Source organism: Nonomuraea sp. B10E15 (assembly GCF_039871615.1).
GTDB lineage: Bacteria > Actinomycetota > Actinomycetes > Streptosporangiales > Streptosporangiaceae > Nonomuraea.
The window spans coordinates 228,788-286,149 of record NZ_JBDPMB010000011.1 but is presented as its reverse complement, the minus strand read 5'-3'; the positions used below and the strand labels follow the sequence as shown (position 1 = coordinate 286,149).

52 protein-coding genes, 1 tRNA gene and 1 pseudogene (2 of these 54 running past the window's edge) are annotated in these 57,362 nt (G+C 70.3%); 21 read left to right on the top strand and 33 right to left on the bottom strand.

The genetic code is table 11. The features are described 5' to 3' along the window. Together ABGB14_RS28950 and ABGB14_RS28945 are read right to left on the bottom strand one after the other, a co-directional pair. Positions 1–328, bottom strand: the start of a protein-coding gene (locus ABGB14_RS28950) for a glycoside hydrolase family 3 N-terminal domain-containing protein (RefSeq protein ID WP_347646975.1). Its footprint begins 2,726 nt before the window's first position; only the first 328 of its 3,054 coding nucleotides appear in the window; it begins with the start codon at positions 326–328; its stop codon lies off the left edge, out of view. Positions 329–589: 261 nt separating this feature from the next. Then, positions 590–3,091, bottom strand: a complete 2,502-nt coding sequence (locus tag ABGB14_RS28945) for a DNA topoisomerase IV subunit A (RefSeq protein WP_347646974.1) — start codon at positions 3,089–3,091, stop codon at positions 590–592. 494 nt (positions 3,092–3,585) lie between these two features. Between ABGB14_RS28945 and ABGB14_RS28940 the strand changes: the two genes are divergently transcribed. Beyond that, complete coding sequence (locus ABGB14_RS28940) at positions 3,586–4,407, top strand: TauD/TfdA family dioxygenase (protein WP_347646973.1); 822 nt, start codon at positions 3,586–3,588, stop codon at positions 4,405–4,407. 94 nt (positions 4,408–4,501) lie between these two features. Continuing rightward, a complete protein-coding gene (locus tag ABGB14_RS28935; protein ID WP_347646972.1) occupies positions 4,502–6,619 on the top strand; it encodes a RecQ family ATP-dependent DNA helicase in 2,118 nt (705 codons plus the stop codon). Between the two features lie 170 nt (positions 6,620–6,789). Here the strand turns inward: ABGB14_RS28935 and ABGB14_RS28930 are convergent, their stop codons facing one another. Together ABGB14_RS28930 and ABGB14_RS28925 are read right to left on the bottom strand one after the other, a co-directional pair. Beyond that, positions 6,790–7,230: a hypothetical protein gene (locus tag ABGB14_RS28930; RefSeq protein WP_347646971.1), complete on the bottom strand. Its 441-nt coding sequence runs from the start codon at positions 7,228–7,230 to the stop codon at positions 6,790–6,792. A 129-nt stretch (positions 7,231–7,359) separates the two neighbouring features. Then, positions 7,360–8,253 carry a sugar kinase gene (locus tag ABGB14_RS28925; RefSeq protein ID WP_132603920.1) on the bottom strand — a complete coding sequence of 298 codons (894 nt, stop codon included), beginning with the start codon at positions 8,251–8,253 and terminating at the stop codon, positions 7,360–7,362. Between the two features lie 169 nt (positions 8,254–8,422). Between ABGB14_RS28925 and ABGB14_RS28920 the strand changes: the two genes are divergently transcribed. The 4 genes from ABGB14_RS28920 to ABGB14_RS28905 all read left to right on the top strand — a co-directional run bounded on the left by ABGB14_RS28920 (position 8,423) and on the right by ABGB14_RS28905 (position 14,383). Continuing rightward, positions 8,423–11,404, top strand: a complete 2,982-nt coding sequence (locus ABGB14_RS28920) for a GNAT family N-acetyltransferase (protein ID WP_347646970.1) — start codon at positions 8,423–8,425, stop codon at positions 11,402–11,404. 114 nt (positions 11,405–11,518) lie between these two features. Then, complete coding sequence (locus ABGB14_RS28915; protein ID WP_347646969.1) at positions 11,519–12,109, top strand: DUF5998 family protein; 591 nt, start codon at positions 11,519–11,521, stop codon at positions 12,107–12,109. Between the two features lie 349 nt (positions 12,110–12,458). Further along, positions 12,459–13,565 carry a nucleotide pyrophosphatase/phosphodiesterase family protein gene (locus tag ABGB14_RS28910; RefSeq protein WP_347646968.1) on the top strand — a complete coding sequence of 369 codons (1,107 nt, stop codon included), beginning with the start codon at positions 12,459–12,461 and terminating at the stop codon, positions 13,563–13,565. Then, positions 13,562–14,383: a sulfurtransferase gene (locus ABGB14_RS28905; protein ID WP_347646967.1), complete on the top strand. Its 822-nt coding sequence runs from the start codon at positions 13,562–13,564 to the stop codon at positions 14,381–14,383. The genes ABGB14_RS28910 and ABGB14_RS28905 overlap by 4 nt, the downstream gene beginning before the upstream one ends. A gap of 198 nt (positions 14,384–14,581) precedes the next feature. Here ABGB14_RS28905 and ABGB14_RS28900 read toward each other — a convergent pair whose 3' ends face one another. The 4 genes from ABGB14_RS28900 to ABGB14_RS28885 form a co-directional block, all read right to left on the bottom strand. Further along, positions 14,582–17,083 carry a CHAT domain-containing protein gene (locus ABGB14_RS28900; RefSeq protein WP_347646966.1) on the bottom strand — a complete coding sequence of 834 codons (2,502 nt, stop codon included), beginning with the start codon at positions 17,081–17,083 and terminating at the stop codon, positions 14,582–14,584. A gap of 61 nt (positions 17,084–17,144) precedes the next feature. After that, complete coding sequence (locus ABGB14_RS28895) at positions 17,145–17,591, bottom strand: hypothetical protein (RefSeq protein WP_347646965.1); 447 nt, start codon at positions 17,589–17,591, stop codon at positions 17,145–17,147. After that, positions 17,588–18,142, bottom strand: coding sequence for a sigma-70 family RNA polymerase sigma factor (locus ABGB14_RS28890; protein ID WP_347646964.1), 555 nt, complete (start codon positions 18,140–18,142; stop codon positions 17,588–17,590). The genes ABGB14_RS28895 and ABGB14_RS28890 overlap by 4 nt, the downstream gene beginning before the upstream one ends. A 72-nt stretch (positions 18,143–18,214) precedes the next feature. After that, a complete protein-coding gene (locus ABGB14_RS28885; RefSeq protein WP_347646963.1) occupies positions 18,215–19,228 on the bottom strand; it encodes a S8/S53 family peptidase in 1,014 nt (337 codons plus the stop codon). A 176-nt stretch (positions 19,229–19,404) separates the two neighbouring features. On the opposite strand from ABGB14_RS28885, the gene ABGB14_RS28880 reads away from it, so the two are divergent. Both ABGB14_RS28880 and ABGB14_RS28875 read left to right on the top strand, forming a co-directional pair. Next, on the top strand, positions 19,405–19,872 hold the full coding sequence (locus tag ABGB14_RS28880) for a hypothetical protein (RefSeq protein ID WP_347646962.1): 468 nt from the start codon (positions 19,405–19,407) through the stop codon (positions 19,870–19,872). 396 nt (positions 19,873–20,268) lie between these two features. Further along, on the top strand, positions 20,269–20,763 hold the full coding sequence (locus ABGB14_RS28875; RefSeq protein ID WP_347646961.1) for a DUF3145 domain-containing protein: 495 nt from the start codon (positions 20,269–20,271) through the stop codon (positions 20,761–20,763). A 181-nt stretch (positions 20,764–20,944) separates the two neighbouring features. On the opposite strand, the gene ABGB14_RS28870 is transcribed toward ABGB14_RS28875, so the two are convergent. The 9 genes from ABGB14_RS28870 to ABGB14_RS28830 all read right to left on the bottom strand — a co-directional run bounded on the left by ABGB14_RS28870 (position 20,945) and on the right by ABGB14_RS28830 (position 29,222). After that, positions 20,945–22,369 (bottom strand): carboxyl transferase domain-containing protein, encoded by a 1,425-nt coding sequence (locus ABGB14_RS28870; protein ID WP_347646960.1) that lies wholly within the window; start codon positions 22,367–22,369, stop codon positions 20,945–20,947. A 1-nt stretch (position 22,370) separates the two neighbouring features. After that, positions 22,371–23,603 carry a beta-ketoacyl-ACP synthase II gene (gene fabF / locus ABGB14_RS28865; RefSeq protein ID WP_347617907.1) on the bottom strand — a complete coding sequence of 411 codons (1,233 nt, stop codon included), beginning with the start codon at positions 23,601–23,603 and terminating at the stop codon, positions 22,371–22,373. A 49-nt stretch (positions 23,604–23,652) separates the two neighbouring features. After that, positions 23,653–23,892: an acyl carrier protein gene (locus ABGB14_RS28860; protein ID WP_043614464.1), complete on the bottom strand. Its 240-nt coding sequence runs from the start codon at positions 23,890–23,892 to the stop codon at positions 23,653–23,655. A 92-nt stretch (positions 23,893–23,984) separates the two neighbouring features. Continuing rightward, positions 23,985–24,941, bottom strand: a complete 957-nt coding sequence (locus ABGB14_RS28855; protein ID WP_347646959.1) for a beta-ketoacyl-ACP synthase III — start codon at positions 24,939–24,941, stop codon at positions 23,985–23,987. Then, complete coding sequence (locus ABGB14_RS28850; protein WP_347646958.1) at positions 24,938–25,834, bottom strand: ACP S-malonyltransferase; 897 nt, start codon at positions 25,832–25,834, stop codon at positions 24,938–24,940. The genes ABGB14_RS28855 and ABGB14_RS28850 overlap by 4 nt, the downstream gene beginning before the upstream one ends. Before the next feature lie 103 nt (positions 25,835–25,937). Further along, positions 25,938–27,062 (bottom strand): helix-turn-helix domain-containing protein, encoded by a 1,125-nt coding sequence (locus ABGB14_RS28845; RefSeq protein ID WP_347646998.1) that lies wholly within the window; start codon positions 27,060–27,062, stop codon positions 25,938–25,940. Between the two features lie 104 nt (positions 27,063–27,166). Further along, complete coding sequence (locus ABGB14_RS28840) at positions 27,167–27,598, bottom strand: DUF350 domain-containing protein (RefSeq protein WP_347646957.1); 432 nt, start codon at positions 27,596–27,598, stop codon at positions 27,167–27,169. A gap of 73 nt (positions 27,599–27,671) precedes the next feature. Beyond that, positions 27,672–28,817 carry a glutathionylspermidine synthase family protein gene (locus tag ABGB14_RS28835; RefSeq protein WP_347646955.1) on the bottom strand — a complete coding sequence of 382 codons (1,146 nt, stop codon included), beginning with the start codon at positions 28,815–28,817 and terminating at the stop codon, positions 27,672–27,674. 3 nt (positions 28,818–28,820) lie between these two features. Then, a complete protein-coding gene (locus ABGB14_RS28830; protein ID WP_347646954.1) occupies positions 28,821–29,222 on the bottom strand; it encodes a hypothetical protein in 402 nt (133 codons plus the stop codon). Between the two features lie 100 nt (positions 29,223–29,322). Here ABGB14_RS28830 and ABGB14_RS28825 point away from each other — a divergent pair, with 100 nt between their 5' ends. The 3 genes from ABGB14_RS28825 to ABGB14_RS28815 all read left to right on the top strand — a co-directional run bounded on the left by ABGB14_RS28825 (position 29,323) and on the right by ABGB14_RS28815 (position 31,638). Next, a complete protein-coding gene (locus ABGB14_RS28825) occupies positions 29,323–30,345 on the top strand; it encodes a PHP domain-containing protein (protein ID WP_347646953.1) in 1,023 nt (340 codons plus the stop codon). Positions 30,346–30,460: 115 nt separating this feature from the next. Then, positions 30,461–31,189: a YafY family protein gene (locus ABGB14_RS28820; RefSeq protein ID WP_347646952.1), complete on the top strand. Its 729-nt coding sequence runs from the start codon at positions 30,461–30,463 to the stop codon at positions 31,187–31,189. Positions 31,190–31,281: 92 nt separating this feature from the next. Then, positions 31,282–31,638 (top strand): VOC family protein, encoded by a 357-nt coding sequence (locus ABGB14_RS28815; RefSeq protein WP_347646951.1) that lies wholly within the window; start codon positions 31,282–31,284, stop codon positions 31,636–31,638. A gap of 135 nt (positions 31,639–31,773) precedes the next feature. Here the strand turns inward: ABGB14_RS28815 and ABGB14_RS28810 are convergent, their stop codons facing one another. The 3 genes from ABGB14_RS28810 to aceE form a co-directional block, all read right to left on the bottom strand. After that, a complete protein-coding gene (locus tag ABGB14_RS28810; RefSeq protein WP_347646950.1) occupies positions 31,774–32,562 on the bottom strand; it encodes a maleylpyruvate isomerase family mycothiol-dependent enzyme in 789 nt (262 codons plus the stop codon). Positions 32,563–32,572: 10 nt separating this feature from the next. Next, positions 32,573–34,069 (bottom strand): alpha/beta hydrolase, encoded by a 1,497-nt coding sequence (locus ABGB14_RS28805; protein ID WP_347646949.1) that lies wholly within the window; start codon positions 34,067–34,069, stop codon positions 32,573–32,575. Between the two features lie 157 nt (positions 34,070–34,226). Then, entirely contained in the window at positions 34,227–36,974 is a 2,748-nt protein-coding gene (gene aceE / locus ABGB14_RS28800) for a pyruvate dehydrogenase (acetyl-transferring), homodimeric type (RefSeq protein WP_347646948.1), read from the bottom strand. Between the two features lie 614 nt (positions 36,975–37,588). Between aceE and ABGB14_RS28795 the strand changes: the two genes are divergently transcribed. The 8 genes from ABGB14_RS28795 (at position 37,589) to ABGB14_RS28760 (ending at position 41,427) form a co-directional block, all read left to right on the top strand. Next, entirely contained in the window at positions 37,589–37,771 is a 183-nt protein-coding gene (locus ABGB14_RS28795) for a DUF1918 domain-containing protein (protein WP_347646947.1), read from the top strand. Positions 37,772–37,780: 9 nt separating this feature from the next. Then, positions 37,781–38,188: a secondary thiamine-phosphate synthase enzyme YjbQ gene (locus ABGB14_RS28790; RefSeq protein ID WP_347646946.1), complete on the top strand. Its 408-nt coding sequence runs from the start codon at positions 37,781–37,783 to the stop codon at positions 38,186–38,188. A 117-nt stretch (positions 38,189–38,305) separates the two neighbouring features. Beyond that, positions 38,306–38,734 (top strand): DUF3052 domain-containing protein, encoded by a 429-nt coding sequence (locus ABGB14_RS28785; protein ID WP_347646945.1) that lies wholly within the window; start codon positions 38,306–38,308, stop codon positions 38,732–38,734. 27 nt (positions 38,735–38,761) lie between these two features. Beyond that, positions 38,762–39,226 (top strand): peroxiredoxin, encoded by a 465-nt coding sequence (locus ABGB14_RS28780; RefSeq protein WP_347646944.1) that lies wholly within the window; start codon positions 38,762–38,764, stop codon positions 39,224–39,226. A gap of 14 nt (positions 39,227–39,240) precedes the next feature. Further along, the gene (locus ABGB14_RS28775) at positions 39,241–39,552 is read left to right on the top strand and encodes a hypothetical protein (RefSeq protein WP_347646943.1); all 312 of its coding nucleotides are present in this window, start codon (positions 39,241–39,243) and stop codon (positions 39,550–39,552) included. A gap of 251 nt (positions 39,553–39,803) precedes the next feature. Further along, positions 39,804–40,754 (top strand): ROK family protein, encoded by a 951-nt coding sequence (locus tag ABGB14_RS28770; RefSeq protein ID WP_347646942.1) that lies wholly within the window; start codon positions 39,804–39,806, stop codon positions 40,752–40,754. 17 nt (positions 40,755–40,771) lie between these two features. Then, positions 40,772–40,843, top strand: a tRNA-Val gene (locus tag ABGB14_RS28765). A gap of 275 nt (positions 40,844–41,118) precedes the next feature. Then, positions 41,119–41,427 carry a hypothetical protein gene (locus ABGB14_RS28760; protein WP_347646941.1) on the top strand — a complete coding sequence of 103 codons (309 nt, stop codon included), beginning with the start codon at positions 41,119–41,121 and terminating at the stop codon, positions 41,425–41,427. Between the two features lie 382 nt (positions 41,428–41,809). On the opposite strand, the gene ABGB14_RS28755 is transcribed toward ABGB14_RS28760, so the two are convergent. Further along, positions 41,810–43,318: an alpha/beta fold hydrolase gene (locus ABGB14_RS28755; RefSeq protein ID WP_347646940.1), complete on the bottom strand. Its 1,509-nt coding sequence runs from the start codon at positions 43,316–43,318 to the stop codon at positions 41,810–41,812. A gap of 607 nt (positions 43,319–43,925) precedes the next feature. On the opposite strand from ABGB14_RS28755, the gene ABGB14_RS28750 reads away from it, so the two are divergent. Continuing rightward, complete coding sequence (locus tag ABGB14_RS28750) at positions 43,926–44,096, top strand: hypothetical protein (protein WP_347646939.1); 171 nt, start codon at positions 43,926–43,928, stop codon at positions 44,094–44,096. A 340-nt stretch (positions 44,097–44,436) separates the two neighbouring features. Here ABGB14_RS28750 and ABGB14_RS28745 read toward each other — a convergent pair whose 3' ends face one another. The 12 genes and pseudogenes from ABGB14_RS28745 to ABGB14_RS28690 form a co-directional block, all read right to left on the bottom strand. Further along, on the bottom strand, positions 44,437–45,291 hold the full coding sequence (locus ABGB14_RS28745) for a hypothetical protein (RefSeq protein WP_347646938.1): 855 nt from the start codon (positions 45,289–45,291) through the stop codon (positions 44,437–44,439). Positions 45,292–45,651: 360 nt separating this feature from the next. Next, positions 45,652–45,777, bottom strand: coding sequence for a hypothetical protein (locus tag ABGB14_RS28740; protein WP_347646937.1), 126 nt, complete (start codon positions 45,775–45,777; stop codon positions 45,652–45,654). A gap of 136 nt (positions 45,778–45,913) precedes the next feature. After that, a complete protein-coding gene (locus tag ABGB14_RS28735; protein WP_347646936.1) occupies positions 45,914–46,360 on the bottom strand; it encodes a hypothetical protein in 447 nt (148 codons plus the stop codon). Positions 46,361–46,370: 10 nt separating this feature from the next. After that, on the bottom strand, positions 46,371–46,880 hold the full coding sequence (locus ABGB14_RS28730; RefSeq protein WP_347646935.1) for an amidase domain-containing protein: 510 nt from the start codon (positions 46,878–46,880) through the stop codon (positions 46,371–46,373). A gap of 110 nt (positions 46,881–46,990) precedes the next feature. After that, positions 46,991–47,765 (bottom strand): annotated as a pseudogene (locus tag ABGB14_RS28725) (transposase family protein). Between the two features lie 193 nt (positions 47,766–47,958). Next, positions 47,959–48,309 carry a DUF1330 domain-containing protein gene (locus ABGB14_RS28720; protein WP_347646934.1) on the bottom strand — a complete coding sequence of 117 codons (351 nt, stop codon included), beginning with the start codon at positions 48,307–48,309 and terminating at the stop codon, positions 47,959–47,961. A 516-nt stretch (positions 48,310–48,825) separates the two neighbouring features. Continuing rightward, the gene (locus tag ABGB14_RS28715; RefSeq protein WP_347646933.1) at positions 48,826–49,353 is read right to left on the bottom strand and encodes a GNAT family N-acetyltransferase; all 528 of its coding nucleotides are present in this window, start codon (positions 49,351–49,353) and stop codon (positions 48,826–48,828) included. 192 nt (positions 49,354–49,545) lie between these two features. Continuing rightward, a complete protein-coding gene (locus ABGB14_RS28710; protein ID WP_347646932.1) occupies positions 49,546–49,884 on the bottom strand; it encodes a VOC family protein in 339 nt (112 codons plus the stop codon). Between the two features lie 75 nt (positions 49,885–49,959). After that, entirely contained in the window at positions 49,960–51,423 is a 1,464-nt protein-coding gene (locus tag ABGB14_RS28705; RefSeq protein WP_347646931.1) for a hypothetical protein, read from the bottom strand. 45 nt (positions 51,424–51,468) lie between these two features. Further along, entirely contained in the window at positions 51,469–52,875 is a 1,407-nt protein-coding gene (locus ABGB14_RS28700; protein WP_347646930.1) for a glycoside hydrolase family 28 protein, read from the bottom strand. A gap of 429 nt (positions 52,876–53,304) precedes the next feature. Further along, positions 53,305–54,030 carry an AAA family ATPase gene (locus ABGB14_RS28695; protein ID WP_347646997.1) on the bottom strand — a complete coding sequence of 242 codons (726 nt, stop codon included), beginning with the start codon at positions 54,028–54,030 and terminating at the stop codon, positions 53,305–53,307. A 43-nt stretch (positions 54,031–54,073) separates the two neighbouring features. After that, positions 54,074–55,135 (bottom strand): WYL domain-containing protein, encoded by a 1,062-nt coding sequence (locus ABGB14_RS28690; RefSeq protein ID WP_347646929.1) that lies wholly within the window; start codon positions 55,133–55,135, stop codon positions 54,074–54,076. 63 nt (positions 55,136–55,198) lie between these two features. Here ABGB14_RS28690 and ABGB14_RS28685 point away from each other — a divergent pair, with 63 nt between their 5' ends. Beyond that, on the top strand, positions 55,199–57,362 hold the 5' portion of the coding sequence (locus ABGB14_RS28685) for an excinuclease ABC subunit UvrA (protein WP_347646928.1). Its footprint extends 68 nt past the window's final position; 2,164 of the gene's 2,232 nt are visible here — the first part of the coding sequence; its start codon is at positions 55,199–55,201; its stop codon lies off the right edge, out of view.

The following is a 57,362-nucleotide window of genomic DNA, read 5'->3' as shown; positions in this document are numbered from 1 at the left end:
CCACCCAGAAGGAGAACCCCTCGTACGCTGACCAGTCCTGGGTGGCGGGCAGGTCGTGGGACCAGCCGCCCCACTGGCTCACGTCGTAGACCGAGGTGAGCGCCCGGTTCGTGGAGGGCGCCTCCGGTCGGGTGGTGTCGGGCCCGACGGTGAGCGCCGGGGTCGAGGCCGCGTCGTTGCCCCAGGCGTACACGCCGGCGGGCACGCCGTCCGACTCGAAGTCGGTGACCGTGAGCGGTTCGGCGGCGGCCGCGGCGTGTGGGGCGACGATCAGGGAGCCGGTCAGGGTCAGGGCCGCCGCCCATAAGGGTGGTCTGGATGGGAACACGGTACCTCCAGTCGAGGGGAGAGAGCGCTCTCCCAGACCATCGGAGGTAAGGCGCGTTTCATAACATCAGCCCGCCCAGCCCATGAGGACGCGGCCCACCGGGGCCGGGCGCTGCACGCGACCGGACCCGGCGACGCCGTCACACGCGCCGACCAGCCCCGCGCCACCGGCACGTGGGTGATCGCCGGGACCTCAAGGTGCGGAGTCGCCGGTGCCGGGACACTTTCCACCGCAGGCGGAGCCGGTGAACGTGCGCCCCGGTCACTCCTCCAGGGGTGTTTCGCCGTCGGCGGAGGACAGGGCGGCGGGATCGGCGGCGATGGCGCCGCCGATGGCGCCGATCGTGTGCGTGAGGCGGACGCCCGAGCCGTCGCGCCGGCCGAGCTCCTCCGGCAGCGGCACCGGCTTGCCCACCGTGGAGACCCTGCTGGCCTTGGCCGGAGCGGGGCCGGCCCAGGCCAGCAGGAGCTCGTCCTCGCCCTTCAGGAACCGCTGAGCCCGGACGCCGCCCGTGGCCCGGCCCTTCGCCGGGAACTCCGCGTAGTCGGACACCTTGCCGCCGCCCACCTGCGTGCCGGGCAGCGCCGTGGAGGAGCCGGCGATCGTGACCACGTGGCCGGGCCGCTCGGGGTCGACTGCGCCGAACCAGATCGCCCGCGCGTCACCGTCGAGGCGGATGCCCGCCACGCCCCCCGCGGGACGCCCCTGCGGGCGCACCAGCGTGGCGGAGTAGCGCAGGAGCTGGGCGTCGGAGGAGATGAACACCAGGTCGTGGCTCTCCGACACCAGCTCGACGGCGCCCACCACGCGGTCGCCCTCTTTCAGGGTGATGACCTCGAAGTCGTCGCGGTTGGCGGGGTAGTCGGGCACCACCCGTTTGACCACGCCCTGCGCCGTGCCCAGGGCCAGGCCGGGGCTGTCGGGGTCGAGGGAGCCGAGGCCGACGACCTTCTCGTCGGGCTCGAGCGAGACGTATTCGGAGACGGGATGGCCGCCCGACAACGACGGCGGGTTGGCCGAGGGCGGCAGTGTCGGCAGGTCGACGACCTGGACGCGGATCAGCCGGCCGTGCGACGTGACCACGCCCACCTCACCGCGTACGGAGGTGCGGACGACGGAGACGAGCACGTCGTGCGCGGTGCGGTCGCCCTCGCCCGCCAGCGGCGAGGCGTCGGAGGTGCGGGCCAGCAGGCCGGTCGAGGACAGCAGCGCCAGGCACGGGTCGTCGGCCACCTGGAGCGACTGGATGGGGGTGCGGGCGACGCCCGGCGCCTCCAGCAGGACGGTCCGGCGCGGCGTGCCGTAGCGCTTGGCCACGTCGGCCAGCTCGCCCGAGACCACCTGGCGGAGCTTGGCCGGGGAGGAGAGGATCTCGGTCAGCGCGGCGATCTCGTCGCTGAGGGTCTGCTTCTCGCGGTCGAGCTCCAGCTTGTCGTATCTGGTCAGCCGGCGCAGGGGCGTGTCGAGGATGTAGGCGGCCTGGACCTCGGACAGCTCGAAGACGTCCATCAGGCGGGTGCGCGCCTGGGCCGAGTCGTCGGAGGAACGGATGACCTGGATGACCTCGTCGATGTTGAGCAGCGCGATGACGAGGCCGTCGACCAGGTGCAGGCGCTCCTCGCGCTTACGGCGCCGGAACTCCGACCTGCGGCGCACGACCTCGAGCCGGTGGTCGACATAGACCTGGAGCATCTCGCGCAGCCCGAGCGTGCGGGGCTCGCCGTCGACGAGGGCGACGTTGTTGATGCCGAAGGTCTCCTCCATCGGCGTCAGCCGGTAGAGCTCCTCCAGCACGGCCTCGGGGATGAACCCGTTTTTGATCTCGATGACCAGGCGCAGGCCCTTGTGCCGGTCGGTGAGGTCTTTGAGGTCGGCGATGCCCTGCAGCTTCTTACTGGTCACCAGCTCTTTGATCTTGGTGACCACGCGTTCGGGGCCGACGTTGTAGGGGAGCTCGGTGACGATGATGCCCTTGCGGCGCGGGGTGATCTGCTCGACCGTGCACGTGGCGCGCATGCGGAACGTGCCACGCCCCGTCTCGTACGCGTCGCGCACCCCCTGCAGCCCGATGATCGAGCCGCCGGTCGGCAGGTCGGGCCCCGGCACGAACTTCATCAGCTCGTCGAGCGTCGCCTCCGGCTTCTTGATCAGGTGGCGGGCGGCGGCCACGACCTCGGTGAGGTTGTGCGGCGCCATGTTGGTGGCCATGCCGACCGCGATGCCGCTCGTGCCGTTGACCAGCAGGTTGGGGAAAGCCGACGGCATGACCGTGGGCTCGGTCTCCTGGCCGTCGTAGTTGGGCTTGAAGTCGACGGTGTCCTCGTCGAGCGACTCGACCATGAGCATCGCCGCCGGGGCCAGCCTGGCCTCGGTGTACCGCATGGCGGCGGGTGAGTCGTCGGGGGAGCCGAAGTTGCCGTGGCCGTCGACGAGCGGCAGGCGCATGGAGAACGGCTGCGCCAGCCGGACGAGCGCGTCGTAGATGGCGCTGTCGCCGTGGGGATGCAGCTTGCCCATGACGTCGCCGACGACGCGCGAGGACTTGACGTGGCCGCGCTCGGGGCGCAGGCCCATCTCGCTCATCGAGTAGAGGATGCGCCGCTGCACCGGCTTGAGGCCGTCACGGGCGTCGGGCAGGGCGCGCTGGTAGATCACCGAGTAGGCGTATTCGAGGTAGCTCGTGCGCATCTCGGAGGAGACGTCGATGTCGACGATCCGCTCCTCGAAGTCCTCAGGTGGGGGTGCAGTCGTGCGTCGGGCCATCTTGTGCTGCGCGGCTGCCTCGGTCGTCGCGCCGAGGGGAAGCGCATCCTCCTTCTGTCCTTGTGCGGTAACCGTAACCGTCAGCCCGGCAGAGCGGCGTCAGGTCGGCGGGTGGGGCGTCGACGTAAGCTCTCCCGGTCGCGGCGCGACGGCGGCCGAAGGCGCGCGCGGGCACGAGACCGGTGCGGGTGTGACGTTTTCTCCCCTGGAGATGATGGCACGAGCCAGGCGCGCTGTGACGTATCCATGGCGTTGCTCATGCCTTCGCCGGCCGCACGCGGGGCCGCGCGGGCGAGGGCCGCTGCCGTCAAGACGCCTCCTCGGTGATGATCCGGTTGCCGGGGAGTGTGCGGTGTGCGCGTCGCCGGCGTCAAGATGATACGCGATCCCCCGCCACTTCTCGTAAACATGTTCGATGTCCTGCCATTCTTGACCAAGCAATTGCTTGGGTGTTACGTTCCGGACACGAGGGTCCCGTCGTCTCCGGAGGCGTCATGATCGAGTTCCATCCCGTGACGAAGCACATCGGCGCCGAGGTCACCGGGGTCGATCTGCGCAAGCCGCTCTCCCCGGAAGAGGTCACGACCCTGCGCGAGGGCTGGCTCAAGCATCTCGTCCTGTTCTTCCGCGACCAGAACATCGACGACGAGCAGCACCTGCAGTTCGCCCTCAACTTCGGCACGCTCAACCATCCCGCCTTCAAGAAGGACGCCGGCAGCCCCATCCACGTGCTCGACCAGACCTCGCCCAAGGGCGAAGGCGGCGACGAGTGGCACAGCGACAACACCTTCGAACCCACTCCGCCGATGGGCTCGCTGCTGCGCTGCGTCCAGTTGCCCAGCGTGGGCGGCGACACGTGCTGGGCCAACACGTACCTGGCCTACGAGACGCTCTCGCCGTCGCTGCAGCGGTTGTGCGACGAGCTGACCGCCGTGCACGACATCACGATGTCGATGAAGAAGGCCATCTCGAAGGGGCACCCGTTCGACCTGGCCGAGATCCAGGCGAAGTGGCCGCCGATCGAACGCCCGGTCGTCCGCGTGCACGCCGAGACCGGCCGCAAGGCCCTCTTCGTCAACCGCGCGTCGACGACCCGCCTGGTGGGGCTGAGCGACCGGGAGAACGAGGCGCTCCTGCCCTTCCTGATCGACCACATCCGCTCGCCCGAGTTCCAGCTCCGGCTGCGGTGGCGGCCCGGGACGCTGGCCTTCTGGGACAACCGCCCCACCCAGCACTACGCGGTCGCCGACTACACCGAACGCCGCCGGATGCACCGCGTCACCATCAACGCCTTCCCGGAGCACGCCGACGCGTAGCCCTCACGGCACCTGCCCGCGCATGCCGTAAAAGATGCTGGTTTTGCGGGCCTCGCTCACCACGGCGCCCGGGAGAGCTGGTAACAAGGGAGGCATGATTGACGCCCCCGATGTCGGGATGCTACGGGAAGAGGCCGAGACGCGGCTGCGGGCGCTGGCGGGCGAGCACGCCGTGCTCCGCGACGACCAGTGGGCCGCCATAGAGGCGCTCGTGATCGACCGCCGCAGGGTGCTCGTCGTGCAGCGCACCGGCTGGGGCAAGTCGGCCGTCTATTTCGTGGCCACCGCGCTCCTGCGCGAGCTCGGCGAGGGCCCCACCGTCATCGTCTCCCCGCTGCTGGCCCTCATGCGCAACCAGATCGCCGCCGCCGAGCGGGCCGGCATCAGGGCCGTCACGATCAACTCCGCGAACCCCGAGGCGTGGGAGGAGATCTACGGTCAGGTCGCCGACGGCATGGTCGACGTGCTGCTGGTCAGTCCCGAGCGGCTCAACAACCCCGACTTCCGCGACAACGTCCTGCCCGAGCTGGCCGAGAGCGCCGGGCTGGTCGTGGTCGACGAGGCCCACTGCATCTCCGACTGGGGCCACGACTTCAGGCCCGACTACCGCAGGCTGGCCACATTGTTCGGGGACCTGCCGCCGGGCATCCCCGTGCTCGCCACCACGGCCACCGCCAACGCCCGCGTCACCCGCGACGTGGCCGAGCAGTTGAGCCTTCCTCCCGAGCTCCGGCCTGAGGGCGGCGACGACACGCTCGTCCTGCGCGGGCCGCTCGAACGCGAGAGCCTGCACCTGAGCGTCGTCCGCCTGCCCTCCGCCGAGCAGCGGCTGGCCTGGCTGGCCCAGACGCTGCGCGAGCTGCCTGGCTCCGGCATCGTCTACACCCTCACCGTGGCCGCCGCCCACGAGATCGCCGGATACCTGCGCGAGCAGGGGCTCGAGGTGGCCGCCTACTCCGGCCAGACCGAACCGGCCGAGCGGCTGGCGGCCGAGGAGGCGCTGCTCCGCAACCAGATCAAGGCGCTGGTGGCGACGAGCGCGCTCGGGATGGGGTTCGACAAACCCGATCTCGGGTTCGTGGTGCACGTGGGGGCTCCGCAGTCGCCCGTCGCCTACTACCAGCAGGTCGGCCGGGCCGGGCGCGGCGTCGAACGGGCCGAGGTGATCCTGCTGCCCGGCACGGAAGACCGCGACATCTGGGCCTATTTCGCCTCGCTGGCCTTCCCGCCCGAGCCCGTCGTCCGCACCACGCTCCAGACCCTCGAGGAGCGCGGCGTCATGTCCACCCCCGCGCTCGAAACGGCCGTCGACCTGAGCCGGGGCCGGCTGGAGATGATGCTCAAGGTCCTCGACGTCGACGGCGCCGTCCGCCGGGTCAAGGGCGGCTGGGAGGCCACCGGGCAGCCGTGGGCCTACGACACCGAGCGGTACGCCCGCATCGCCGAGGAACGCAAGGCCGAGCAGGACGCCATGCTCAGCTACCTGACCACCTCCGAGTGCCGGGAGCGGTTCCTGCGCGGGCACCTCGACGACGAGACCGCCACGCCGTGCGGCCGCTGCGACAACTGCACCGGCACGCACCGCTCGACGGAGATCGGCGCGCAGGCCGTCGAGGGCGCCCGCGAGCGCCTGAGCAGGCCCGGTGTCGAGATCGATGCCCGCAGGCAGTGGCCCACCGGGCTGCCCGACCTGTCCGGCCGGATCAAGCCCGAACTGGGCGCCGAGCCCGGCAGGGCGCTGGGGCGGCTGACCGACATCGGGTGGGGCAACCGGCTGCGCGAGATGTTCAGCGCCGGCGACGGGCCGATGGCCGACGACATGTTCGCGGCCGTGGTGAAGGTGTTGTCCGCGTGGGACTGGCGCGAGCGCCCGGTGGCCGTGGTCAGCGTGCCGTCCGCGACGCGGCCCAAGCTGGTGCGCACGTTCGCCGAACGGCTGGCCCAGGTCGGGCGGCTGTCCTACCTGGGGGAGCTGGGCTACCGCGCGGGCTCGCCCGGGCAGCAGTTCAACAGCGCCAAACGGGTGCAGGCGATCAGGGGCACGCTCGCCATGCCGAAGGACGTGGGCACCGCGATCGCGCAGTGCGGCGGCCCGGTCCTGCTCATCGACGACCGTGTCGACACGGGGTGGACGATGACGCTGGGCGCGGCCATGGTGCGCCACGCCGGGGCGCCCGCCGTGCTCCCGCTCGCCCTGGCCACCACGTCCTGACCACCACGTCCTGACCGGCGCGTCCTGACCGGCGCGTCCTGACCGGCGCGTCCTGACCGGCGCGTCCTGACCGGCGCGTCCGGTCAGGTGAGACCCGTCGTGACCGGTTCGTAGTCGCCCATGGACCGGGCTGAGCGCTCAGGCCGGCGCGGCGTCAGGCAACCCTGTGATCAGCGCGTGCCAGGAGGTGCGTCCACCTCGGCGTCGAGCTGGTGGTCCGCCCAGACGTAGCTGTCGGGAAGCAGATCGGCGATGGAGACCGTACGGAGTCCGTCGCGTGCGCCGACGATGACCTTGAGGGCGGGGAAGTAGTCGAGCAGGACCTGGCGGCAACGGCCGCACGGCGGCACGACGCCCCGGTCGCGGTCGCCCACCGCGACGATGGTGTCCAGCTCGTAGACGCCCTGCGCGGCGGCCGCGCCGATGAGGACCAGCTCCGCGCAGGGGCCGCCGGTGAAGTGGTAGGCGTTCACCGCCATGACGATCCGGCCGTCGTGGTCGCGGGCCGCGGCCGCCATGGTGTGGTTGTCGCCCCGGCAGCGGGTGGCCGCGACCTGTGCCGCGGCCCGGATCAGTTCACGGTCGACGTGGTCGAGCTCTGCGGTCGTCATCTCTGCCTTCATACGCTCGACGGGTCGAGAACGGCAGGCCGTTTCCTGTCGGCTTCGATTGCCCGATCCGCCGGCCCGCCCGTGTTCGTCCTGGGGCGTCCGGCGTCGCGTGAACGTGCTGGTCGGGCACTAGAACGGGGGACGCGCACCCAGGTGCATGATGGCCTTGGCCGCCAGGCGGCACCCCGACGCCAGCGCCTCCGCAGGCGGCTTGCCCTCAAGCCACGGCGGCAGGAACCCGGCGGAGAACGCGTCACCCGCACCGGTGCCGTCGACGATCTTGTCGACCGGCTCGGCGGCGACCCTGACCGGATCGGGGCGGCCGTTGGTATACCACAGCGCGCCCTCGGCGCTCATCTTGATCACGACCTGCGGGAACCACGCGGTCAGCACCTTGGCGGCGGCCTCGGGCTCGTCGCGGCCCGTCAGGACCTTGGCCTGGTCGATGTTGGCGAACAGCAGCTTGGCGCCGTTGGTCCACTCGAGGAACGGCTCGGCGCCCGTGCGCTCCAGCGGCGCGGACGAGGCGCAGTCGACCGAGATCGACATGCCGGTGCGCCTGGCCATGTCGAGCGCCGCGAGACCGGCGTCGCGCGAACCCTCGTTGATCAGCGTGTAGCCGGACAGATGCAGGTGGGTGCCCTGGCCGAACAGATCGCGCGGCAGGTCTTCCGGCGACAGCGCCGCGTTGGCGCCAGGGTCGGACAACATGGTGCGCTCGCCCTTGTGCGTCACGAGCACCACGCAGGTGCCGGTGGGCCGCTCAGGGTCCATGACGAGCCGGGCGTCGACGCCGTAGCCCATCAGCTCCATGTCGCGGTTGCGCCCCGTGATGTCGGCGCCCCTGCGGCCGATGTAGGCCACCTCGGCGCCCTCGACGGCCAGCCACGAGGCGATGTTCGCCCCCGAGCCCCCGCCGTGCATCGTCACGATCGCCGGGGTGTCGCTCGCCCTGGCGAGCGCATAACGGGCGCGCGCGACCGCGTCGGTCATGAGATCGCCCACCACGACGACCCGCGTCATGATGTCACCACCTTGCTGCCTTCGGAACGAGCCTGGCCACGGCAAAACTAACAGCTTCCGGGCTGCTCGTGGGACGGACCCATCACACAGGGCAGCAGTCGATGCACAAGCGTTGCCCAACTGGGGCCCCGGGTCTTGGCATGTGGGACGCGGGTTTACGCTCAGGACTGTGGAGGAACAGTATCCGGCTCACTGGGAGGCGGATGTCGTCCTGGCCGACGGCGGCACCGCACACGTCAGGCCGATCAGGCCCGCCGACGCCGATCGTCTCCGTTCCTTCTACTCCCGTCTGTCCGACGAGTCGATCTATTTTCGCTTCTTCGGGCCCCGGCCGCGGCTGTCCGACAAGGAAGTCGCCCGCTTCACGAACGTCGACTACGTCACCAGGGTCGCGCTGATCGCCACCATCGGCGACGAGATGGTCGCCGTGATCCGCTACGACCGCACCGGTCCCGGCGAAGCCGAGGTCGCCTTCCTCGTCGAGGACGCGCACCAGGGCAGGGGAGTGGCCTCCGTGCTCCTGGAGCACCTGGCGGCCACGGCCCGCGAGCGCGGCATCGAGCGCTTCGTCGCCGACGTCCTGCCCGCCAACATGCGGATGACGGGCCTGCTGCGGCAGGCGGGCTACACGGCCCAGAGCCAGTTCGCCGACGGCGTCGTACGCATGACGCTCGACCTCACCCCCACCGACACCTCAGCCGAGGTGAGGGCCGCCCGCGAGCACCGCGCCGAGGCCAGGTCCATCGCCCGGCTGCTCACCCCCGGCTCCGTCGCGGTCATCGGAGCCTCGCGCGAGCCCGGAGGCGTCGGTCAGAGCGTCCTGCGCAACCTCCTGGCCGCCGGCTTCACCGGCCCCGTCTACCCCGTGCACCGCGAGGTGCGTGCCGTGCACGGCGTACGCGCCTATCCGAGCGTGACGGCGATCGACGACGAGGTCGACCTGGCCGTGGTGGCCGTGCCTGCCGAGAGCGTGCTCGACGTGGTCAAGGAGTGCGCGGAGAAGGGCGTGCACGGGCTGGTCGTGGTCTCGTCGGGGTTCGGCGAGACGGGCGCGCGGGGCCGGGCCAGGCAGGACGAGCTCGCCAGGATCGCCCGCTCCTACGGCCTGCGCGTCGTCGGCCCCAACTGCCTCGGCATCGCCAACACCGACCCGGCCGTCAAGCTCAACGCCACCCTCGCCCCCACCGTGCCCGGCCGGGGCAAGGTGGGGTTCTTCAGCCAGTCGGGCGCGCTCGGCACCGCGCTGCTCCAGCGGGTGGCGCAGCGTGGCATGGGCATCTCGTCGTTCGTCTCCGCGGGCAACCGGGCCGACGTGTCCGGCAACGACCTGCTGCAGTATTGGGAGGAAGACGACTCCACGGATGTGATCCTGCTCTACCTGGAGTCGCTCGGCAATCCGCGCAAGTTCACCCGGCTGGCCCGGCGCATCGCCCGCCGCAAGCCCATCGTGGTGGTCAAGAGCGGCGGCACCCCCGCGGGACACTCGGCGGAAGAGCTCGGGCTGCCCGACTCGGCGATCAGCTCCCTGTTCGAGCAGGCGGGCCTCATCAGGGTGGACGATCTCATCCAGCTGTTCGACGTGGGGCAGGTGCTGGCGTACCAGCCGCTGCCCGCCGGGCCCAAAGTCGCGCTCGTGACCAACTCCGACGCGCTCGGCCTGCTCGCCGCCGACGCCTGCCTCGCCGCGGGCCTCGAGCCCCGCCCGCCGGTCAACCTCGGTCCCGGCGCGGGCCCCTCGGAGTTCGGTACGGCGCTGGCCGGCGAGTTGTCCTCCACCGACGTTGACGCCGCCGTCGTGATCCACATGCCGCCCATCCCCGGCGCGTCCGACGAGGTGGCCGCCGAGCTGCTGCGCGTCTCCAAGGACGTCGCCAAGCCGGTGGTGACCACGTTCCACGGTCATCTGGGCATGCATCCGGCGCTGCGTGTCGGGACCGGCTCCGCGACGCCCGGGAGGTGCTCCATCCCCTCTTACGCGGCGCCCGAGGAGGCGGTGAGGGCGCTGGCGCACGTGGTGCGGTACGCGAGGTGGCGGGCGCATCCGGCGGTGCCGCCACCGGAACTCGACGGCATCGACACCACCCGCGCGCGATCCCTGGCCCGAACCGCCCTGGCCGCCGCCCTCGCCGGAGAGGCGACCACATCGCGAGACACGGCCCCCATCGCGGCAGCGGACGAGAGGACCACTGGTGGCTCGCGGGGAGAGGCGGTCGCCGCGTCGCCCGACGGATCGCCAGGTACGGCGACCACCGGGCCGTCCGGTGGCTCGTCCGGTGAGGCCGCCGTCACGTCGTCCGGTGAGCCGCCGGGTGAGATGGCCGCCACGTCGGCCGGTGCGGCGTCCGGAGCGCCGGCCGAGACACCGGCTGGGACCCCAACGGGGACACCGGCTGGAACACAGTCCGGAATGCCGTCCGGGACGCCGGGCGGAGGGCCGGACGCCGGGCGGCTCGGCTCGTCGGGTGTGTTCGCCGAGCCGGGGCCGCCGGTCGAGATCGACCCCACCGAACTTCTGTCCTGCTACGGCCTGACCGTGTGGCGGGCCGAGCTGGTGCGTTCCGCCGATGAGGCGGTGGCGGCGGCCGAGCAGCTGGGCTGGCCCGTGGTGGTCAAGGTCGCCGACCCGGGCGCCTCACGCAGAGCCGGGACGGTGCGCCTGGGGTTGACGGGGCCGGAGATGGTCCGCAACGCCTACACGGAGTTCGCCGTGCAACTGGGCGAAGGAGCGGAGCTCGCGGTCCAGCGGATGGCTCCGCAGCCCGCCGTGCCGACCGTCGTGGGCGTCATCGAGGACCCCGCCTTCGGGCCGGTCGTGTCATTCGGGCTGGGCGAGGTGACCGCCCGGCTGCTGCAGGACCAGGGTTTCCGCCTGGCGCCGCTGACCGGCGAGGACGCCGCCGCCCTGGTGCGCTCCGTACGCGCGGCTCCGCTCCTGTTCGGCGAGTACGGCTACCCGCCCGTGGCCGTCGGCGCCCTGGAGGATTTGCTCGTACGCGTCGGCCGCCTGGCCGGTGACCTGCCGGAGCTGGCCCGGCTGGACCTCGACCAGGTGCTCGTGGGGGAGTCGGATGTCATGATCCTCGGCGCCCGCGCCACCCTGCGCACGCCGGCGGGCCCGCGTCTGGACGGTGGCCCGCGCCGGCTCTCCTGATGCGCCTTGAGCGAATGCAGGGAACAGAGTGCTCGGTGTTACGTGTACACAGACCGTTATAGAGCGTTATATCCGGCGGGTGAGTGCACTGCCCGGTCCTGGCAGGATGGACCCATGAGGGAAACCCGAGTCTCCGCCGCGGGCCTGCGCGAAGCGATCGAGCGCAGCGGCTATTATCCCGACCTCGTCACCGACGCGGTCGAATCCGCGCTGGGCAAGGAGGTCGTGACCGCGTTCGTGGTGCACCACGAGGCGACCTTCGATCCTGCCATGGAGGTGCGCAGGCACGTCACGGTCCTGGTGCTGACGACGACGCGGCTGCTGGTCTGCCACACCGACGAGCACCCGGCGGTGGAGGGTGTCTCCGCGTCCCACGCCTCCACCACCACGGAGGCCGTGCGCCTGAGCCGCGTCCAGTCGGTCGCCGTCACCCGGGTGGTGCCCGACCCCGCCGCCTACGCGCCCGGTGTCCCGCCCACGGAAGTGACCCTCACGATCGGCTGGGGCGCCATCTCCCACGTCGATCTGGAGCCGGCCACCTGCGGCGACGAAAACTGCGAGGCCGACCACGGCTACACCGGCGCCATCACCGCCGACGACCTCTCGCTCCGGGTCAGCGAGGCGGCCGACGGGCCCGAGGCGGTCAACCACGTCCTGGCGTTCGCGAAGTCCCTCTCCGAAGCCACGGCCCACGCCACCGCCTGACCTCTCCCGGCCCCGCACCGGCCCACCCTCGACGCCGGCGCGCCCGCCCTTTTCACCCCACACCCCCGGATCCCGGCTGAACACCGCCGGAAGACGCCCACCAGGCGACACCGCCCGCCAGGGAAACCCCGGCCTGCAAAGCGAGAGACTGGAATCACCGGTAGACGGCTCGGCGTAGAACACGGCCCAGAAGACGCTCGTCACGGCGAGCACCGCGTGAGCCTTCACGACCGGCCATGACGGACGTGAAGCAACGTCGGCGCGTGCGGGCAGGCCGGCTTTGCCGTAACGGATGCAAGCCAGTTCCAGCGCCGGCCGGCAGACAGCGAGCGGCGGTTAGGCTGTGCGCATGGTGCCGGGGTATGGCGGAGGGGCGCTGACGGATCTGCCGGATTCGTTGCTGGCCGCATTGGGCATGCGCGCGCCCAACGCGCTCGCCATTGAGCCCGCCGAGCGCGTCTGCCTGTTCCTGGTGGACGGTCTGGGAGCCGAGTTGCTGCGCGCCCACGCCGACGCCGCCCCGTTCCTGGCCGGCCTGCGGAGCAGGACGCTCAACGCGGGTTTTCCCGCCACGACCGTGACGAGCCTGTGCTCGCTGGGCACGGGCCTGACGCCGGGCGAGCACGGCATGCTCGGGCTGATGCTGGCCGTGCCGGGCGCCGGCCACCTGTTCAACTGCCTGCGCTGGACGCTGCCCGGCGGCCACGTGATGGACCCGGACGAGTGGCAGCCCGCCGAGACCGTCTACGAGCGCGCCACTCTGGCCGGCATCGACTCCGTCTATGTCGCGCCCGCGCAGTTCGAGGGCACGGGCCTGACCAGGGCCGTCTACCGTGGCGTGCGCTACGTGGCCGCCGAGACCGCCGACGAGCGCGTCGCCCGCGTGCACGAGGCGATGCGGCGGCGCCCCGCCCACGTCACCGTCTACTACGGAGACCTCGACGCGGCCGGCCACATGACGGGCTGGGGCAGCGAGGAGTGGCTGCGGCAGCTCGGCGTGGTCGACGGCATGGCCCAGCGGATCGCCGAGGGGCTGCCGCCCGGATCCGCCCTCTACGTCACCGCCGACCACGGCATGGTCAACGTCGGCGAGAAGGTCGATGCCGAGAGCGTCCCCGAGCTGACGCGGGGAGTGGCGCTGCTCGGTGGCGAGGCCAGGGCCAGGCACGTCTATGCCGAGCCGGGTGCGGGCGATCAGGTGCTGGAGGCGTGGCGCGGGGTCTTCGCGGGGAAGGCCTGGGTAGCCTCCAGGGAGGAGGCGGTCGAGTCGGGCTGGTTCGGGCCCCGCGTGCGTGACGCCTGGCTGGAGCGCATCGGCGACGTCGTGGCCGTCCCCTACACCGACCTGGCCATCACCGCCCCGACGAACCATCCGGTCGAGGCCGTCTTCACCGGCTACCACGGTTCGCTGACGGCGGCCGAGCAGAACGTCCCGCTCCTGGAGGTACGCACGTGACGAGCCCGCTCATCACACCCGCCGATCTCGCCGCGCTCGACGGCGTGACGGTGCTCGACGTCCGCTGGCGGCTCGGTGGCCCGCCGGGGGTGGAGCTTTACCGCGAAGGGCACATCCCGGGCGCCGTCTACTGCGACCTCGACACCGACCTCGCCGGGCCTCCCGGCGACGCCGGCCGGCACCCGTTGCCGGATCCCGGCGCGTTCCAGGACGCCATGCGCCGCCTCGGCGTGTCCGACCGCCGGCCGGTCGTGGTCTATGACGACGTGGGCGCCACGGTGGCGGCCAGGGGCTGGTGGGCGCTGCGCTACTTCGGCCACCAGGACGTCCGCGTGCTCGACGGCGGGCTCGCCGCGTGGGCCGGGGCCGGGCTGCCGGTCACGAAGGAGGCCCCGGACCCGCTCGCCCACGGCGACTTCACCGCGCGGCCGGGCGGGATGCCGATGCTCACGGCCGACGAGGCGGCCGCGCTGGCCGGTCACGGCGTGCTGCTGGACGCCCGAACTGCCGAGCGTTACCGGGGCGAGGCAGAGCCGGTCGATCCCGTGGCGGGTCACATCCCTGGAGCTGTCAACGCGCCCACGACCGGGAACGTCGGGCCGGACGGCAGGTTTCTCGCCCCTGACACGCTGCGGGCCCGCTTCGCCGGTCTCGGGGTCAGCGAAAGGGTGGAGACGGGCGCCTACTGCGGATCCGGCGTGACGGCCGCCCATGAGGTGCTGGCGCTGGAAGTGGCGGGCCTGCCCAGGGCCGCACTCTACGTCGGTTCCTGGTCCGGGTGGGTCGCCGACCCGTCAAGACCCGTGGCGACCGGCTGACCACCCAGCGCCACCTCACCACGGTGCGCCGCGCGGGCCGAGGACCGCACGACCACGCACGCCCACCGCGGCTCGGCAACGGGCCGCATCGCTGCGTGGCCGCGCGGCCGCACCACCACGCAGCCACCCGGGGACCAGACCGGTACGAGGCCGCGGCGAAGCACGTCGCCGTGGAGGCGCCGGGCGTGCGACGCGCCGTCAGTACAGCGCCCGGTCGCCCGCGCCGAAGCAGACGAAGGCGTGCTCGCCCGTCTTGGCAGCGGCGCACGCCAGAGCCGCGTCCGGTGGCCGGCCCGCCGCCACGAGCTCGTGGAACACTCCCATGACGGCCCGCGCCGCCTCGTCCCGCACCGGTACGAGCCCCGCCACCACACACGACGACCCCTTGGCCAGGAACGCCCCCGGCAGGCCGAGCGGCGCCCCGTCCACGGGTGCCCGCGACATTCCCGAATTGCACGCGGAGAGCACCACGAGCTCCGCCGACCGGGGCGCCTCCAGCAGGTCGTACGCCATGAGCGGCCCGTCCTCCAGCGTGATCCCGGACACCAGCGGGCTGCGCGAGTGGAACACCCCGTGCGCCGCGAGGTGCAGCACGTCCGCGACTTCGAGTGCCTTCAGGACGTCGGCCGTGCGCGCGGGCGACTCGCGTCCCCCCGGGTGGCAGGACAGGACGTGCGCCACTTCGGCGTGCGCGTGCGCCAGCGCGGGCCCGGCGGCGGCCACGACCACCGGGGGCCCGTCGCGGCGTACCCGATCGAGTGCCTGCACCCAGGCGGCCGCGCTGGCGGCCACGCTCACCGGGCGCTCCCGCAGGCACGGCAGCGCGCCCCACGGCAGCGTGTGCAGCGCGCCCACGGGCACCGCCACGAGCGGCCCGTTGCCCAGCTCGGCGAGGAGCGGCCGCAGCACCAGCCGTTCGACGTCGACGGCAGCGGCTTCGACGTCGCCGGGGCCGGCCTGGCGGCGCAGCGAGTAGCGCAGCCGGACGATCGCCTCCTTGACCTGCCGCACGTCGGCCAGCCGTCGAAGCAGCACCCGTCGCTCGGAGATCAGTACGGCCAGCAGCGACTCCTCGTGGGTCACGTACTCCACCAGGGTTCCCCCTCCCAGCTCCGCCCTCACCCGCTCGGGATCGGCGGGCGAGCCGGCGTGCGCGGGGGCGGTGACGGCCCGCCAGCGCTCGCTCCACTCGAACACCTCCTTGACGCCGCCGTTGCGCACCGCCAGCCCCAGCCCGAAGGCCGCCAGCCGCTCCCCGGCCCTGGCCGCGTGGGCGCGCAGCGACGGATCGTCGAACGTCTCGACCTGCTCGCTGACCTCCGACAGCCCGTCCTGGACCGCGCGGAAGGCGCCGGTGTTGTCCTCCTGCAGCGCGGCTTCGAGCGCGAGCGCGTGCTGGCGCACCGGTCCCGGGATGTGCGAGGCGCGCTGCCTGGACTGCGGCTCCGAGCCCAGCGGGGTGAGCCGGGTGCCGGCCGGGACCCATCGTTCGCCCCGTTCGGCGTACCGGGTGAGCCGGGCGAGCTGCGCGGAGGCGGTCGGGTGGTCGTCCACGGCGAGTGCCGCCTCGGCCGCCACGAGCCGCAGCGCCGCCCCTGCCTGCGGGGCGAAGCCGTTCTCCAACTCGTCGGCGCACGCGATCAGCTCCCCGACGAGGGCTGGGGTGACGGGTTCGAGCGCGAGCCGTGACCGCAGCACGACCTCCTGCGCCAGTGGCAGCCAGCGGGTCCGTTCCTGGGCGGCCAGCTCGGCGGCGGCCTGTTCGGCCACCTGCCTGGCCTGGTGCGGGTCGCCGGTGAGCAGCTCCACCTGGGCCAGTTTCAGCCGCGCCTCGGCCAGCGCCACCTGGGCGCCCGACGCTTCGAGGTCGGGTACGGCAAGGCTCAGCATCGCCCTGGCCTCGCCGGGCAGGTGGGCGGCCAGCAGGGCGCCGGCGAAGTCCGCCCGCATCGTGGCCAGCCGCTCGGGGAAGCCGAACAGGGTGTCCTCGGCGTCCCGGTAGTGCTTGAACGCCCCGGCGATGTCGCCCCGGCGTACCGCGAGGAACGGCAGGTTCGCGGCGGACAGGCGGGACAGGTGCAGCAGCCCGGCGTGTTGGGCGATCTTCAGGCACGCGGTCAGGTCGCGCATCGCGGCGTCCCAGTCGCCGCGGTAGGAGTGGATGAGCCCGCGGTTGAGCAGGCCGCCCGCCAGGAACCTGCGGTCGTCGATGGTGCCGGGCGCGGTCACCAGGGCGCGTAGCGCACGGTCACAGGAGGCGATGGCCTCCTGGTGGCGGCCGAGGTGGGCCAGGGCGACCGCGCGCTGCGTGTCGAGTTTGGCGCGGTCGAGCGGGCGCAGATAGGCCCAGGCCAGGGCGGCCACGCGCAGTGCCTGCAGGGGGTGCCCGCGTTCGGTGCGCACGGTGACGAGGGAGAGCCGCACCTGCGCGAGCCGCTCCTGCGGCGCGCCGGGGGTGCCGAGGCCTTCGCGGAGGTGCTGCTCGGCCGCTTCCAGGTCGCCGAGCTCGCGGGCGGCCAGCGCCATCGCCCTGAGCGACATGACCGCGGCCTCGGCGGAGCCGACACGGCGGGCAGCCGCCAGCACGAGGCGGCCCGCGCGCAGGGCGTGGCCGGGATCCACCAGGGAACGCAGCATCGCGGCCTCGGCCGCCCTGACGAGCGGATCGAGGTCGCCTGATGAGTCCGGGTATGCACTCATGGCAGGCCTTGGTCTGGCGCCGGGCGGGGGCGCGGCTCCCCCTGCCGGCTGATGGTCGGGGTCAGGGCCGGATGCGCACCCATCTGGTTTGTACGGGGGCACGTCCGGGTCGGTGGCACACCACGCTGAGCCAGCCAGGAGGCAGGCCCGTCGCGGCGAAGTTGCCGTTGTGGGCGAGGTGTCTGGTCAGCGTGAGGTGCGGGGTCTTCACGTCGATGACGGCGTCTTCGCCCGGGTGGGGGCACACCTGGCCCGCGACGTCGATGAGCCCGTCGCCCACCGTCACCTCCAGGTCGAAGGTGAGGCCGTCGGCGACGAAGCGCACCAGGTGGCAGCCGTCCGGGTCGCGCACGTCGGGGCCCGCGGCGCGTGCGGCGGGCGTGGCGGTCACCGCGCGGGGGATCCGCAGCCCGTAGATGTCGCGTGCGGCGGCGGACACCTGGCTCGGGATGGGGTCGCTTCCCGCGGCCAGCCGGAGGGCCGCCAGGAAGTACTCGTCGTTGATCATTGCGCCGTCTCCTGTGATGAGATCAGGGTGCGCAGTTTCTCCAGGCAGCGGGCCTTGGTCGGGCCCACGCTGCCCACGGGCATGCCCAGCCGCGCGGCCATCTGCCGGTTGCCCAGATCGATGGCGACCAGCTGGATGAGCGTGCGGCAGGGCTCGTGCAGGGCGGAGACCTGCTTCCAGAGCAGGCGCCTGCCGTCGGCCTCCAGCACGGCGGAGGCGGGGTCGGGATCGTCGACGGCTTCGAGGGCGAGGATGTCGTGGTCGAAGGGGGTGACGTCATGACGCTTGCGGAGGAACGCGTGAGCCTCGCGGCGCACGGTGGTCATGAGCCAGCCGCCGACCTTCGCCGGATCCCTGAGCGTGTGGAGGTGCTGGAGCAGCCGCAGCCAGGATCCCTGGACCGCGTCCGCCGCGTCGGCGGGGCCGAGCCCGGACGCCCTGGCCACCGCCCACATCCGCGGCCCGTATCTGGCCTCGAGCTCGTCCCACGCCGTCCGGTCGCCGTCGGCCGCCGCTGTGACCAGCTCCGCCGGCTCACGTGGATCGGGCATGCGGCCTCCTTCCGTGCGGCACGCCGAGGCGGTCATGCCTCTTCGTGATTGCGTGAGGACTGAGCGTAAACTCTACAGACTCGCCGGTACGAGAACTCCCAGATCCGGAATTTGCCGGGCCTCCTCGGTGCCGAGGAGCCGCCTGACCACCTCCTTCGCCGGCTCGTCCCTGGCCGCGTCCGCGATGGCGCCCGCCACCAGCGCGGTGGCGAACGACGTGCCGCTCCACGACGCGAAGCCCTCGAACTCGCCGCCCCGCAGGAAGCTGCTGGTCAGCCAGTCGCCGCGGGCGCAGGCGTCCACCCAGGTGCCATGGCCTGAGTAGACGGCCCGGTGCTCCTGCGAGGCGTCCACGGCCGCCACGCCCACGGCGCACCCCAGCGCGGCGGGCCAGAACGGCCGGTCGGAGGCGGTGTTGCCGGCGCAGGCCACGGTCACCGTGTCGCTCAGCGCGGCGAGGGCGTCGGACAGCAGGGGCGGCGGCCGGTCGTCGAAGGTGTGACCGCCGAAGGACAGGTTGAGCACGTCGGGAGGGCGCTCGCGCATGCGGTGCAGCGCGCGTACGACGGTCGCCTCGTCGCCGAGGCCGTCGCCGTCCAGCACCCGGCGCACCCGCAGCGCCGCGCCCGGCGCCCGGCGTGCCAGCAGGCCCGCGATGAACGTGCCGTGCCCCGCCTGCGCGCCCTCCGCCGCGTCGGCGTCGTCGGGGCCGAGCCGCTCGTACCAGTCGCTGCCGGACCACCACGGGTGCTCGGCGACGCCGGTGTCGAGCAGGCCGATGACCACGTCCGAGCGCGTACGGCCGGGCTTGTAGCGGATGGGCGGCACGGGGAAGGGCCGTGACGCGGGTCCGCCGAAGAACAGCGGCTGGCCGCGGAACACGTGGTTCGGCGAGGCCCGCACGCCCTGGTCGCGGAGCTCGGCGGTGACCTCGCAGGGGTCCGCGCCGGGAGACAGGTGGACGACGCAGACCCCGTCCGCCTCCGAGACCGCGGAGGTCCAGCGCGACGCGGCGGACAGCGCCGACCGGTCGGTCAGCACCTGACCTGGCCGGATGAACGCCTCGCCGGCAGGTTGCATGTCCATCAGAGTCTCCGGAGACGACCGCCGCCATCAGGCGACGGGTGGGTCGGGTACGGCAGGGCCGTCAAGGCCCGATCGTGCCCTGACCTGCCAGTTCCGCGCATCACGGATGTCCTTCCCGGTTTTGTCGGCGCCGGCCGAAATCGTGGTGTTGTCGTTACACGTGATGGGAGGTGGGTGTGCGCAGGTCGTTCTCCTCCCAGCAGGCCACCCTGCGACGGCTCGACAAGGCGTTCGCCGCGTTCTTCAAGCGGGTCCGCGCGGGTCGCGCGCCGGGGTTTCCCCGGTTCAGGGGGCGCGGCCGGTTCGACACGGTCGAGTGGCCCAAGGACGGCCACGGCTGCCGGTGGGACTCCCAGCCCGGCCACCCCACCGCGACCTGCGTCCGTGTGCAGGGCGTCGGGCACGTCCGCGTCCACCGGCACCGGCCCGTGCGCGGCCAGGGGAAGACGATCAGCGTCACGCGCGAGGGCTCCCGCCGGTTCGCGGTCCTGCCGTGCGACGTGCCCGCCGAACCGCTGCCCGCCACGGGCGTGCCGGCCGGGACCGACATGGGGGTGGCCTCGCTCGTCACCACCTCCGGCGGCGGCCGGGTGGCCGACCCCCGCCACCTCGCCGCCACCGCCGGCCGTCTGGCCGACGCCTGATCGCGGTGCACCCCGCCGGCACCTCCCACCTGCGCCCTCCGTGGCCGCGGCGCGAAGGAGAACCGCGTCACCCAAGCCGGGTTCGCCTGTACGGCATGCGGTCATACCGCGCACGCCGACGTCAACGCGGCCATCGACATCCGGAGGGCAGGGCTTGCCCTTCGCGACGCTGCGGGAGCGGCTTGGCGAGAAGCCGCTCCCTTCAGGGAACGGAGGAGTCACGAGGCGGTATCTTTCCTCCGCTGCCCCGCTGTCACGTACGACTCCCGCACCAAGTTGGTATGGCCCCCCACTGGTGCCGGATGGCGACCGACGGTAGTCTCTCCCTAGTCACTTGTGATCATCCCGGGACGAGGCCGTTGGGGAAGGCGCACCTCGTACCGAACGGGAGGTCCGGTGTCTGCTCGTGGCGTCCTTTACGTCCACTCGGCTCAGCCTGCGCTGTGCCCACACATCGAATGGGCAGTCGCGGGTGTCCTCGGCGTGCCCGTAGATCTGACGTGGACTCCGCAACCCGCCGCGCCCAACGTCGTGCGCGCGCAGGCGGAATGGGAGGGCCGGCCGGGCGTCGCCGCGGCCATCGCCTCTTCGCTCATGGGCTGGCAGCGGCTCAGATTCGAGATCACCGAGGACGCTTCCCCGGGTGTCGACGGGTCCCGGCACGCCTACACGCCGACGCTCGGCGCCTTCACGGCGGTCATCGGCGCGGCCGGCGACATCATGATCCCCGAAGACCGGCTGCGCACCGCGATGATGATGGCCGCTCAGGGCCGGTGCGTGCTGGAGGACGAGCTGGACAGGATGCTCGGCAAGCCGTGGGACGAGGAGCTGGAGCCGTTCCGCTATGCCGGGGACGGCGCGCCGGTCCGCTGGCTGCACGCCGCCGTCTGACCTCGCCGTACACCCGCTCGGCACGAGCAGCCCCTGCGGCCGGGCTCCGCTGCCCGGCAACGGCAAGGCCCCGCACCGAACCGGTGCGGGGCCTTGCCGTTGAGCCTGACGGCGAGCCGTCGCCGAGGGCGAGCCGAGGCGGCCCGGCATGCCGATGGGATGCCGGACGGCTCGTCGGCTGTTACAGGGGGATGTTGCCGTGCGCGCCCCGGGCGGGGGTCGCCTGGGCGAGCAGTTTGGCGATCGCGCCGCGGGTCTCCTCCGGCTTGATCACCTCGTCGATGACGCCCAGCTCCTGCGCTCTGGTCAGGCCGCCGGCGAGCTTCGAGTGCTCCTCCGCCAGGCGCTCCTCCAGCTCGGCCCGGTCCTGCTCGGGCACGGCCGCCAGCTCGCGCCGCTTGATGACGCGCACCGCCGCGACGGCCCCCATGACGGCGACCTCGGTGGTGGGCCAGGCGAAGACCTTGGTGGCGCCCAGGGCGCGGGAGTTCATCGCGATGTACGCCCCGCCGTACGCCTTACGCGTGATCAGCGTGACCCGCGGAACCGACGCCTCGGCGAACGCGTGCAGCAGCTTGGCTCCCCGGCGCACCACGCCGTCGTGCTCCTGCCCGACGCCCGGCAGGTAACCGGGAACGTCCACGAGGACAACCAACGGCACCCCGAAAGCGTCACACATACGTACGAAGCGGGCGGCTTTCTCGGCGGACGTGGCGTCGAGGCAGCCGCCGAGCCGCATCGGGTTGTTGGCGATCACACCGACCGTCCGGCCACCGAGGCGGCCCAGCGACGTGACGATGTTCGGTGCCCACTTGGGGTGAAGCTCCAGGCCGGGCTCGTCGAGCAGGCCGTTGACCAGCGGCTTGACGTCGTAGGCACGGCGCGGGGAGTCGGGCAGCAGCGTGGAGAAGTCAACTTCCTCGATTTCTCCCGACCGCATCCGGCCCTGGTGGCCGAGGAGCGTGGCGAGCTGGCGCGCCTTGACGTAGGCGTCGGTCTCGGTCTTGGTGACGATGTGCGCCACGCCGCTGCGCTTGCTGTGCGGCTCGGTGCCGCCCAGGGCGGCGCTGTCGACGTCTTCGCCGGTGACGCTGCGGACCACGTCGGGGCCGGTCACGAAGATGCGGCCGGAGTCGGCCAGGATGACCAGGTCGGTGAGCGCGGGACCGTAGGCGGCGCCGCCGGCGGCGGGGCCGACGACCACGGAGATCTGCGGCACCACGCCGGACGCCTTGGTCATGGCGGCGAAGACCCGGCCGACGGCGTGCAGCGACTCGACACCGTCGGGGATCCGCGCGCCGCCGCAGTGCCAGATGCCGATGACCGGCACCCGCTCGCGGACGGCCACGTCGTAGGCGTGCACGATGTGCTCGCACCCCTCGCTGCCCATGGCGCCGCCCTGAAAGCGGGCGTCACTGCAGAACGCGACGACGGGAACACCCTCGACGCGCCCCATGGCGGCCAGCATGCCGCTCTTGTCTTCCGGGGTGATGAGCCGCAGCGAGCCCTCGTCGAGCAGCGCGGTCAGGCGGACGATGGGATCGCGGGGATCGGCAGGCTCCTGATCGGAGCCGGGCGTCACCACCCGGTTGTCGAGGACGGTCACTTTATGCCCCCTTAAACACGACGGTCACGTTGTGCCCGCCGAATCCGAACGAGTTGTTGACCGCGGCCACGTCGCCGTCGGGCAGCGTGCGGTTCTTGCCGTGGACGACGTCGACCTCGATGCCGTCGTCGAGATCGTCGATGTTGATGGTGGCGGGAACGATCCGCTCCTGCAGCGCCTTGATCGTGAAGACCGACTCGATGCCGCCCGCGCCGCCGAGCAGGTGCCCGGTCATGGACTTGGTCGACGTCACCAGCGGGTGGGTGCCGATGGCCTTGGCCACGGCCTGCACCTCGCCGACGTCGCCCGCGGGCGTCGAGGTGGCGTGCGCGTTGACGTGCTTGACGTCGTGGCCGGTGACGCCGGCGTCGGTGAGAGCCTGCGTCATCGCCATGATGATGCCCCGGCCGTCAGGCTCGGGCTGCGTGATGTGGTGCGCGTCGGCGGAGTAGCCGACACCGGAGCAGTAGGCGTAGATGCGCGCGCCCCGCGCCCTGGCGTGCTCCTCGGACTCCAGCACCACGATGCCGGCGCCTTCGCCGAGCACGAACCCGTCGCGGCCGCGGTCCCACGGCCTGGACGCGCCCGCCGGGTCGTCGTTGCGGGTGGACATGGCCCGCGCGGCCGCGAAGGCGGCGATGTTGAGGCCGTGGATGGCGGCCTCGGTGCCGCCGGCGACCACCACGTCGGCGCGGCCCACCCTGATCATGTCCATCGCGTGGCCGATGGCCTCGGCGCCGGACGCGCACGCCGACACCGTGGCGTGCACACCCGCCTGGGCGCCCAGGTCGAGCCCGATCCAGGCGGCCGGGCCGTTGGGCATGAGCATCGGCACGGTGAACGGCGACAGCCGGTTCCAGCCACGCTCGCGGTAGGTGTCGTAGGCGCTCAGCGTGGTGTTGATGCCGCCGATGCCGCTGGAGACCACGACGCCGAGCCGCTCCGGCGGCACCTCGGGAGAGCCGGCGTCCTGCCAGGCCTCCCTGGCGGCGACCATCGCGAACTGCTCGCTGCGGTCGAGGCGGCGGGCCTCGGGCCGCGGCAGCACCTCGGTGGGGTCGACCGCGGCCGTCCCCGCGAACTTCACGGGGACGGTGTCGATCCAGTCCGTGGTGAGAGCCTCGACACCCGACTGACCGGCGAGGAGCGCCGTCCAGGTCGAGGTGACGTCCCCACCGACGGGCGTCGTCGCGCCGAGCCCGGTGACGACGACACGTACCCGGTTCGCACTCACGTTTCGCGCTCCCTTGCTGATCAGTACTGGTCGGATCGGGTGTTGCGGCTCAGTTCTGGATGAAGGTGAGGACGTCCTTGACCGTCTTCAGGTTCTTGAGCTGGTCGTCGGGGATCTCGACGCCGAACTCGTCCTGGGCGGCCACGGCGATCTCGACCATGGACAGGGAGTCGATGTCGAGGTCGTCCACGAAGCTCTTCTCGGGGGTCACCTCGGACGCCGGAATGCCGGTGATCTCGTTGATGATCTTGCCAAGGCCCTCGAGGATGTCCTGCTCGGTGGCAGCCATGTCGCTATTTCTCCTTTGGTTTCCTGGGAATCTGTGCGGTTGCGCCGCACCAGTCTTTCTTCGGGCGGGCACGGCGCGGACCGTGCCCGATCCTACGGAATCTCGATCACTTGGCCCGCGTAGGTCAGGCCGGCGCCGAAGCCGAGCACCAGCGCGAGATCGCCCGTGCGGACCTCGCCGCGCTCCACCATGCGCGAGAGCGCGAGCGGGATGGAGGCGGCCGAGGTGTTGCCCGAGGTGACGATGTCGCGCGCGATGACGGCCTGGTCGGCGCCCAGCTTACGGGCGATGGCCTCGATGATGCGCAGGTTGGCCTGGTGGGGTACGAACGCGGCCAGCTCGGACGGGTCGACACCCGCCCGCGAGCAGGCCTCGAGCGCCACCGGATGCAGCGCGGTGGTGGCCCAGCGGAACACCGTCTGGCCCTCCTGCCGGAGGTAGTCGGCGCGGTCCTTGATGATGATCGCGTCGGACTTGTCGCCGGCGCTGCCCCACACCACGGGGCCGATGCCGGGCGTCTCCGACGGGGCCACCACCGCGGCCCCCGCGCCGTCGGCGAAGATCACCGCGGTGGACCTGTCGGTCCAGTCGATCCACTGCGACAGCTTCTCCGCCCCGATGACCAGCACGTTCCTGGCCGATCCCCCGCGCACCGCGGCGCTGGCGGTGCCGAGGGCGTAGCAGAACCCGGCGCAGGCGGCGTTGACGTCGAACGCCCCGGGCGACTCGATGCCCAGGCGGTGGGCGACGATGGCGGAGGCGTTGGGGATCTGGGTCTCGAGCGTGCACGTGGCGACGATGACGAGATCGATGTCCTCCGGCGACAGCCCGCTGGCGGCCAGTGCCTTGCCGCCGGCGATGGCGGCCATGTCCTCCAGCGACTCACCGTCGGGCGCGACCCTGCGCTCCTTGATGCCGACCCGGGACAGGATCCACTCGTCGTTGGTCTCCATGGTCTTCGCCAGGTCGTCGTTGGTGACCACGTTGGCGGGCTGGTAGTGGCCGAAGGCGAGCACCTTGGCGCCGGCGGCGATGTCGGGAATCTTCACGGGATCAGCTCCCTGGCCGCGTCGAGGTCGTCTGGGGTCTTCAGCGCGACGGTCCGCACGCCGCGCAGGGCGCGCTTGGCCAGACCGGTCAGCGTGCCGCCGGGCAGCAGCTCGATGATCCCGGTGACGCCGAGACCGGACATGGTCTCCATGCAGGCGCCCCATCGGACCGGGCTGCTGACCTGCTGGACCAGCCGCTCGACGAACTCGGCGCCGGTGGCGACCGGCCTGCCGTCGAAGTTGGACAGCAGCGTGACCCTCGGGTCGGCGGGCGTGACGTTCCTGGCCGCCTCGCGCAGGCTCTCGACCGCCGTGGCCATGTGGGCGGTGTGGAAGGCGCCTGCCACGGAGAGCGAGATGAGCCGGGCGCGGGCGGGCGGGTCGGCCTTGAACGCGGCCAGCTGCTCAAGGGTGCCGCCGGCCACGATCTGCCCGGCGCCGTTGATGTTGGCGGCGGTGAGCCCGTGCCTGTCGATCGCGGCGAGAACCTCCTCCTCGACGCCGCCGAGCACGGCCGTCATGCCGGTCTCGGTGATGGCGGCGGCCTTGGCCATGGCCTGGGCGCGGTCGCGGATCAAGGAGAGCGCCTGCTCGGGGGAGAGCACCCCGGCCAGCGCGGCTGCGGCGAACTCGCCGACGCTGTGCCCGGCCACGACGTCGGGGGCCGCGCCGAGCGCCTCGGCGGAGGCCAGCGCGGCGGCCACGAGCAGCGGCTGGGCGACGGCGGTGTCGCGGATCTCGTCGGCGCCGGCGGTCGTGCCCTGGGCGATCAGATCGACCCCGGCGACCTCGGACCACGAGCCGAGCCTGTCGGCCAGACCGGGCAACTCAAGCCATGGAGCCAGGAATCCTGGCGTTTGGGCACCTTGGCCCGGAGCGACGAGTACAAGCACAAAATCCACCATGCCCTGTAGAAGTCCGACACGCGGATGGAGATCCGTACGAACTTTGTCCAGGGTGATTTGTAGGAACCCTACAGTGGGGATTTCGGCGCGGTTACGTTAGAGCGCGCCAGCTCGCCGCACTCTCCGCGAGCCTCCCGAGGATGAGCCCCACCTGGAGGGTGAAGGCGGACCTGCCCTCGGTGGGCTGGTAGCCCGTCAGCTCGGTGATCTTCTTGAGGCGGTAGCGCACGGTGTTGGGATGGACGAACAGCAGCCGGGCCGTGGCCTCCAGCGAGGTGCCCTGCTCCAGGTAGGTGGCCAGCGTGTCGAGCAGCGGGGTGCCCGCGAGCGGCAGGTAGACGCTCTCGATGAGCTGCCCCCTGGCGTCGAGGTCGCCGTCGAGCGCCCGCTCGGCCAGCAGGTCCTCGGCGTGTACGGGCCTCGGCGCGTCGGGCCACCCCGACGACGCCTTCAGCCCGGCCAGCGCCGCCCTGGCCGAGTTGGCGGCGGCGTGCAGGTCGGCCACCTCGGGGCCGATGACGATGGGGCCGACGCCGAAACGGGCCACGACCTGCTTGGCCGCGTCGTTGACGCTGCCGGCGCCGCCCACGATCACGATCAGCCGGTCGGCCTGGACCCCCGCCAGCAGGTCCATGCCGATGCGGCGGCCCTTCTCCCGCAGGCCGTCGATGACGGCGCGCGGGTCGCCCTCGGGTGCGTGCCCGGCGATGACGACGACGGGGGAGGAGGTCCAGCCCAGGGCTGCGGCCCAGGAGTGCAGGCCGTCGTCCACCTCGCCGCGCACCAGGGCGTCCACGATCAGGGCCTCGAGCCTGGCGTCCCACGACCCCCTGGCCTCGGCCTCGCGGGCGTAGACGTGGGCGGCGGCGAAGGCGACGTCGCGGGTGTAGCGCAGCATGGCCTGCTGGAGCTCGTCCTCGCCGCCGGGCGCGGCCAGCTCGTGGGTCTGCGCCTCGACCACCTCGACCACGACCCTGACGATGTCGACGGTCTGCTGGAGCGAGATCGACCGTTTGAGCTCGCGCGGCGCCGTGCCGAAGAACTCGATGCTGGGCGTGCGCCGCCCCTCACCGGCGGTCGAGAACCACTCGACGAACGCGGCGATGCCGGCCTGCGCCACGAGCCCCACCCACGACCGGTCCTCGGCGCTGAGCGCCCGGAACCACGGCAGTTGCTCGTCCATGCGCGCCATCGCCGCCGTGCCGAGCGAGCCCATGGCCCGCTCGAGCCTGCGTGTCGTGTCCTCCCGGGTCCGCTCTGTCACGTCTCCTAGAGTGCCAGGTCTCCTCGGCTGACCGGAACGGCGGCTCGTCCCCTCCGTCAGATGACGGCGACGGCGGTGATGAGCCCGATCGCGACGTGGGTCACCGCGAGCAGCCGCGCGCCCGGCTGCAGGTCGGGCTCCTTGACGAGCTCGCGTACGGAGATGCCGACCACCCGGTCGAAGATCAGCATGGCCACCGTCTGCACCACGATGCCGACCAGCCCGAACACCGCCGTGCCCGCGAGGCCCTCGGTGAGCCGGCCGCCCGACGACCAGATCGAGGCGGCCACGATGAGCCCGATGGCGGCCATGGCCGAGCAGGCCAGCAGGGTGGCGTTGGGGTTGCGCTCGTTGCGGATGACCTCGCTCAGCTTGCCGGGCGTGGCCCAGTCGATCACGTAGAACCCGACGATCATCAGGATCACGCCGACGGCGGCGTACGCGGCGACGGCGCCTGAGCCGCGGGCGAGGATTTCGAGAAGAGTCACGTCAGTTCAGTTCCAATCACGGGGAGCGTGCCCGCCCGGAGCCGGGACGGGCAGATGTCGGTCGGGGAACACGTCAGTCAGCGATGCGGTGCGGGACGAACGATGAGGTGTCGTCGGTGATGAGGCCGGTGGTCTCCCTGATGCCCAGCCCGGCGGCCTCGTCGGCGACCACCCAGGCGCCGAGCACCGGCCGCTGTCCCTCGAAGGCGGGCAGCGCCTCGAAGCCCTGGAAGACGTACCCCTCGCGGCCGTAGACGCCGGGGGTCTCCTGGGTGCCCTCGGGGGTGACGATGCGCATGGAGGCTCCCTCCCTGCCGAGCAGCGGCTTGGCGATGTAGGAGGTGAGGTCACGAGGGCCGTCGAGGTAGGCGGGCATGAGGTTGGGATGGCCGGGATGGCGCTCCCACAGCAGCGCCAGCAGCGCCTTGTTGGACAGCAGGGTCTTCCACAGCGGCTCGATCCAGGTGGCGTGGCGTACGGCGTGCCGCCCGAACTCCTCGGCCAGCATCCACTCCCACGGGTAGAGCTTGAACGCCGAGCGGATCATCCGCTCCTCGACGTCGACGAAGCGGCGGTTGAGGGAGTCCCAGCCGATGTCCTCCATGGCCACGGAGACGGTCTGCAGGCCCGCCTGCTCGGCGGTCTCCTGCAGGTAGGCCACGGTCATGGCCTCCTCGCCCGTCTCGTCCATGTTGGTGAACGCGAAGTGCGTGGGACCGGGCGGCAGCCCCAGCCGCGTCCAGCGCTCGATGAGCCGCTCGTGCACGGAGTTCCACTGGTCGCCGCCGGGGTGCGCGTCCTGCAGCCAGAACCACTGGATCACCGACGACTCCACCAGGGAGGTGGGCGTGTCGGCGTTGTACTCCAGCAGCCTGGCCGGGCCCGTGCCGTCGTAGCGCAGGTCGAAGCGGGCGTACAGGTGGGGGTCGCGGCGCTCCCACGAGCGCGCGACGTCCTCCCACGCCCATTCGGGGATGGCGAAGTCGGCGAAGCGGCCTGCCGAGACCACGTGCTCGACAGCGCTCAGGCACATGGCGTGCAGCTCCTCGACCTGCTCCTCCAGCTCCTCGACCTCGTCCATCGAGAAGACGTAGTGGACGGACTCGTCCCAGTAGGGGCGGCTCAGCCCCGACGGGTGCGCGGCCTTGTGGTAAGCCAGGCCCTGGCTCTCGATCGTCTCTTCCCAGCCTGGCCTGGGAGTGCCGTGCTCGCGCCGCACCTGTCAGCCCCCGCCGCCCCACTTGCTGCCGAAGCCGCCTCGCTGGATGGATTTGCCGTTGCGGGTGTTGATGTCGATGTTGGACGGCCGGTAGGTGGTACCGCCGCGCACGCGGTTGCCGACCCGGGTGCCGCCGTAGTACCAGAGGTAGGCCCCTCGCGATCCGCCGTAGTAGTGCGTGCCGCCGTCGTCGTCATCGTCGCAGAAGTCGTCGTCGACGATCTGGTAGCTGCCGTCGTCGAGCCGCATGACGCAGTCGGCGGTGACCTCCTCGTCGTCCTGCACGGCCGCGCAGTAGCCGACCAGCATGACGGACAGGACGCCGAGGATCGTGAGAGGGATGGCTTTCGACGCCTTGCGCGGAGGCCGCGGAGGCGAGTGGTGGGTGGGCGGCGGTGGTGCCATCAAGCTCCTGCTTTCATGGGCCGATTACTCTAGCGGCGGCGTCCGTCCGTGTTCAATGAGTAATTAGTGCATCTCGATTTATTTCGGCTATGGAGGGTGTATGGATCCGGTCACGGCCCTGCGCGAGATCGCCTTCCTGCTGGAGCGCGCAGGCGAGCCCACCTACCGTGTACGGGCATTCCGCCGCGCCGCCGCGGTCGTCGCCGACCTCCCCGAGGACGAGCTCGTGCGGCTGGCCCGCACCGATGGGCTCGGCGACCTGCCGGGCATCGGCAAGGTCACCGCTCTTGTGGTCAACGAAAGTCTCGATGGCCAGGTTCCGACCTACCTGCGAAGGTTGCACGCCACGGAGGGCGTCGAGCTCGACGCCGAGACGGCCGCGCTGCGCACGGCGCTGAAAGGTGACCTGCACAGCCACTCCGACTGGTCGGACGGCGGGTCGCCGATCGAGGAGATGGCCGAGACCGCCGCCGGGCTCGGCCACGACTATCTGGCGCTGACCGACCACTCGCCCCGCCTGACGGTGGCCAAGGGCCTCTCGGCCGAGCGCCTGGAGCGCCAGCTGGGCGTGGTGGCCGAGCTGAACGAGCGCCTGGCCCCGTTCAGGGTCCTGACCGGCATCGAGGTGGACATCAACCCGGACGGCTCGCTCGACCAGGAGCGGGAGCTGCTCGAACGGCTCGACGTGGTGGTGGCCAGCGTGCACTCCAAGCTCCGCATGGACCGCGCGGACATGACCCGCAGGATGGTCACCGCCATCGCCGACCCTCTCGTGGACGTGCTGGGGCACTGCACCGGCCGGGTGGTTCGGGCCGGCGGGCGGCGCGGGGAGCGCAGGCCGGAGTCGGAGTTCGAGGCGGAGCTGGTGTTCGAGGCGTGCCGGCGGTTCGGGGTGGCGGTCGAGATCAACTCGCGGCCCGACCGGCTCGACCCGCCCAAGCGGCTGATGCGGCTGGCGTACGAGATGGGGTGCGTCTTCGCGATCGACTCCGACGCGCACGCCCCGGGACAGCTCGACTGGCAGCGGTACGGCTGCGAGCGGGCGGCCATGTGCGGCATCGAGGCGGAGCGCCTCGTCAACGCCTGGTCCCTGGACAGGCTCCTCGACTGGACCCGGGCCTGACGCTCCGGACACCCTCCCTCCGATCGTCAGATCTTTGTAGTCCTGCGGTGAGGCAGGGGTTGCCGGGCGCCGCGGAGCCCCGCGGTTGTCGGTGGCGCGGCGTAGCGTCGCGGATGTGAACCGTACCGACCGGCTCTACGCGCTCGTCGAAGACCTGCGCGCCATCGCGCCGCGCTGCCGCTCCGCCCGCGAGCTCGCCGGGCGGTTCGAGGTGAGCGTGCGCACGATCGAGCGCGACATCACCGCGCTGCAGGAGTCCGGCGTCCCGATCTACGCCCAGCCGGGCCGCAAGGGCGGTTACGCCATCGACAAGAAGATGTCCCTTCCCCCGCTCAACTTCAGCCCGGCCGAGGCGGTGGCGATCGCGGTGGCGCTCAGCCAGGCCGGCGACCAGCCCTTCGGCCGTCAGGCCCGCAGCGCGTTACGCAAGGTGGTGGCCGCGATGCCGGGGCCCGAGGGCGAGCTCGCCAGAGAGCTGGCCCGGCGGGTGCAGCTCGTCCAGCCGCCCGACCAGCCCGCCGCCGGCATCCAGCCCCTGGGCGCCGAGGGCATCTCCCGGGCCATCGAGGAGGCGCTGCTGCGCCGCCGCGTGCTCAGGCTCGACTACGCCGACGCCAAGGGCGCGCTGACCTCGCGCGACGTCGAGCCGGGGGTGTTCCTGGGCGGGCGTGGCGGTTTCTGGTATCTCGTGGCGTGGTGCCGGCTCCGCGACGACGTACGCGTCTTCCGCCTCGACCGCATCGCCTCCGCCACCGTCACCGGCGAGCGCTGCCCCGAGCGCCCGCTCGAGGGGTTCGCCACGGACGTGCCTGAGATGGTCGTCCACGGCACCACCCTCGACTGAACTCGTGCTCGAAAAATCAAGAGGAAACACCGACATAGGGTTGTCGCTCCGCCGTTAGATCGTTGTCCTGTTCGAAAGCTGAGGAGACGATGATGGACAACACGGTGACGTGGTTCGAGGTCGCGAGCGACGACCCGGAGAGCGCCGAGAGGTTTTACGGCGGCCTGTTCGGCTGGGCCTTCACCGGAGAGGGCGGCCCGATCGACTACCGCACGATCAGCCGGCCGGGCGGCGAGCAGCCGATGGGCGGGCTGTTCAACACCAAGGGCGAGTTCCCCAACCACGCGATCTTCCACGTGCAGGTGGCCGACGTCGAGGAGACCTGCGCCAGGAGTGAGTCGCTCGGCGGCAAGGTGCTGATGAAGGTGATCGACGACGGTGCCGGCACCGATTTCGCCTACGTGAGCGACGTGTCCGGCAGCGTCTTCGGGGTCTTCCACCGCAGGTGATCACCGGGCTCGGGCCGGGGGAGCGCCTTCCCCGCGACCACCGGCCCCCGCCCGGGCCGCTCCGCGCGGAGCGGTTCACCATGACGCCCTGGACACGCCGCCGATCGCCGAGCGGCGGCGCGTCCAGGGCGATCGTCAGAAGTCGACGGCGGACAGCCAGCGGCCGAGGAGGTCGCGGTCGCCGTGCACGGTCAGGTCGACGGGTGAGCGCCTGCCATAGAGCATGAGCAGCAGATCCGAGACCGGGCCCTGGACGGCGGTGTCGCCCTTGGCGTGGCCGCGCGCCCAGGTGATCTTCCCGGCGGGGCCCTGCGTGATGGTCCACTCGCCCTCGCCGTCGCTCGCGTGGAGGTGGATCGTGGCCCCCTCCACACCGAGCCCGGCCAGCGACGGGGTGACCCAGGCGGCGTGCGGCAGGTTGTGCAGGAATTCCTCGACGCCGTCGATGGCGGTCTCCGCCGGGACGACCGGGTCGAGGCCGAGTGCGAGCTCGGCGTCGACCCGGTGGACCACCAGCTCGAAGAGCATCCGGCGTGTCCACCACGCGGCCCGCCGGTCCGGGCCCCAGGTCCACACCTCCAGCTCCGGATCGGTGGTGCGCAGCGTGTCCAGCAGCTCGGCGGCCCCCGCCATCAGCCAGCCGGGGTCGCCGCTCCGCCCCTCGGCCAGCCCGCTCGGCACCTGCCGCGACCAGATCTTCTCTTGCACCTGGTTGCGCAGCACGTGGACCGCCCAGCGATGGGTCCGGCCGACATGAGTGATCAGCTCCGCGAGCGTCCATTCCGGACATGTCGGCACCGCCACCGACAGGTCGCCGGCTAGGGCGGCAAGGCGCGCGGCCTCGGTCTCTATCCCCGCGATGCGCGCGTTACGCGACTTGTTCTCCGTCTCCTGGCCCGTGCTCCGAGCGTTGTTCTGCGTCACCTGGCCCAGCCTAGGCCGCCGGGCAACTGGCGCCCTTCTCGGGCACCTTGCCGTCGAGCAGGTACGCGTCCACGAGCCCGCGCACGCACTTGCTGCCCGACAGGTACGCCCCGTGCCCCTCGCCCTCGTACGTCACCAGCGTGGCCGTCCTGAGCTGGGCCGTCAGCTTGGGCGCCCACTGGTACGGCGTGGCCGGGTCGCCCTTGCCGCCCACCACCACGATCGGCGCGGACCCGGTGGCGTCCACGTGCCGCGCCTGGTTGCTGCCCTTGATCGGCCAGACCCGGCACAACCCGCCCGAGCCCTCGCTGCCGAACAGCGGCGAGATCTTCAGCGCCGCCGCCTCGGTGCGCCGCAGGTCGGCCTTGCTGGGGCGCTCCGCGGTGTCGGCGCAGGTGATGGCGGGGAAGCTGGTCATCTGCGTGGAGTAGGTGCCGTCGTCCCTGCGCCCGGTGTAGTTGTCGGCGAGGTAGAGCAGCGCCTCGCCGTTGCCTTTGAGCCCTTCGCTGAGCGACTGCTCCAGGAACGGCCAGGTCAGCTCGGAGTAGAGGGCGGCGGCCACGGCGGTGGAGGCCAGCCCCTGCGTCAGCGTGCGGCCGTGAACGTTGAGCGGCTTGGTGGTCAGCTGCCTCAACAGGTTCTCGACGTTGCGGTTGGCGGTGGCCTCGTCCTTGCCGAGCGCGCACGTGCTCTTGACGCACGAGCGCAGGAAGCTCTCGTACGCCCGCTGGAAGCCGCGCGTCTGGGCGAGCGTGCGCTGCTCGAACGAGACCGTCGGGTCGAGCGGCGCGTCGAGCACCATCCGGCCCACGTTGTGGGGGAACTCGGTGGCGTAGACGGCGCCGAGCTGCGTGCCGTACGACATGCCGACGTAGTTGAGCTTGGAGTCGCCCACGGCGGCACGGATGCGGTCCATGTCGCGGCTGGCGTTCACGGTGCCGACGTGGGGCAGGATCTTGCCGGAGTCGCGCTCGCAGAGCTCGGCGAACCTCTTGTTGGCCGCCGTGGCGCGCCGGTGCGTCTCCTCGTTGGGGGGCAGCGTGTTCAGCGAAGTGTACGCCTCCAGCTCGGAGGCGTCGCCGCAGCGCACGCCCGAGCTGCGGTCGACGCCGCGCGGGTCGAAGCTGATCAGGTCGTAGCGGGCCCGCAGCGTGGTGAGCGCCTTGGCCGCCTGGTCGAGCGTGTCGACACCGGAAGCGCCCGGGCCGCCGAAGTTGAACACCACGGATCCGAGCCGCTTGTCCTTGCCGGTGGCGGGCAGCTTGATGAGCGCCAGGTCGAGCTGCTCGCCGTCGGGTTTGTCGTAGTCGAGCGGCACGGCGAGCGTGCCGCACCGCACGGAGGGGTCCTGGCGCGCGGGAGGCTCACCATCGGGACGCTCGATGTCGGTGCACGGCCCCCAGTCGATCGTGGCGGTCTCGCCGGGGGCGTCCGTGGCGGGCTCGGCTGGTGCGGTGGAGCAGCCGGCTGCGGTCACGAGCAGGGCGGCGGCTAGGACACGTCGCATATCGATGGAACTTCCCCTCGTCTCTCAAGGGGGAAGTAGTGCCCACAATACGTGACCGTGCACCAAACCCGGGTGAGGCGGCGCGTATCCACCCGGGTCGCGCCGCGACGGCGGCGCTCCCACGAGGACCTCGCGGGAGCGCCGCCGTCGGGACGGGTCAGACGCCCATCGACTGCGTGTCGTTGCTCTCGGCGCCGCCCGCCTCGGTGACGCCGTTCTTCAGGTGGTAGCGGGCGATGGCCTCGCGCAGCACCTCGCCGCCGAGCTCACCCTGCTTGACCAGGCTGGACAGCACGGCCAGCGTGATCGACGCCGCGTCCACGTGGAAGTGGCGGCGCAGCGCCGAACGGGTGTCGGACAGGCCGAACCCGTCGGTGCCCAGCGAGGACCAGTCACCCGGCACCCACTGCGCGATCTGGTCCTGTACGGCCTTCATGTAGTCGCTGACCCCCACGAACGGCCCGCGGGCCTGCGACAACACCTGCGTCACGTAGGGGACGCGCCGCTCGGCGTCGGGGTTGAGGAGGTTGTGCTCCTCGCAGGCGAGGGCCTCGCGGCGCAGCTCGGTCCACGACGTCGCCGACCACACGTCGGCCGACACGCCCCAGTCCTCGGCCAGCAGCCGCTGCGCCTCCATCGCCCACGGGCCGGCGACGCCCGAGGACAGGATGTTGGCCTTCGGCCCCTGCGTCTGAGGCCCCTCGGCGAACTTGTAGAGGCCCTTGAGCAGGCCCTGCACGTCGATGTGCGGGGGCTGCGCCGGCTGCAGGTAGGGCTCGTTGTAGACGGTCAGGTAGTAGAAGATGTCCTCCGGCTGGTCGCCGTACATCCTCCTGAGGCCGTCCTTGACGATGTGGGCCACCTCGAACGCCCAGGACGGGTCGTAGATGACCGCGGCCGGGTTGGTCGAGCCGATGAGCGGGGTGTGGCCGTCCTCGTGCTGCAGGCCCTCGCCGTTGAGCGTGGTGCGGCCCGCGGTGGCGCCGAGCAGGAAGCCGCGGCCCATCTGGTCGCCCAGGGCCCACATCTGGTCGCCGGTGCGCTGGAACCCGAACATCGAGTAGAAGATGTAGATCGGGATCATGTGCTCGCCGTGCGTGGCGTACGACGTGCCGGCGGCGATGGTCGAGGCCATCGACCCCGACTCGCTGATGCCCTCGTGCAGGATCTGCCCCTGCACCGCCTCCTTGTAGGACAGCAGCAGCTCCCTGTCGACGGCCTCGTAGGTCTGGCCGTGCGGCGAGTAGATCTTCGCCGTCGGGAACATGGCGTCGAGGCCGAACGTGCGGGCCTCGTCCGGGATGATCGGCACGAACCTGTGACCGATCTCCTTGTCGCGCATCAGGTCCTTCAGCAGCCGTACGAACGCCATCGTGGTGGCGACCTGCTGCTTGCCGGAACCCTTGCCGAAGGCGTTGTAGACGTCGTCGCCGGGCAGCTTGACCGGCTTGGCGCGGACGACCCGTTTGGGCAGCACGCCGCCGAGCGCGGCGCGGCGCTCCATCATGTACTGGATCTCGGGGTCGTTCTCGCCCGGGTGGAAGTAGGGGGGCAGCTCGCCCTCGAGCGCGGAGTCGGGGATCGGCAGGTAGAGCCGGTCGCGGAACTCCTTGAGCTCGGCCTTGGTGAGCTTCTTCATCTGGTGGGTGGCGTTGCGGGCCTCGAAGTCCTTGCCCAGCGTCCAGCCCTTGATGGTCTGGGCGAGGATCACCGTCGGCTGGCCGACGTGCTCGCGGGCCGCCTTGAACGCGGCGTAGACCTTGCGGTAGTCGTGGCCGCCGCGCGACAGCTTGCGGATGTCGTCGTCGGTCAGGTGCTCGGCCATCTTGCGCAGGCGCGGGTCGGAGCCGAAGAAGTGCTCGCGGATGTAGGCGCCCGACTCGACGGAGTAGGTCTGGAACTGGCCGTCGGGCGTCGTGTTCATCTGGTTGACCAGCACGCCGTCGACGTCGGCCGCCAGCAGCGGGTCCCAGTCGCGGCCCCACACGACCTTGATGACGTTCCAGCCGGCGCCGCGGAAGTAGGACTCCAGCTCCTGGATGATCTTGCCGTTGCCGCGCACCGGGCCGTCGAGCCGCTGCAGGTTGCAGTTGATCACGAACGTGAGGTTGTCGAGCTCCTCGCGCGCCGCCACGCCGATGGCGCCGAGCGACTCGGGCTCGTCCATCTCGCCGTCGCCCAGGAACGCCCACACGTGGCTGCGGCTGGTGTCCTTGATCTGCCGGTTGAGCAGGTAGCGGTTGAAGCGCGCCTGGTAGATCGCGCCGATCGGGCCCAGGCCCATGGAGACCGTCGGGAACTCCCAGAAGTCGGGCATCAGCCGCGGGTGGGGATAGGAGGGCAGGCCGTGGAAGCCGTGCGACAGCTCCTGGCGGAACGCGTCGAGCTGGCTCTCGTTGAGCCGGCCTTCGAGGAAGGCGCGGGCGTAGATGCCCGGCGCGGCGTGCCCCTGGAAGAAGACCTGGTCGCCCGACTCGCCGTGGTCCTTGCCGCGGAAGAAGTGGTTGAAGCCCACTTCGTAGAGCGACGCGGCCGAGGCGTAGGTGGCGATGTGGCCGCCCACGTTGGTGCGGGCGTTGGCCCTCGACACCATGATGGCCGCGTTCCAGCGGATGTAGGCGCGGATGCGGCGCTCGACGTGCTCGTCACCCGGGAACCAGGGCTCGCGCTCCGGCGGGATCGTGTTGATGTAGTCGGTGCTGCGCAAGCCCGGCACGCCGACCTGGTGCTCACGGGCCCGTTCGAGCATGCGGAGCATCAGGTAGCGGGCTCTGGTGCGGCCTTCGGTCTTGACGACGTTGTCGAGAGACTCGAGCCACTCGTTGGTCTCACTGGGATCGACATCAGGCAGCTGGCTGGGTAGGCCGTCGCTGATGATCGAGAATCGCTGGCGTCCGGAAGCCACTGGGTCTCGCCTTCCGAGGTGGACTGATGACTGGTCTGGGTCGCCTTCCATCCTGGTCGCTAGACGTAGAAAACGCATCTCTACTCGCCGGTAACCAGGGTGTCCCTGCTGGCAGGAGGGGTGCCGATGGCCTAGACCACCGATGGTAGGACGAATCTCGCCACAGGTTACATCCCGGGAGCAATTTAACAAGACCGGAAAACGGACGAAATTTCGCCCATATGGCCTGGATCGGTCCCGGGGGCTCGCCGTACGTGAACCTGCCCTGAAGAGGCGGGCGTACGCGCCTGGCGCTGTGCCGCGCGAGTCTAGCCCCCGTCCGGTGCCGCCCACGGACAGGGGGCGGGCGCCGGGCTCTCCTCTATTAGAGGCGCGCGCGTGGAGACGTCTCCCGTACCGGTGATCTTCAGATTCTGCCCTCGGGGGTCAGGTGTTCGCTCACAGGTGAATCGTCGGAGAGGGAGTGCGCCGCGGGGTCGGCGCGCCGGGCGCCCATGGTCCGAGCTGCGTAACATTTTGGTCATATTTCGGCTTGTCATCGCTCTGGGCGCAAAAAATCCCTTGTCTCCAGATCCGGTCTTTTCTTGAGGCTTTCGGAGTATCAGGCTGGAGGTATGAAGGCGACGGCAGGCGACCGGCTCCTGATGCACGGAAATATCGTTGGCGAAAGGGACCGGGTCGGAGTAATCGTGGAGGTCCAAGGCCCGGACGGCGGGCCTCCCTACATGGTGCGGTTCGACGACGGGCACACGGGGCTGGTCTTTCCCGGTCCTGATGCGGTCGTTGTCCGTAAGTAAGATTTTCTTGTGAAATCTCAAATCATCTCTGTGGCCACCGGTTCACGGGAGACGGTGCACGACATCACGGCCGAATGCGCCGACTTTGTACGCGCGCAGGGTGACGACGGGCTGCTGCACATTTTCGTGCCGCACGCCACGGCCGGGGTCGCCCTGCTCGAGCTGGGGTCACGCAGCGACGACGACCTGCTCGCCGCGCTGCGCGACCTGCTGCCGCCCGACGACCGGTGGCGTCACGCGCACGGTTCGCCCGGGCACGGAAGGTCACACGTCATGCCCGCGCTGATCCCGCCCTATGCCACGATCCCCGTGCTGGGCGGGAGAATGGCGCTGGGCACCTGGCAGTCCGTGGCCCTGGTCGACCTGAACGTCGACAACCCGCAACGCCAGGTTCGGCTGTCGTTTTTGTCTGATTGATTCTGACCGACCACGGCCGTACCCGTGGCGACCGTTGACGACTGAGGGTCACAGCGTGTGGACTGTGCCGAAGCGATAAACCGCATAAGCGGGGCCACTCAAGCAGGAGGGATAAACGTGAGCGCGACCGCGGGTCAGGCGCAGGGCGAGCGCGGCCTGGCCGAACGACTCGGCCTCAAGCCGGGTCAGGTGGTGCAGGAGATCGGTTGGGACGAGGACGTCGATGACGAGCTTCGCGACTCCATCGAAGACCTGACCGGCAACGAGCTGCTGGACGAGGAGAGTGACGACGTCGTCGACGTGGCGCTGCTGTGGTGGCGCGACGGCGACGGAGACCTCTTCGACGCACTGACCAACGCCATGCGATCACTCGCCGAGGGCGGCCAGATCTGGCTGCTGACTCCCAAGGCCGGGCGCGATGGCCACGTGGAGCCGAGCGACATCGGGGAGGATGCCACGACCGCGGGTCTCTCGCAGACCAGCAGCATCTCCGCAGCCCCCGACTGGTCAGGCACGAGGCTCGTGACGCCCAAGGGCCGACGGTAGGAGCTCGAGCGCCCGCCGTGCGGCAGGATGGTTCCCGTGAACGCACATCCTGCCGAGGTCGGCGCCCAGGCTCCTGATTTCGAGCTGCAGGACCAGCACGGCACGCCGGTGCGCCTGTCCCAGTTCCGGGGCGCCAATGTCGTGCTGGTCTTCTACCCGCTCGCCTTCAGCGGGATCTGCCACGGCGAGCTGTCCGCGCTGCGCGACACCCCGCTCGACGGGGCACACCTGCTGACCGTCTCGGTCGACTCCATGTTCACCCACCGCGCGTGGGCGGATCGTGAGGGTTACACCTTCCCGCTCCTCTCCGATTTCTGGCCACACGGACAGGTCGCGCGGGCGTACGGTGTCTTCGATGAGGCGAAGGGGCTCGCGCTACGGGGGACCTTCATCATCGACGGCGAGGGCTTGATCCGGTGGAAGGTGGTCAATCCGACCTCCACCGCACGTGACGTCGCCGACTACGTGAAGGCACTCGCCGACATCTCTTGACTTCGGAGGCAACGATGCCCTGCTACCGCTGCGGGGCCCGGCAGACCGACCCGGTGCGCGGCGCCAGCCCGTGGCAGCGCGGGGTGCGCAACGAGTCCCAGGTGCTGATCTGCCCGGACTGTCAACGGCTGCACGACCACGACCTGGACGCGTGCTCCACCTGCGGGTCCGCGGCGCTGATCTGCCGGCTGGGCGAGGTGGAGTGCCGATCGTGCGGGGCCGTGCGGATGGCCCGCTCCGATGCGCTGACGGTATCGGTGGCGCCGCCGCCGGGGCTCTCCGCGGAGGTGGAGGCGGCGCTCAACAGGGTCCTCGGGCGCGCCTGAGCCGCTTCTGGGCGGCCGGACGGTTCGATGCCGGATGGTTCTCCCCTTGTTGGTGGACAGGCCCTCAGGCGTACACCTGGGCCCTTCCGGCGCGTGTCGGGGGAGTCTGGCGTGCACGGTCGGAGGGTTCCGTCCGGGCCACTGCATGGAGCACCGGCCCGCGGGAACGACCGTCTGCGCGTGCCCGCTACGTTCAGTGCTTCAACAGCGCCTTTCCGGACATGTGATGAGCTGCGCTATCGTCTCCTCTCGTGTCCGCAAAGAGTTCGTTCGTCGTAGCGCTCGACGTCGGTGGCACGTCCATGAAGGGCGGCCTGGTCAGCGAGTCCGGCGCGGTGCTGCTGAGCGAGCGGCGCCCGACCCCGCGGGCTGAGGGCCCGGAGGCGGTCGTGGCCGCCATCTCCGGCTTCATCGGTCACCTCGCCGGCTCGGGCGACGGCGACCCGGCAGGTGTCGGTCTGGCCGTTCCCGGCCTGGTGTCCGACAACTCCGCCGTCTACGCCGCCAACCTGGGCTGGCGCGACGTTCCCGCCACGGACTTCACCGCCCTGGACATCCCGGTCATGCTCGGGCACGACGTACGCACGGGCGGCCTCGCGGAGAGCATCCTCGGCGCGGGCCAGGGCGTTGCCGACTTCCTCTTCCTGCCCATCGGCACGGGCATCGCCGGCGCCTCGATCATTCACGGCGAACCGTACGGCGGCTCCGCCGGCTGGGCCGGCGAGATCGGCCACACCCCGGTCTTCCCGGACGGCGAAGAGTGCGCGTGCGGCCAGTTCGGCTGCCTGGAGACGTACGCCTCGGCCGCCTCGGTGGGGCGCCGCTACGGCGAGCGGGCGGGCGTGGAAAACGTCAAGGCCGAGCAGGTCGTCTCCTCCGACGACCCGATCGCCATCGAGGTCTGGGACGAGGCCGTGGAAGCCCTGTCGCTGGCGCTGGCCACGTACACACTCCTGCTGGACCCCTCACTTATCGTCCTCGGCGGCGGCCTGGCGGAGGCGGGCCCCGCCCTCTTCGACCCGGTACGCACCCGTCTCGTCAAGCGCCTGGCCTTCCGCGACGCCCCACCCCTGGTCCCGGCGGCGCTCGGGGTGGACGCGGGGATGCTGGGGGCGGCCCTGCTCGGCTGGCGCGCGGCAGGCCGTCCTGAGCTGGGACCAGGGTGGACGGCGGATGTGCGATCGGCGCCGATGGTGTCGTAAGGTGTAGTGCCGATCAGGGGCGGTTAGCTCAGCGGTAGAGCACTCGCCTTACAAGCGAGGGGTCACTGGTTCGAACCCAGTACCGCCCACCTGCACCAAGAAGCCCGCAGCGATCATGCTACGGGGCTGTCGTGCCATTAGCTCACGCGGACGAGCGCGCCTGAAGAGTGAGCATTCAGAAGTGCGTGATCATGCTGACGTGAGCGGCATCCGAGGGATGGGATGATCGTCGGGTGCCGAGGACCCCGGATCGCCGCCCGTCATACGACGAGTTGGCCTCGCTCGTGGTCCGGCAGATGGAGACGATCGAGGCCCAACGGGAGACGATCGCCCGGTTGGAAGCGACGGTAGACAGCATGTTCCGGTGGAGCGCTGCGCTCAGCTGATCGCCGATGTCACCGGTGCCCGGGTCTCGCCCGGCTGGGTGTCGTCCGTCCTGTCCGAGGCCGCCGCCCTGGTCGCCGACAGCATCACCGTGATCCGCGCGCTGCGCCCGGTCAAGACCAAGATGAAGATCTCCGGCTGCCACCAATCCGAAGATGGCGCCGCGCACTGGCTGACCGTCCGCTCCTATCTCGACAGCGCCCGCAATCACGGGCTGAGCGCCTTGGAGGCGATCCTCCGTGCCTTCACCGGCAACCTGTGGATGCCGCCCGTCGCACTTGATGCCTGATCAGCACGCATCACCCAGCGTCACAGAACCGTCTGCCAGGTCGCGGCCTCACCCCGACGATCGCCGATCTCCCGCTGCAGATCCAGCGCGACCGCGGGGTGAACGAGGGCTCCGTCATGGTCGCCCAGCTGGGTGTGGAGCCAGCCGAGGTTGTCCAGCGCGCGGCCTGGCCGATCCGGTCTCCGCCCTTCTCGTGCACCAGCAGCGCTTGCCGGCGTGGTCGAGCGCTGTCTGCTGGTGACCCCGCACCCACACCACCCAGGCCGCGCCTGGTACTGGCACGTGGCCCTGGCGGCGGCGCGGGCCGGGGTCACGATGAGGGCTGATGCAGCGGACACCTGTGGGGAGCGGGTGTCCACCGCACCTTGATCGGTTGCGGGGGTCAGACGCGGTTGCGGGTCTCGGCCGATTCCGGCAGCGGCATCCCTGAGCAGGTGGTGGTGCGCTTCCCGGTCTCGAAGTAGTCGACCAGCTTCTCGATGCAGCCGGGCGCCTGGAAGGCGGAGCCGTGCACATCGTCGTCGATGGTCACCACGGTCCCGCCGATGGCCTCGCGCATGGCGGGCGTGGCCTCGTACGGCGACATGCTCTCGTGGAGGTGGCCGGAGAGCATCAGCGAGCCGCCGAAGGGCCGCAGGTCCGTCTTCTGTACCGACAACGGCCACCCCGCGCACGGCGCGACGTAGGGAGTCGCCGCCACCGTCCGCCCGGTCACCGGGTAACGCTGCACACGCTTCTGATAGGCGTTCCACCACGACTCGAACGTGCGCTCGCCCATCTCCTCGTTGCATTGGAACGCCAGGTTCGCCGTGAGCTCCCTGCCGTCCTGCTGGGGGCCGAACATCTTCTTGACCGCCGGCGGCGCGGTCGGGCCCTCGGCGTCGACCAGTTCCTTGAGCACCTGGGCGGCCTTTGGCCACTGTGTACTGGGCCGGACCGCGGCCTCGGCGATCAGCGTCCCGTCCACGGTGAGCCCGATGTCGGTGAATCTCAGCGGATCGGCGTCGTACGCCTCTTGCATGTCCTCAAGCGCCGCCACCACGTCCTTCGTGGTCGTGCCGAACCCGTAGGTGTCGTCGCGCTCCGCGATCCACGCGGCCATCCGCTGGAAGTTGCGGTGAGCGGCCTTGGCCCCGGCCTCCACCCCGGTGTCCCTCCTGTGGTCGGGTGAGGCGACGCTGTCCAGCCACATCCGGTCCACCTTGCCGGGGAAGAGGCTGCCCAGCACCGCGCCGAGCCAGGAGCCCCAGGAGCCGGCGAGGAAGCTGATCTTCGGCTCGCCAAGCGCGGCGCGGATCCTGTCGATGTCACGGGCCACGTTCGCGGCCGTGACCTGTTCGAGGAATTCGGGATTCGACTGGGCGCACTGCCGGTTTATCTTGACCGTCTCGGCGTAGGCCTTCCTGGCGTGTTCCTCGGTGACTGGGCCCGGCGGGCGTTCGCTCCCTTGACCTTCGGGGCACGCGACTTTCGTACTGGAGCCGACGCCTCGCGGGTCGATTCCGATCAGGTCGTAGCGCTCGTCCAGCTCCGCCCCATTCGTGACGATCCGGTGGGGCATCAGATAGCCGGACCCGCCGGGGCCCCCGGGGTTGAACGCCAGGCTGCCCCGACGGTGTTTCTGGTCAGCCGCCTTCAACCTGGTCAGGGCGATGCTGATCTGCTTGCCCGCCGGGTCGTCATAGTCCAGGGGAACGCTGATCGTCCCGCACTCGGTACGGCCGAGCAGTTGCCTGTACTCCTCGAATTTCTCCTCCGACACGCCCAACCGGCGCAGGTCCTCGTCGGAGTATTCCGGGCACTCCTGCCACTCGATGGCAGGCGCCCTGGCCGCGCCTTCCACCTCGCCGATGGCCGCCGAGACGGGCGTAGCGACGACGAGAGAACTCATCAGCAACGCTCCTGAAAGGAGACCGGCCGAACGGGCCGTCGCCGCACGATTCATGGGTTGATTCCTTCCACGGGGAACGAGAGCGACCTGGCCGGACCAGAGGTCCCGCGGCACACCGGTTTCGACGTTCGTACTATCCGGCCACAGCGGCCGTTTCCTCGCTGTTTCCAGAAAAGGCAGCGCGCGCCGTCGGCTCGGCTTGTCGGTCGAGGTCAAGCCATGGTTCTCCCGGTGCAACGAGGAAGGCGAACGGTTCGACATACCCCTTGGACACCAGGACAAGGCCGAGACTCGAGATCCGGGATAGGCGCGGGATGAATCGCGAACTGTCGGTGCCGCGGTCGATCAGAAGCGCAGGTCGTACGTAGACGTGCTCGGCGACTTCAGTCCGGTCAATGTCCGGTCGATGGCCTGGCCCTGGGAGGCATCCAACGCAAACTATGGATCATGTGTTCGCATGCACCTCAAGACCGGAGGGCAAGACCATGCCACGAACGCTCCAGAAGATCACACTCACCGCCATCGGCTACTCGCTGGTGCTGGATTCAGCGTGGCTGCCACGGCGCCCGCACAGGCTGACCGGTACGACTGTGAGTCGTATCTGTTCGTGAAGGGCTACATCGTCAGGCAGGCCCACAAGGACGTCTGCCGGCGGACCGAGCTGAACGAGGGCCAGATCGGAAACCACGTCAGCTGCATCATCGACCTCGAGCGCTTGACCCCGGGCGGCATGCGCGAGGGGGAAGCTGCGGAGGCGTGCCGTCGGGCAGTGTTGTAGACGAGGCAAACAGCAAGGGCTCGAACCCCGGCATCAGGGAGGTTCGGGCCCTTCGTCGTTCCAGGGGTTTGGACCCAACCAGCTGAGCAGCCCTCACAAGACAGCGCCGCCAGCACCGAGCATTCGTGAGGAGCGCAGCGGGCCACGTTGATCCGTCCGCAAGCATGAGTGCGGCGACGACCGTGATGGCGCTGGAGGCTGCGAGAACGATTCCCGCCTCGTGGATCACCGCGCCTCTCGTCTCACCCTGCGATCACACGTACTTGGCTCCCCGGCCACCGTGGCTTTTGACCAGGACAAGCCAAGCGGACCAGGGCCAGGGCGCCCACGCCGCGGTACGTCAAGACCCCACCTGCTTGAGGAAGCCCTCCAGGACCACCAAGCCCTGCCCGTACTTCGCATCGACCTCGCGCTGCAGCTCCGGCGTGACCACCCAGACCGCGATCTTGACGTGTCCTTCCCACTCGTCCACCGAGGCCGAGTACGTGTCCTTTATTTCCTTCTGCGCTCTCTCTTGGAGCGCCCGCAACTCCGTCTCTGTGCGCTGAGCACGGCTCAGGCACAGCGCACCGCCCCAGACCTCACGGATCGCGGGCTCCCGGGTGCTCGGGTCACCGGTGAAGCGCAGGTTCAGCACCAGTCGCTTGGGGTCGTTGGCGTGTCGCTCCACAGATCTACGGTCACGGGAGTCATAGCCCTCGATCTCCTCGAGGTAGCTCTGGTCCAGCCAACTGCCCGCGTACCCGGGAAGCTTCTGAGCCTTGGCGATCGCGTCCGCCATCGCCTCCTGAGTCGCCTTCGCGGGGGCGACGGGGCGCCAGCCGCCTGTTGGCTTGGGGCAGGGTGTGGTGAGGTCGGATCGGCTACGCGGGGCATCGTGGTGCTCGGCGGGGCGCGGCGGCTCGGTGAGCCTCAACCTCTTACCGTCCCAGGTGCCGACTACGTGGTAACTGCCCCAGCGCACGCCGTTCCGGGCAGAGTGCTCAACCGCGTTCCAGTCCCATCCGATGATGTCGGGCCCGCCGCATTGAGGCGGCAGGGACTGAGCAACGATGGCGCAGAGTTGGGGGCCGTGCTGTTGGTCGGCGAGCACGGTACCGTCGGCCTGGTACTGGATTGTGGGAACGGTGGCCGCAGGTGCCGGCCCACAGGCGGCGAGCGTCACGAGCACGGCTAAGAGCCAGATGCCTTTCATGCATCTAGGACGGGCGGAAACGATCAGTGGTTCACGGTTTCACGCTCTCCGGAGAAGGCTTTCCATGGATGCCTCGTGGGAGCCACCCGAACGGATGGTCCTCGGTTCTCGGCGGCGATCAGCCCCGACACCAGGTGGGAAGACATGTGTCCGTATGGGTGTGCCATTCGCGTGCCATTAGCTTCGGCTGACTGCTTCCGCGTTGATGGGGACGACCTTGGGAAGGTGCAGGTTGGCTCCTCGACTGGCCGATCTTGGGCTTCGTGCCATCAGGTGGTGCGGGGATCTCGCTCTCAGCCGCCTTTGTGATCTTGGTGTTCCTCGCGTCGGCGCTTCCGGTCGGCTTCCGCCGTCCTGTGCTCAGGGGTCGCGCGGGATGATCTGATCGTCCGCCGCCGTCATGAGCACTGCCCTGCGCGGAGCCATCGCCGCCGCCAGCACCGGCAACCGCCACACCATCGCCGGACGCTCCGGCGCCGAACGCATCGACAGCTACTCATGAGGGCCGGCGATGGAATGCCTCCGCATAATGGTGTGATCGCCTCAACCCAGGGTGGCCTATTCTTGCCGTGGCAAGACCGATCCATGCTGAGCCGGCAGGTCCCGCGGAAAGCGCAACTCACTAGGAGTTGGTGGGGCGTTCAGTCGATGCTGTCGTCTGGTTCGAGGGCAGAGTGGGATTCCTTCCCAGCGTGATGAACCAGCGTTCACCTTCTCTGGACAGGTGCAGCGTCTCGCTGTAGGCGCCATTCGCACCTACTCCCACCACCTGAGCCTTGGCCGCCTTCGGCGTGATCTCACTCCGGATGTCGATTGACGTGATCCGGATGTTCCGGCCGCCGTAGGTGTGGACGCGTTGCCGTATATCGGTGGATGCGTCGTTGCCTGGAGGTGCAAGCCGCGCGATGGCCTGATCGTCGGAGCGATTCAGCGCGTGGATGTATTGATCAACGGCGATTCGAGGGCTGGAGGCGCCACTCTCGGACTGGGGGGCACAGCCGATCAAGGCCAAGCATCCGTTGAGGACCGAGGCGATCCTCAACCGGATGCCCTTGTTGCGCTTGTCCATATCTCGGACTCTACGTCCGATGGGCGTAGTAGGTCGTGCCGTCTCCGTAAGCAGCGATAATGCTGCTAAGCGGCTTGTCCTTGGTGTCCGCGCCGTGACAAGTCATATACAGCTCGTCCACGCCATCGCCGCCTATGCCGATGTCGGTAACGTTCATTGAGTGGCTGATACTGCCATTGCTGTCGCTGTCGATCTGAAGAACGTCCGCTATGCCCACGTGCCAGGCATTCGTTAATCCAGTGACGCGTCCGGACCACTCCCTGGCGAACTGAAACCAGTTATGTGCGGCTGCCCACGTATAAGTTGTGGTCGCCACTAGGTCCCCGCAGAACCATTCCTTGGGGCTTGTGCGATCTTCTCCTGGCCATGCACCGGGTTCTTGCCAGTCGCCGGTTTTGAGGATTTGTGACAGGAAGTTGGTGCAGTCGCCGACTTCTCCGCCGTAAGTACGGTGATTGGGGTTGTAGTTGTAGACGTGACGGTACGCGTAGTCGATTATGGCGGTATAGTCATAGGCCAAATGCTTCGCATCTGACGAACTGTATCCCGGCGCGAGTTTGTCGGGCCGCGCGATGGACTTGTGCCGGCTCGGTGCTGCTTGCAGGTCGTGTCAACGAACCCATTTCATCCTCAGGCGGCCTGGGCGACGCGGTGATTCTTAAGGACGGCGATGGCCTTGCAGAGGTGACCGGCCTTGGAAGGGCTGCAGCGTAGCTTGCGGAGGATCTTCCAGCTCTTCAGCTGGGCGTTCGCGCGTTCACCAGGTCCGCGAAGGCGGGCGTGGGAGCGGTTGGCCTGCTTGTGCGACTCGGGCTTGCCCTTGCCCTTGTACGGGATGACGACCGGGCCTTCCGCGCCCTGATAGGCCTTGTCGGCCAGGGTGATGATGCCCGCCTTCTCCAGCGCGCGCAGGATGCCCCACATCCGGGCGGCGCTCAGATCATGTTCCTTGCCCGGCAGCGCTCCCGAGGTCCACAGGATCGTCCCGTCCGGCGAGGCGATGACCTGCACGTTCATGCCGTGCACGCGATGCTTGCCGGAGAAATACGGCCGATCGGCGGCGATCCGGTCGGTGTGGATCAGCGTGCCGTCCAGGACGAGGTAGTGCAGCCCGTCCCGCTGGGCCTTCCGCAAGGCCTGCTCAAGCTCCGGCGAGCGCGCCGACAGCAGCGTCACGGTCTCCTCCACATAACGCCAGGCTGTCGCCGTGGACACCCCCGAAACCGGCCCCGAGTTCGTTGAACGTCTCGCCTTTGCGCAGGTAGACCAGCACCAGCAACGCCTGCTGGCCGGGGTTCAGCCGCCGCCGGAGCGACCCGATCGCCTTACGGTGGCGCCGGATCATCCCGGCGACGTAGTTCAGGGTCTGAGGCGACAAATCGACGGCAGCACGATAGAAAAGCACCGGAAGCTCCTGGTTGCGACGGTGTGGGTTGTGGTGATCAACCCGTCTACCAGGAGCTTCTGTACGTCACCGGCCGAACACCGGCATCGCGATCATGCTGTGACCAGGGGCGCTCGCTAAGTGGCCCCGCCCGTAAGCCGTTCGGGGGTCAGCGGCTGAGGTGGAGATAGCCATTGTCATCCCGGACGCTGACCTACGCGGGCAGGGCCGCCGCCTCCCGTATGGCGGTGACGGCCGCCGTTGGGATGTAGTTCTCGGGCACGCCGTCGACCATGATGATGTCGCCCTCGATGCGCCGCGAGCGCAGCGGCGCGATCTCCCGGTACGCGGGAGAATCCCACCACGCCCGTGCCTCGGCGATCCCCGGGAACCCGATCATCACGACATGTCCGGGCCAGTTGCCTTCCTTCACCTCGTGCTGGGTGGCGTGGACGAGGTAACGGCCGCCGTACGGCTCGAAGGTGGTGGGGAGCCGTTCGATGTACTCGGCAATCTCCGGGTGCGGGGCTGCCTCCTGCAGGTGGGCGATGACGTAAGCCGGCATGGTGTCCTCCCGGTGAAGTGGTGTTCGGTGCGCTGCCGATCCTGACACGCCCTTCGTAGGCAGGGCGATTACCTGGCAGGTAGGCGATCTGGCATCGCAGGCCGACTTGTGGCATTCGTTTGAGCCGGTTCTCGATGATCGCCTGAAGGTGGTCGATGCCGTGGGCGGCGAGGTTGCCCAGGATGGCGACATCGCCGGCCTCTCGCGTCCGCACAGCACTCAGCTCTACGTCAACCCCCGAAGGATTCACGGAGCCAACACTAAGGAGCCTGAAAAAGGTTCAATGTGCGAGCTTTATGGGGTTGTCCGCGGACTCTGCGGTGGTAAGGAGCGGGTGACCTGGCGAAATGCTCTCTTTTGACTCAAGCGGCGGCGCCCCGCGCCGCGCTGCGGCCGGGGGCCGGTCACGGCGCGGGGTTCCGCGTAACCGTCGGCGGCGCCGAGTTCCCATGTCGTGGGAGCTGCGAAGTGAACCGCTCAAAGCCGAGCCCCGTGCCTTTCGGGGCGGTGGCAGGATCAAGATTTCGTGGTCGGGACCCAGTAGCGACGCTTTTGCGCGGTGATGTCGAGCAGTTGTCCGCCGTTGGCTTCGATGACCCGTTGCGAGGCAATATTGGTCTTGTCGCACATGACCAAAGCCTGAGAGATGCCTAGAGACCGGGCGATCGGCAGCGCTGCGGCGAGCATGGCCGTCGCGTGACCCTGGCGACGTGCGCCAGGGCGGACGTCATAGCCGATGTGGCCGCCGAACATCTCCAGCGCCGGGGTGAGCCGGTGACGGATGGCCAATCTGCCGAGGAATTGCTCGCGGTCGACCCACCACAGGGTGGTCATCGGTACGAATCCGGGGCGCACCCCCGATGAGTTCCGCTCGTCGACCAAGCGCGCGGTGTACGCCTCGAAGGCCGCCGGGTCCACCAGAGCCTGCGGGTCGACATCGTCGACGAACCAGGGAACCGGATAGTCAGGGTCGGCGCGGAACTCCGCCACCGCGGCCAGGAACGACGTCAGCATCTTGCCGATCGGCTCGATGAACTCCGGCATGGCGACCATGATGCCCGCGAGGGTGGGCGGTGCCAAGCGGGTATCCGTCCCAGCGACGTCGTCGCCTCATGGGCGCGTGAAGGACCAGCGGTCCTCCACTAGCTCGTCGCGGTGTCAGGACGGTCGCGGTGGTAACAGAAGAAACCCGTACCGGCATACCTGGAATGGAGCACGCCGGGCGGTTTCACCCGATCAGGGCGCCTCGGCGAGTGACAGGCTGTTTCCGTCCGGGTCCAGCACGACGACATGGCGCACGCCGTTGCCGTAGGTCTCCACCGGTTCGTGGCTGGTGCCGTGGGTGGCGAGGCGGGCCAGGATGTCGTCGAGACCGGTCACCCCGAGCGTGATCATGGCTCTTCCCACCCGCTCGGCTCCAGCGCCCCGGTCGTCGACGACGACCCACGCGTTCTCGCCGACCTGCCACAGGTATTCCTCGCCGATGACCTCGTCCGCGGGGCGGCCGAAGAACACCCCGAACCATTCCAGCGACTTCGTACGGTCGCTCACCGGCATGACGCTGTACAGGTCCACGTGGACCACTCCTTCCGATCGTGTCGGACGTTGGACCACTCCCGTGACCGGAACTCATCGGTAAACGTCCTCGAGTCAACGAATCCGCGTGGGGTGAGCGCCGGGCGCGGAGAGGGCGCCGCGGGTCTGCTCGCGTACGAGGAGGGCGCCGAGAGCTGCGGCGACGATCGGCAGCCCGGCGACCACCGCAGCGATCACCGGCCACGGGGTGGGGAAGGGCACTCGTGGCGGTGAATTCCACGAGGTCGCCGCCGTCAACGGCCAGCTCAGCAACATCCCGACGGGGCACCCGGCGACCGCGCCCAGCACCGTGCCGCACGCCGCGCCCAGTCCTGCGCGACAGGCGCCGAACCACCGGAGCGCCGCGGCCGAGCCGTCACCTGCCCGCGCCAGAACACGGCCTGCCCGCGGGCTCGTGGCCCCGCCTCCGCCGGCGGCCAGAGCGCTGCCGAGGGCGACGAGAAGGACCGCGGCGACGACGGCCGTCCAGCCGGTCCAGGGCTGGAACCCCCGTTCCACAGAGGTTTCCGCGACGCCACCCAGCCGGGCGTCGAGCCGCTCCTTCTCGCTCGCCGAGACGCGGTGGACGGAGGGATCGACGATCAGCTCGCCGGGTTCCAGCTGATGGCCGAGGTCCCGGATCACCTTTGCCGGGACGAAGATCGTCTCCATGTGCGGATCGGCGGTCCTGGCGACGACGGCCGGAAGGGTGTTGACCGTCGGCGAATCGCCGATGTTGATCGTGACCGAGCCGACCTTCACGTCGGCGGTGGTGACCACCACCGCCGTGCCCTCGTCGTACGGCGTCGACCGGTCACCCGTGAGATACCGCAGCAGCGCCTCGTCGCCGATGACCGCGTCCGGGTAGACGCTCCCTCCCGGCCGGTCGAGGCCGTCGACATGCGCGCCGACACGCGAAGGGGGACGGGGGAGCTGCGTCTCGGCTGATGGCACGCCGGGTAACTCCCGCTGCATCGCCGTGCGTACGGCGTCCATGTCCGCCGGCGAAAGAGGGCTCACCAGGAGGGCGCCGGGCCGGGCTCGCGGGAGGTAGTCGGCCCTGAGCTGGGCCGTCGCGCCGACCGCGATGATCGTCAACGCGATTCCGAACGCCGTCGCCATCGCGGTCAGCGTGATCGCCGGAGCCGTCGACGTGCGACGAGCGGCCAGGTCGCGGACCGCCAGGCGAACGGGCAGCGGCAGCCGTTCCGCGTACCGGCCGAGCACGTCCAGCAGCCGCGAGGCGAAGGGGCCCAGCCCGATGAGAACCAGGCCCGCGCCCATGAGAGTCGCCGCGGTGAATTCGGCCCGTGCGAAGAGGCCGTAGCGCGAGTCCGTACGCGCCGGCCACGCGCCGGACGCCATCAGCCAGACGCCGACGAACGACACGAACATGCCCCCGAGGACGTAGGCCCGGTGTATGCGCGCATGGCGGGACCGTGGCGCGGACAACATCGCCGTCGTCACCGACAGTGACGCGGACATCCCGAGTACGGTCACCATCCCGGCGATCGCCAGGGGCGTGGTTTCGAAGATCATGGCGGAATGGTAGTGAGAGCCGGCCGGAGCCCTCCCGTCCCGCGGTCAGGGCACGGTCAGCGGCTCGCCGTTGGCGGTGACGTTCTTGAGCACCAGGTCCTCGACGTGCTCGACGACGATCGGCGTCGCGGTGGCGCCGAAGTCCACGTCGGTCAGCGTGACCCCGCGGATCGGGGCGTCGGCGTAACCGCGCAGGTTGAGTGCCCGGTTGGCGGTCCGTACGGTCACGTCCCGCACGTCGATCCCGCCCACCTCGGGGTTGAATCCGTGGCCGGGTCCCTCTTCGTAGTTGAAGTTGATGTCGATGACCGAGCCGCCCACCTGGCCGATCTCGAGGTCCCTGGCGTGGAAGCCCTCGATGAACCCGCCGCGTACGGAGTTCGTCTTGAAGCGCAGGGCGATGTCGAGGTTGGGGCTGGACATCGCGCAGTCCCTGATGAAGACCTCGCGTACGCCGCCGGACATCTCGCTGCCGATCGTCATGCCGCCGTGACCGTCGCGGAAGGTGCAGTTCTCGACGACGATGTGCTCGCTGGGCACGTTCACGCGGCGGCCGTCCGCGTTGCGTCCCGACTTGATCGCGATGCAGTCGTCGCCGGTGTCGAACGTGCAGCCGCGGATCACCACCATCCGGCTCGACTCGGGGTTGCAACCGTCGTTGTTCGGGCCGTGCGACTCGACCGTGACGTTCTGCACGAGAACGTTCTGCGAGAGCGTGGGGTGGATCTCCCACATCGGTGAGTTGACGATGGTGACGCCCTCGACGAGCACGTTGTCGCACCGGTAGGGCTGGACGAAGGACGGACGCAGGTAGCCGCCCTCGCCGTATCTCCGCCGCGTGACCGGCACGCCCTGCTCGGCCTGGGCGAACAGCGCGGCCCTGGCCTCGGCCTGGTGGGGCTCGCCCGGCTCCCAGCCGTCGTCGCCCGACCCCTTCCACGGCCACCAGTGATCGTGGTTGGCCTGCCCGTCGAGCACGCCTGACCCGGTCACCGCGATGTTCCGCTGGCCGTAGGCGTAGATCAGCGGGGAGTAGTTGTAGAGTTCGACGCCCTCGAACCTGGTCAGCACCAGCGGGAGGTACGCCTTCGGGTCGGTGCTGAACAGCAGCCTGGCGCCCGCGGTGACGTGCAGGTCGACGTTGCTCAGCAGGTGGATCGCGCCGGTCAGGAACCGCCCTTCCGGCACGTCCACGTGCCCGCCGCCCGCCGCGTGGCAGGCCCTGATCGCGGAGCGGATGGCTTTCGTGCAGTCCGTCACCCCGTCGCCGGTCGCGCCGAAGTCCCGGATGTCGAACCGGCGTCGCGGGAATCTCGGCCCGCGCACCCTGGCCACGATGTGGTTCGCCCGCGCCCACGGATCGGGCGTGGCGTGTACGGCGCGCGCGTCGAGGATCGGGACGGCGAGGGCGGACATCGCCATGGCGCGCATGGCGTTGCGGCGGCTCAACATGGGGCGGCTCCCTGCCTGCTCGGGACACCCCGGATGCTAGGCCAACCCGTTGCAGTGATCTAGGGGTGTGGGCCACATCAGTCCAGGATCAGGGCTGCAACCGTTTGCATGAACGCGAGCCCTGCCACGGTCGGGGCATGGTGGAAGGGCGGCGCTGTCTCCGGCAGGAGCTGGTCCGACAGGCGGCCCGTGGCACCGCCGCGGGAGGTCGGCGCTCCCGCGGCGGAGGACGGCACGCGGGCGACGTACGAACTCGACCGCGCGTACCTGACGCCGGGCGCGGCTATCGCCCGTCCTGCCGAGGGCTGGGACCTGCACGGAGAGTGGTGTACGAGGCGTGCCCCGGCCGGCCCGGGTCATCGTCGACGCTCGGCGGGGCGGCCCAGGGTGACGGCTCCCGCGAGCCGGCACCCGCCCGGCTCCGACCGGTCAGTCGTCCAGGACGTACCGGAGATAGAAGTCCGGCTTGCCGAGAAAACGGCGGAAATGGTCGACGACCTGAAGCTTGTCCCACTCCACCGGATGGATGCCGTCGTCGCTGAGTTCGAGGATCTGCGCGCCGGGCAGCCCGCTGAGGATCGGTGAGTGGGTGGCGCAGATGATCTGCGCGCCCTTGGCCGCGGCGCGGTCCATCAGGCCCATGAGCCGCAGGCACGACATGAACGACAGGGCCGCCTCAGGCTCGTCCATAAGGTAGATCCCGGGGCCCGCCACCATGCTTTCCAGCACGGTGAGAAAGCCTTCGCCGTGGGACTGCTGGTCGGGGTGCTCCGTCCAGTAGCCGGGCAGGCCGGAGACGGTGCGGCCGAGATTGATCAAGGTCTCGGCGCGGAAGAAGAACGAGCGGCGCTTGAGGCGGGGCCCGCGCGTGAGCCGCAGCCCTTCAGCGGTGAACGACGCGTCGAGCGCCTCGCCGAGCGCGGTGGCGGGGCCGGTGTTGGCGTAACGGGTGCCGGCTTTGCCGCCTTCGGAGTTGACCTTGCACGCGTCGGCGATCGCCTCGATGATCGTGGACTTCCCCGAGCCGTTCTCGCCCACCAGGAAGGTGACCGGTGCGGAGAGCTCCAGGCCGTGCTCGCCCAGGTGGCGGACGGGCGGCAGACCGGCGGGCCAGCCGGTCAGCGGACCGCGCACGCTCAGCCGGGTGAGCAGCATCACCGCATCTCCTCCTGGTCACTCACTTCCGGGGTCGCTGGGCTCACCACGCTAACGGGCCCGAGCGCCGCGTGCGGCTTCCGGCACGTCCGTGGTCATCGACCATGGGCGACTCGCTCTGACCGGCAGGCGCCGCGGCGAGGAGCCGTTCGCCGAAGGTGCGGCAGGCCTCCAGGAGGTGCGGCGCCGCGTCGATCTCGAAGCCGGCCTCCAGGAACGCGAGGTTGAGGACCAGCCACTGCCAGGAGTCCAGCGCGAGGCTGACCCGGGTGTGCGTGTCGTCCACGGAGTGGATCTCGGCGTCCTGGAATTTCAGGGCGTCGACGACGTCCGCCGCCGGCGCCTCGACCAGGACGCTGACGCGTTCCTTGTTCCTGTTGAGCCCTCGACGCAGATATTCCGACGCTGACTCGGCCGGCAGCGGGCGCGGCGTGTAGCGGTGGCCGGTCCTGGACGGGCCGGTGACCCGGTCGAGGCGGAACACGCGCCAGTCGGCACGGTCGACGTCCCAGGCCAGCAGATACCAGCGCAGCAGGTGGTGAACCTGCCGGTAGGGCTCGACACGCCGTTCCGTGCGTTCGCCGCGGGCGTCGGTGTAGGTGAACGACATCGTCTCGCGGTGCGCGATGGCTTCGCCGACGAGGCCCAGCTGCCGGGCCGCGACGCTCGGCGCGCGTTGAGGGCTCGCCTCCAGGCTGGAGCGGATGGAGGCGACATGAGGGCGCAACCGGGCGGGGAGGAACTGGTCGAGCTTGCCGTACGCGCGGGTCGCGGCGGCGTCGATCCCTTCCCCGATGGATGGCCCGGTGGATGGCCCGGTGGATGGCTCGACGGCGGCGAGGGAGGCCAGCGCCAGCAGGGTGGCCACCGCCTCGTCGTCGTCCAGGACGAGCGGCGGCATCGTACGGCCGGAGGCGAGCCGGTAGTAGCCGCCGGGGCCGGGCTGGGTGTCGACGGGATAGCCGTATCCGCGGAGCCGGTCGATGTCCCGGCGCAGGGTACGCGGGCTGACGCTCAGCCGCCGGGCCAGCTCATCGCCGGTGAACGAACGGCCCGTCTGCAACGTCGACAGCAGGGCCAGCATGCGTTGGGTGACGTCCGCCATAGCCTGGATTCTTCCACCGATCGCGGTCAGAATGTGGCCACATCTGCTCGTAGCCTCTCCGACATGAGTGAGCGCAGCATCATCATCCGCCGGGCCCGGACCAACAACCTGGCCGACGTGGACGTCGACGTTCCGCGTAACCGGCTGGTCGTCTTCGCGGGGGTGTCAGGTTCCGGCAAGTCGTCGCTGGTGTTCGACACGATCGCCGCCGAGGCCGGCTACCAGATCAACGAGACGTTCCCGCCGTTCGCGCGTAACCGGTTGCCGAAGTGGACCCGCCCCGACGTCGAGCACATCGAGGGGCTGACTCCCGTGATCGTCGTCGACCAGCGCCGGATCGGCGGCAACGCGCGCTCGACCGTCGGCACGATCACCGACGCCTGGACCTACCTGCGGCTGCTGTTCTCCCGTCTCAGCCACCCCTACGTGGGCGAGTCGAGCCACTTCTCCTTCAACGAGCCCGCCGGCATGTGCCCCGCCTGCTCCGGCCTCGGGGAGGTGGTGGTCACCGCCGTCGAACGTATCCTGGACCTGGACAGATCGCTCGCCGAGGGCGCGATCCTGCTGCCCGGCTTCGGCAACGGCGGCTACTGGTACGCCCAGTACGCCGACATCGGATCCTTCGACCCCGGCACCCCGCTCCGCCGGTGGACCCCGTCCGAACGCGAGGCTCTGCTGTACGGCGGTCAGGCGGCGGCGCAGCTAGGACGCAAGCCCCCCAAAGGCTACGAGGGCGTCGTCGAGCGGTTCGAGCGGATCTACCTGCACACGTCCGACAACCTGTCGGAGCGCAAACAGGAGACCATCCGCCGCTTCACCCGCGCCGAGACCTGCCCGGAGTGCGGCGGCGACCGGCTCGGCAAGGCCGCGCGGACGGCCACGGTGCTCGGTCACACGATCGGTGAGATGGCCCGCATGGAGATCACGAAACTGGCCGGACTCGCCCGTACGATCGACTCCGCCCGCGTCGCGCCCGCCGTGGACGCACTGACCGCCCGGCTGGAGGGGATGATCAGGATCGGGCTCGGCTACCTCACGCTCTCCCGGGCGACCACGACCCTCTCCGGCGGGGAGTCACAGCGCATCAAGATGGTCAGGCACCTTGGATCCAGCCTCACCGAGATGACCTACGTCGTCGACGAACCGAGCGTGGGACTGCACCCCACCGACGTGGAGTCGATGATCAGAATCCTGGAACGGCTCCGCGACAGCGGCAACACCGTCCTCGTCGTCGAGCACGACCCCGCCGTCATGGCCCACGCGGACCAGGTCATCGAGCTCGGACCCGGTGCCGGCGACGGGGGCGGGCGGCTCGTCTTCCAGGGCACCTACGCCCGGCTCAGGGAGAGCGGCTCGCCGACCGGCCGCGCCCTGGCCAGGCAGCAGCCGATCAAGCGCGCCCCCCGCCCCGCCACGGGCTCCTTCACCGTCACGGACGCCAACCGCAACAACCTGCGCAACCTCACCGTGCGGTTCCCCACGGGTGTGCTCACCGTGCTCACCGGCGTCGCGGGTTCGGGCAAGTCCAGCCTCGCCGGCGAACTGGTGGCCCAGCACGACGCGGTCGTGATCGACCAGAAGCCGGTCAGCACCAGCCGCCGCTCCACCCCGATCACCTACACCGGCGTCGCACCCGCCATCCGCAAGCTGTTCGCCAGGCACAACGGCGTCCCCGCCGCCCTGTTCAGCGCCAACTCCGAGGGCGCCTGTCCCGACTGCGGCGGGCTCGGCGTCATCTACACCGACCTCGCCTTCATGGACGGCCAGGAGGTCGGCTGCCGGACCTGTCACGGCCGGCGCTTCACCCCGGAGGTCCTCGCCCACACCGTGAACGGACTGTCGATCGCCGACGTCGACGACCTCACCGTCGACCAGGCCGTCGCCCGGCTGCCCGACCAGGGCATCGCCCGCGCCCTGCGGCAGCTCTCCGCCGTCGGACTGGGATACCTGCGCCTGGGACAGTCGCTGAGCACGCTGTCAGGAGGGGAGTGCCAGCGCGTCAAGATCGCGAAGGAGCTCCGCGAAGCCGGGCAGCCCACCGTCTACGTGCTCGACGAGCCCACCACCGGATTGCACATGGACGACATCGACACGCTCCTGCACGTCCTCGGCGACCTCGTCGAACACGGCCACACCGTCGTCGTCATCGAGCACAACCTCGACGTCATCCGCCAGGCCGACTGGCTCATCGATCTCGGCCCGGGACCCGGCAGGCACGGCGGGACCG

Coding starts and splice junctions, on each gene's coding strand:
- ABGB14_RS28945 (WP_347646974.1), bottom strand. CDS start 3,091: ATGGCCCGACGCACGACTGCACCCCCACCTGAGGACTTCGAGGAGCGG.
- ABGB14_RS28940 (WP_347646973.1), top strand. CDS start 3,586: ATGATCGAGTTCCATCCCGTGACGAAGCACATCGGCGCCGAGGTCACC.
- ABGB14_RS28935 (WP_347646972.1), top strand. CDS start 4,502: ATGATTGACGCCCCCGATGTCGGGATGCTACGGGAAGAGGCCGAGACG.
- ABGB14_RS28930 (WP_347646971.1), bottom strand. CDS start 7,230: ATGACGACCGCAGAGCTCGACCACGTCGACCGTGAACTGATCCGGGCC.
- ABGB14_RS28925 (WP_132603920.1), bottom strand. CDS start 8,253: ATGACGCGGGTCGTCGTGGTGGGCGATCTCATGACCGACGCGGTCGCG.
- ABGB14_RS28915 (WP_347646969.1), top strand. CDS start 11,519: ATGAGGGAAACCCGAGTCTCCGCCGCGGGCCTGCGCGAAGCGATCGAG.
- ABGB14_RS28910 (WP_347646968.1), top strand. CDS start 12,459: ATGGTGCCGGGGTATGGCGGAGGGGCGCTGACGGATCTGCCGGATTCG.
- ABGB14_RS28900 (WP_347646966.1), bottom strand. CDS start 17,083: ATGAGTGCATACCCGGACTCATCAGGCGACCTCGATCCGCTCGTCAGG.
- ABGB14_RS28895 (WP_347646965.1), bottom strand. CDS start 17,591: ATGATCAACGACGAGTACTTCCTGGCGGCCCTCCGGCTGGCCGCGGGA.
- ABGB14_RS28890 (WP_347646964.1), bottom strand. CDS start 18,142: ATGCCCGATCCACGTGAGCCGGCGGAGCTGGTCACAGCGGCGGCCGAC.
- ABGB14_RS28885 (WP_347646963.1), bottom strand. CDS start 19,228: ATGGACATGCAACCTGCCGGCGAGGCGTTCATCCGGCCAGGTCAGGTG.
- ABGB14_RS28860 (WP_043614464.1), bottom strand. CDS start 23,892: ATGGCTGCCACCGAGCAGGACATCCTCGAGGGCCTTGGCAAGATCATC.
- ABGB14_RS28845 (WP_347646998.1), bottom strand. CDS start 27,062: ATGGGCTCGCTCGGCACGGCGGCGATGGCGCGCATGGACGAGCAACTG.
- ABGB14_RS28830 (WP_347646954.1), bottom strand. CDS start 29,222: ATGGCACCACCGCCGCCCACCCACCACTCGCCTCCGCGGCCTCCGCGC.
- ABGB14_RS28825 (WP_347646953.1), top strand. CDS start 29,323: ATGGATCCGGTCACGGCCCTGCGCGAGATCGCCTTCCTGCTGGAGCGC.
- ABGB14_RS28815 (WP_347646951.1), top strand. CDS start 31,282: ATGGACAACACGGTGACGTGGTTCGAGGTCGCGAGCGACGACCCGGAG.
- ABGB14_RS28805 (WP_347646949.1), bottom strand. CDS start 34,069: ATGCGACGTGTCCTAGCCGCCGCCCTGCTCGTGACCGCAGCCGGCTGC.
- ABGB14_RS28795 (WP_347646947.1), top strand. CDS start 37,589: ATGAAGGCGACGGCAGGCGACCGGCTCCTGATGCACGGAAATATCGTT.
- ABGB14_RS28780 (WP_347646944.1), top strand. CDS start 38,762: ATGGTTCCCGTGAACGCACATCCTGCCGAGGTCGGCGCCCAGGCTCCT.
- ABGB14_RS28775 (WP_347646943.1), top strand. CDS start 39,241: ATGCCCTGCTACCGCTGCGGGGCCCGGCAGACCGACCCGGTGCGCGGC.
- ABGB14_RS28755 (WP_347646940.1), bottom strand. CDS start 43,318: ATGAGTTCTCTCGTCGTCGCTACGCCCGTCTCGGCGGCCATCGGCGAG.
- ABGB14_RS28745 (WP_347646938.1), bottom strand. CDS start 45,291: ATGAAAGGCATCTGGCTCTTAGCCGTGCTCGTGACGCTCGCCGCCTGT.
- ABGB14_RS28740 (WP_347646937.1), bottom strand. CDS start 45,777: ATGCGTTCGGCGCCGGAGCGTCCGGCGATGGTGTGGCGGTTGCCGGTG.
- ABGB14_RS28735 (WP_347646936.1), bottom strand. CDS start 46,360: ATGGACAAGCGCAACAAGGGCATCCGGTTGAGGATCGCCTCGGTCCTC.
- ABGB14_RS28720 (WP_347646934.1), bottom strand. CDS start 48,309: ATGCCGGCTTACGTCATCGCCCACCTGCAGGAGGCAGCCCCGCACCCG.
- ABGB14_RS28715 (WP_347646933.1), bottom strand. CDS start 49,353: ATGCCGGAGTTCATCGAGCCGATCGGCAAGATGCTGACGTCGTTCCTG.
- ABGB14_RS28705 (WP_347646931.1), bottom strand. CDS start 51,423: ATGATCTTCGAAACCACGCCCCTGGCGATCGCCGGGATGGTGACCGTA.
- ABGB14_RS28700 (WP_347646930.1), bottom strand. CDS start 52,875: ATGTTGAGCCGCCGCAACGCCATGCGCGCCATGGCGATGTCCGCCCTC.
- ABGB14_RS28695 (WP_347646997.1), bottom strand. CDS start 54,030: ATGCTGCTCACCCGGCTGAGCGTGCGCGGTCCGCTGACCGGCTGGCCC.
- ABGB14_RS28690 (WP_347646929.1), bottom strand. CDS start 55,135: ATGGCGGACGTCACCCAACGCATGCTGGCCCTGCTGTCGACGTTGCAG.